This is a genomic window from Tabrizicola sp. YIM 78059, assembly GCF_004959785.1.
Taxonomy (GTDB): Bacteria; Pseudomonadota; Alphaproteobacteria; order Rhodobacterales; family Rhodobacteraceae; genus Tabrizicola; species Tabrizicola caldifontis.
On the sequence record NZ_SJZH01000010.1, the window covers coordinates 56603 to 112948 of the forward strand.

Annotated in this window: 52 protein-coding genes and 1 tRNA gene (1 of these 53 running past the window's edge); 25 read left to right on the plus strand and 28 right to left on the minus strand. The window is 65.5% G+C overall.

All coding sequences use genetic code 11. From position 1 onward, the window contains the following. Positions 1–63: 63 nt before the first annotated feature. A complete protein-coding gene (gene secA / locus EZM81_RS13240) occupies positions 64–2787 on the minus strand; it encodes a preprotein translocase subunit SecA (RefSeq protein WP_136646043.1) in 2724 nt (907 codons plus the stop codon). 178 nt (positions 2788–2965) lie between these two features. Between secA and EZM81_RS13245 the strand changes: the two genes are divergently transcribed. The 3 genes from EZM81_RS13245 to mutT are packed head-to-tail and all read left to right on the plus strand — an operon-like array spanning position 2966 to position 5633. Continuing rightward, positions 2966–3817 carry a peptidylprolyl isomerase gene (locus tag EZM81_RS13245; protein ID WP_371685756.1) on the plus strand — a complete coding sequence of 284 codons (852 nt, stop codon included), beginning with the start codon at positions 2966–2968 and terminating at the stop codon, positions 3815–3817. A gap of 35 nt (positions 3818–3852) precedes the next feature. Further along, entirely contained in the window at positions 3853–5232 is a 1380-nt protein-coding gene (gene argJ, locus EZM81_RS13250) for a bifunctional glutamate N-acetyltransferase/amino-acid acetyltransferase ArgJ (RefSeq protein ID WP_136646045.1), read from the plus strand. Next, positions 5229–5633, plus strand: coding sequence for an 8-oxo-dGTP diphosphatase MutT (gene mutT / locus EZM81_RS13255; RefSeq protein WP_135450547.1), 405 nt, complete (start codon positions 5229–5231; stop codon positions 5631–5633). Before argJ ends, mutT begins: the two co-directional genes overlap by 4 nt. A 78-nt stretch (positions 5634–5711) precedes the next feature. Here the strand turns inward: mutT and infB are convergent, their stop codons facing one another. Genes infB through rimP form a run of 4 tightly spaced genes read right to left on the minus strand, consistent with a single transcriptional unit; the run spans position 5712 to position 11188 of the window. After that, on the minus strand, positions 5712–8297 hold the full coding sequence (gene infB, locus EZM81_RS13260) for a translation initiation factor IF-2 (RefSeq protein WP_136646046.1): 2586 nt from the start codon (positions 8295–8297) through the stop codon (positions 5712–5714). Then, the gene (locus EZM81_RS13265; RefSeq protein ID WP_169052375.1) at positions 8294–8938 is read right to left on the minus strand and encodes an RNA-binding protein; all 645 of its coding nucleotides are present in this window, start codon (positions 8936–8938) and stop codon (positions 8294–8296) included. Before EZM81_RS13265 ends, infB begins: the two co-directional genes overlap by 4 nt. 22 nt (positions 8939–8960) lie before the next feature. Further along, a complete protein-coding gene (gene nusA / locus EZM81_RS13270; protein ID WP_135450550.1) occupies positions 8961–10571 on the minus strand; it encodes a transcription termination factor NusA in 1611 nt (536 codons plus the stop codon). Between the two features lie 11 nt (positions 10572–10582). After that, entirely contained in the window at positions 10583–11188 is a 606-nt protein-coding gene (gene rimP, locus EZM81_RS13275; protein ID WP_136646048.1) for a ribosome maturation factor RimP, read from the minus strand. A gap of 176 nt (positions 11189–11364) precedes the next feature. Here rimP and EZM81_RS13280 point away from each other — a divergent pair, with 176 nt between their 5' ends. Both EZM81_RS13280 and EZM81_RS13285 read left to right on the plus strand, forming a co-directional pair. After that, positions 11365–11619, plus strand: coding sequence for a hypothetical protein (locus tag EZM81_RS13280; protein ID WP_169052376.1), 255 nt, complete (start codon positions 11365–11367; stop codon positions 11617–11619). A gap of 83 nt (positions 11620–11702) precedes the next feature. Next, positions 11703–11900, plus strand: coding sequence for a hypothetical protein (locus EZM81_RS13285; RefSeq protein WP_136646050.1), 198 nt, complete (start codon positions 11703–11705; stop codon positions 11898–11900). 48 nt (positions 11901–11948) lie between these two features. On the opposite strand, the gene EZM81_RS13290 is transcribed toward EZM81_RS13285, so the two are convergent. From EZM81_RS13290 to EZM81_RS13300, 3 genes are all read right to left on the minus strand, one after another. Further along, the gene (locus EZM81_RS13290; RefSeq protein ID WP_136646051.1) at positions 11949–12446 is read right to left on the minus strand and encodes a hypothetical protein; all 498 of its coding nucleotides are present in this window, start codon (positions 12444–12446) and stop codon (positions 11949–11951) included. Between the two features lie 103 nt (positions 12447–12549). Further along, positions 12550–12762, minus strand: a complete 213-nt coding sequence (locus EZM81_RS13295) for a hypothetical protein (protein ID WP_136646052.1) — start codon at positions 12760–12762, stop codon at positions 12550–12552. Between the two features lie 137 nt (positions 12763–12899). Continuing rightward, on the minus strand, positions 12900–13526 hold the full coding sequence (locus tag EZM81_RS13300; protein ID WP_136646053.1) for a class I SAM-dependent methyltransferase: 627 nt from the start codon (positions 13524–13526) through the stop codon (positions 12900–12902). A 153-nt stretch (positions 13527–13679) separates the two neighbouring features. Here EZM81_RS13300 and EZM81_RS13305 point away from each other — a divergent pair, with 153 nt between their 5' ends. Beyond that, entirely contained in the window at positions 13680–15497 is a 1818-nt protein-coding gene (locus EZM81_RS13305) for an autotransporter assembly complex family protein (protein ID WP_136646054.1), read from the plus strand. Beyond that, positions 15497–19018: a translocation/assembly module TamB domain-containing protein gene (locus tag EZM81_RS13310; protein WP_136646055.1), complete on the plus strand. Its 3522-nt coding sequence runs from the start codon at positions 15497–15499 to the stop codon at positions 19016–19018. Before EZM81_RS13305 ends, EZM81_RS13310 begins: the two co-directional genes overlap by 1 nt. Positions 19019–19048: 30 nt before the next feature. On the opposite strand, the gene EZM81_RS13315 is transcribed toward EZM81_RS13310, so the two are convergent. The 6 genes from EZM81_RS13315 to EZM81_RS13340 form a co-directional block, all read right to left on the minus strand. Beyond that, on the minus strand, positions 19049–19750 hold the full coding sequence (locus EZM81_RS13315) for a YjbF family lipoprotein (RefSeq protein ID WP_135450559.1): 702 nt from the start codon (positions 19748–19750) through the stop codon (positions 19049–19051). Further along, the gene (locus EZM81_RS13320; RefSeq protein ID WP_136646056.1) at positions 19729–21840 is read right to left on the minus strand and encodes a YjbH domain-containing protein; all 2112 of its coding nucleotides are present in this window, start codon (positions 21838–21840) and stop codon (positions 19729–19731) included. Before EZM81_RS13320 ends, EZM81_RS13315 begins: the two co-directional genes overlap by 22 nt. Positions 21841–21977: 137 nt before the next feature. Beyond that, positions 21978–22424, minus strand: coding sequence for a MarR family winged helix-turn-helix transcriptional regulator (locus EZM81_RS13325; protein WP_135450561.1), 447 nt, complete (start codon positions 22422–22424; stop codon positions 21978–21980). Then, positions 22421–23251 carry a carbon-nitrogen hydrolase family protein gene (locus tag EZM81_RS13330; RefSeq protein WP_136646100.1) on the minus strand — a complete coding sequence of 277 codons (831 nt, stop codon included), beginning with the start codon at positions 23249–23251 and terminating at the stop codon, positions 22421–22423. Before EZM81_RS13330 ends, EZM81_RS13325 begins: the two co-directional genes overlap by 4 nt. Continuing rightward, positions 23251–23508, minus strand: a complete 258-nt coding sequence (gene grxC, locus EZM81_RS13335; protein ID WP_135450562.1) for a glutaredoxin 3 — start codon at positions 23506–23508, stop codon at positions 23251–23253. Before grxC ends, EZM81_RS13330 begins: the two co-directional genes overlap by 1 nt. Before the next feature lie 33 nt (positions 23509–23541). Further along, the gene (locus EZM81_RS13340) at positions 23542–24264 is read right to left on the minus strand and encodes a ComF family protein (protein ID WP_136646057.1); all 723 of its coding nucleotides are present in this window, start codon (positions 24262–24264) and stop codon (positions 23542–23544) included. A 24-nt stretch (positions 24265–24288) separates the two neighbouring features. Between EZM81_RS13340 and EZM81_RS13345 the strand changes: the two genes are divergently transcribed. After that, positions 24289–25128 (plus strand): methyltransferase domain-containing protein, encoded by an 840-nt coding sequence (locus EZM81_RS13345; protein WP_136646058.1) that lies wholly within the window; start codon positions 24289–24291, stop codon positions 25126–25128. Positions 25129–25224: 96 nt separating this feature from the next. Further along, on the plus strand, positions 25225–26283 hold the full coding sequence (gene hemH, locus EZM81_RS13350; protein WP_167851022.1) for a ferrochelatase: 1059 nt from the start codon (positions 25225–25227) through the stop codon (positions 26281–26283). Positions 26284–26302: 19 nt separating this feature from the next. Here hemH and EZM81_RS13355 read toward each other — a convergent pair whose 3' ends face one another. Continuing rightward, a complete protein-coding gene (locus EZM81_RS13355) occupies positions 26303–27226 on the minus strand; it encodes a LysR family transcriptional regulator (protein WP_135450566.1) in 924 nt (307 codons plus the stop codon). Between the two features lie 105 nt (positions 27227–27331). Here EZM81_RS13355 and EZM81_RS13360 point away from each other — a divergent pair, with 105 nt between their 5' ends. Continuing rightward, positions 27332–27778, plus strand: coding sequence for a cupin domain-containing protein (locus EZM81_RS13360; protein WP_135450567.1), 447 nt, complete (start codon positions 27332–27334; stop codon positions 27776–27778). 93 nt (positions 27779–27871) lie between these two features. On the opposite strand, the gene EZM81_RS13365 is transcribed toward EZM81_RS13360, so the two are convergent. Continuing rightward, positions 27872–28465 (minus strand): L,D-transpeptidase, encoded by a 594-nt coding sequence (locus tag EZM81_RS13365; protein WP_135450568.1) that lies wholly within the window; start codon positions 28463–28465, stop codon positions 27872–27874. Between the two features lie 183 nt (positions 28466–28648). On the opposite strand from EZM81_RS13365, the gene EZM81_RS13370 reads away from it, so the two are divergent. After that, positions 28649–29161, plus strand: a complete 513-nt coding sequence (locus EZM81_RS13370) for a CAP domain-containing protein (protein WP_135450569.1) — start codon at positions 28649–28651, stop codon at positions 29159–29161. 38 nt (positions 29162–29199) lie between these two features. Here the strand turns inward: EZM81_RS13370 and EZM81_RS13375 are convergent, their stop codons facing one another. The 7 genes from EZM81_RS13375 to EZM81_RS13405 form a co-directional block, all read right to left on the minus strand. Continuing rightward, complete coding sequence (locus EZM81_RS13375; protein ID WP_135450570.1) at positions 29200–29697, minus strand: murein L,D-transpeptidase family protein; 498 nt, start codon at positions 29695–29697, stop codon at positions 29200–29202. Positions 29698–29786: 89 nt separating this feature from the next. Beyond that, positions 29787–31004, minus strand: a complete 1218-nt coding sequence (locus tag EZM81_RS13380) for a class I SAM-dependent RNA methyltransferase (protein WP_136646060.1) — start codon at positions 31002–31004, stop codon at positions 29787–29789. Beyond that, positions 31001–32854: an ABC transporter ATP-binding protein gene (locus EZM81_RS13385; RefSeq protein WP_136646061.1), complete on the minus strand. Its 1854-nt coding sequence runs from the start codon at positions 32852–32854 to the stop codon at positions 31001–31003. The genes EZM81_RS13380 and EZM81_RS13385 overlap by 4 nt, the downstream gene beginning before the upstream one ends. 113 nt (positions 32855–32967) lie before the next feature. After that, a complete protein-coding gene (locus EZM81_RS13390) occupies positions 32968–34815 on the minus strand; it encodes an ABC transporter ATP-binding protein (RefSeq protein ID WP_136646062.1) in 1848 nt (615 codons plus the stop codon). A 162-nt stretch (positions 34816–34977) separates the two neighbouring features. Then, the gene (locus EZM81_RS13395; RefSeq protein WP_136646063.1) at positions 34978–36126 is read right to left on the minus strand and encodes a CCA tRNA nucleotidyltransferase; all 1149 of its coding nucleotides are present in this window, start codon (positions 36124–36126) and stop codon (positions 34978–34980) included. After that, the gene (locus EZM81_RS13400; RefSeq protein ID WP_136646064.1) at positions 36123–36722 is read right to left on the minus strand and encodes a CoA pyrophosphatase; all 600 of its coding nucleotides are present in this window, start codon (positions 36720–36722) and stop codon (positions 36123–36125) included. Before EZM81_RS13400 ends, EZM81_RS13395 begins: the two co-directional genes overlap by 4 nt. Beyond that, entirely contained in the window at positions 36719–37705 is a 987-nt protein-coding gene (locus EZM81_RS13405; RefSeq protein WP_135450576.1) for an Hsp33 family molecular chaperone HslO, read from the minus strand. The genes EZM81_RS13400 and EZM81_RS13405 overlap by 4 nt, the downstream gene beginning before the upstream one ends. A 79-nt stretch (positions 37706–37784) precedes the next feature. On the opposite strand from EZM81_RS13405, the gene EZM81_RS13410 reads away from it, so the two are divergent. Beyond that, positions 37785–38222: an NUDIX hydrolase gene (locus EZM81_RS13410; RefSeq protein ID WP_136646065.1), complete on the plus strand. Its 438-nt coding sequence runs from the start codon at positions 37785–37787 to the stop codon at positions 38220–38222. Here the strand turns inward: EZM81_RS13410 and EZM81_RS13415 are convergent. After that, entirely contained in the window at positions 38214–39443 is a 1230-nt protein-coding gene (locus EZM81_RS13415) for a PP2C family protein-serine/threonine phosphatase (RefSeq protein ID WP_136646066.1), read from the minus strand. The genes EZM81_RS13410 and EZM81_RS13415 overlap by 9 nt on opposite strands. Before the next feature lie 194 nt (positions 39444–39637). Here EZM81_RS13415 and EZM81_RS13420 point away from each other — a divergent pair, with 194 nt between their 5' ends. Continuing rightward, positions 39638–39985 (plus strand): Hpt domain-containing protein, encoded by a 348-nt coding sequence (locus EZM81_RS13420; protein ID WP_136646067.1) that lies wholly within the window; start codon positions 39638–39640, stop codon positions 39983–39985. Between the two features lie 3 nt (positions 39986–39988). Here EZM81_RS13420 and ilvA read toward each other — a convergent pair whose 3' ends face one another. After that, positions 39989–41236 (minus strand): threonine ammonia-lyase IlvA, encoded by a 1248-nt coding sequence (gene ilvA, locus EZM81_RS13425; RefSeq protein WP_136646068.1) that lies wholly within the window; start codon positions 41234–41236, stop codon positions 39989–39991. Between the two features lie 116 nt (positions 41237–41352). Between ilvA and EZM81_RS13430 the strand changes: the two genes are divergently transcribed. Then, on the plus strand, positions 41353–42258 hold the full coding sequence (locus tag EZM81_RS13430) for a hypothetical protein (protein WP_136646069.1): 906 nt from the start codon (positions 41353–41355) through the stop codon (positions 42256–42258). Between the two features lie 155 nt (positions 42259–42413). After that, on the plus strand, positions 42414–43643 hold the full coding sequence (locus tag EZM81_RS13435; RefSeq protein WP_136646070.1) for an argininosuccinate synthase: 1230 nt from the start codon (positions 42414–42416) through the stop codon (positions 43641–43643). A 201-nt stretch (positions 43644–43844) separates the two neighbouring features. On the opposite strand, the gene EZM81_RS13440 is transcribed toward EZM81_RS13435, so the two are convergent. Beyond that, a tRNA-Lys gene (locus EZM81_RS13440) sits at positions 43845–43920 on the minus strand. Between the two features lie 96 nt (positions 43921–44016). Here EZM81_RS13440 and dapF point away from each other — a divergent pair. From dapF to EZM81_RS13460, 4 genes are all read left to right on the plus strand, one after another. Continuing rightward, on the plus strand, positions 44017–44856 hold the full coding sequence (dapF, locus tag EZM81_RS13445) for a diaminopimelate epimerase (RefSeq protein WP_136646071.1): 840 nt from the start codon (positions 44017–44019) through the stop codon (positions 44854–44856). Positions 44857–44873: 17 nt separating this feature from the next. Further along, positions 44874–46124: a tRNA (N(6)-L-threonylcarbamoyladenosine(37)-C(2))-methylthiotransferase MtaB gene (gene mtaB / locus EZM81_RS13450; protein WP_136646101.1), complete on the plus strand. Its 1251-nt coding sequence runs from the start codon at positions 44874–44876 to the stop codon at positions 46122–46124. Positions 46125–46233: 109 nt separating this feature from the next. Further along, complete coding sequence (locus EZM81_RS13455) at positions 46234–47493, plus strand: glycerate kinase (RefSeq protein ID WP_136646072.1); 1260 nt, start codon at positions 46234–46236, stop codon at positions 47491–47493. 131 nt (positions 47494–47624) lie between these two features. Next, a complete protein-coding gene (locus EZM81_RS13460) occupies positions 47625–48839 on the plus strand; it encodes a M24 family metallopeptidase (RefSeq protein ID WP_136646073.1) in 1215 nt (404 codons plus the stop codon). Between the two features lie 121 nt (positions 48840–48960). On the opposite strand, the gene EZM81_RS13465 is transcribed toward EZM81_RS13460, so the two are convergent. Beyond that, on the minus strand, positions 48961–49737 hold the full coding sequence (locus EZM81_RS13465; protein ID WP_136646074.1) for a creatininase: 777 nt from the start codon (positions 49735–49737) through the stop codon (positions 48961–48963). 99 nt (positions 49738–49836) lie between these two features. On the opposite strand from EZM81_RS13465, the gene EZM81_RS13470 reads away from it, so the two are divergent. The 6 genes from EZM81_RS13470 (at position 49837) to EZM81_RS13495 (ending at position 56077) form a co-directional block, all read left to right on the plus strand. After that, positions 49837–50730, plus strand: coding sequence for a LysR substrate-binding domain-containing protein (locus EZM81_RS13470; protein ID WP_136646075.1), 894 nt, complete (start codon positions 49837–49839; stop codon positions 50728–50730). Between the two features lie 126 nt (positions 50731–50856). Next, positions 50857–51981, plus strand: coding sequence for a spermidine/putrescine ABC transporter substrate-binding protein (locus EZM81_RS13475; RefSeq protein ID WP_135450587.1), 1125 nt, complete (start codon positions 50857–50859; stop codon positions 51979–51981). Between the two features lie 89 nt (positions 51982–52070). Then, positions 52071–52916 carry an ABC transporter permease gene (locus tag EZM81_RS13480; RefSeq protein WP_136646076.1) on the plus strand — a complete coding sequence of 282 codons (846 nt, stop codon included), beginning with the start codon at positions 52071–52073 and terminating at the stop codon, positions 52914–52916. After that, complete coding sequence (locus EZM81_RS13485) at positions 52913–53734, plus strand: ABC transporter permease (protein ID WP_136646077.1); 822 nt, start codon at positions 52913–52915, stop codon at positions 53732–53734. The genes EZM81_RS13480 and EZM81_RS13485 overlap by 4 nt, the downstream gene beginning before the upstream one ends. A gap of 4 nt (positions 53735–53738) precedes the next feature. After that, a complete protein-coding gene (locus EZM81_RS13490) occupies positions 53739–54818 on the plus strand; it encodes an ABC transporter ATP-binding protein (protein WP_135450590.1) in 1080 nt (359 codons plus the stop codon). 239 nt (positions 54819–55057) lie between these two features. Continuing rightward, positions 55058–56077 carry a GlxA family transcriptional regulator gene (locus EZM81_RS13495; protein ID WP_135450591.1) on the plus strand — a complete coding sequence of 340 codons (1020 nt, stop codon included), beginning with the start codon at positions 55058–55060 and terminating at the stop codon, positions 56075–56077. On the opposite strand, the gene EZM81_RS13500 is transcribed toward EZM81_RS13495, so the two are convergent. Next, a protein-coding gene (locus tag EZM81_RS13500; protein ID WP_135450592.1) for a sterol desaturase family protein crosses the window boundary here: on the minus strand, positions 56074–56346 show its end. Its footprint extends 570 nt past the window's final position; only the last 273 of its 843 coding nucleotides appear in the window; the start codon falls outside the window, past its right edge; its stop codon occupies positions 56074–56076. The genes EZM81_RS13495 and EZM81_RS13500 overlap by 4 nt on opposite strands.

Below are 56346 nucleotides of genomic sequence, written 5' to 3' on the forward strand. Positions count from 1 at the left end.
CCTGGGAACGGCTCAGGTTTCGGACACGAAATTGCCACGGTTTTGCTGCGCCGACCGACAGGCTCAGACCAGCTTTCCGTGGCAGTGCTTGAACTTTTCGCCCGATCCGCAGGGGCAGGGCTCATTGCGCCCCGGATTTCCCCAGGTCGAGGGATCGGCCGCGTCGAACCCGGCAAGGGCTGGGGCTGCGGTTGCTGCCGGTGCGGCGGCGGCCGCGCCGGCCCCCTGGTCGGCAGCAATCCGCGCTGCCGGTGGCTGCTGGGCGGCGAGCATCTGGCGCATCATTGCTTCCTGCTCTTCCTTCGTGACCGGGCGGATGCGGGAAAGCTGCTGCGTCACCGTCTCGCGCAGCGAGTTCAGCAGCCCTTCGAACAGCTGGAAGGCCTCGGTCTTGTATTCGTTCAGCGGGTCGCGCTGGGCATAGCCGCGGAAGCTGACGACAGAGCGCAGATGTTCCAGCCGCAGCAGGTGTTCGCGCCATTTGCTGTCGATGGCTTGCAGAAGAACCTGCTTCTCGATCGTTGCCATGGTCTCGGCGCCGAAGGCCTCGGTCTTTTCGGCCATCATCCTGTCCGAAGCCTCGGTGATCCGCTCGAGAATGCCGTGCTGGTCTACGCCTTCTTCCGATGCCCAGTCGGCGATGGGCAGATCCAGGTTCAGCATTTCGCGGCAGGCCTCGGTCAGCCCCTCGACGTCCCACTGGTCGGGGTAGCTTTTCGGCGGCATGTTCAGATCGACCAGATCAGAGATCAGCTGGTGACGCATGTCGGTCGCGACATCGCCGACGTGATCGGCCTGCATGATCTCCATCCGCTGGCTGAAGATCGCGCGGCGCTGGTCGTTCATCACGTCGTCGAACTTCAACAGCTGCTTCCGAATGTCGAAATTTCGGCCCTCGACCTTGGCCTGCGCCTTTTCCAGGCTCTTGTTCACCCATGGGTGGACGATGGCCTCGCCTTCGGCCATGCCCAACGTGGACAGGACCTTGTCCAGCCGTTCCGACCCGAAGATGCGCATCAGATCGTCCTCGAGGCTGAGGAAGAAGGCCGAACGGCCCGGGTCGCCCTGACGGCCCGACCGACCGCGCAGCTGGTTGTCGATCCGGCGGCTTTCGTGGCGTTCGGTGCCCAGGACGAACAGGCCGCCGGCAGCCTTCACCGCCTCTTCCTCGGCCTTGTGCTCCTCTTCGATCCGGGCACGGATGGCGACGTGATCGCCGTGCGGATCGGCGGCGATGGCTTCCATCACCTTGAATTCGACATTGCCGCCCAGCTTGATGTCGGTGCCGCGGCCGGCCATGTTGGTGGCGATCGTCACCGCGCCAAGCTTGCCGGCATCGGCGACGATCTTGGCTTCCATCTCGTGCTGGCGGGCGTTCAGCACGTTGTGCGGAATGCCGGCCTCTTTCAGCATGGCAGAAAGCTTTTCGGATTTCTCGATCGAGGTAGTGCCGACGAGGATCGGCTGGCCCTTGGCATGAGCGTCCTTGATCGCAGCGAGGATACCTTCGTATTTCTCGCGCGCCGTGCGATAGACCTTGTCATGTTCGTCGATCCGCGCCACGGGGCGGTTCGTCGGCACCTCGACCACGCCCAGCCCATAGATTTCGCGGAATTCCTCGGCTTCGGTTGCAGCCGTCCCGGTCATGCCGCCAAGCTTTTCGTAAAGCCGGAAATAGTTCTGGAACGTCACGCTGGCGTAGGTGACGTTCTCGGGCTGTATCTTCACGCCTTCCTTGGCCTCGATCGCCTGATGCAGGCCGTCGGAAAGCCGCCGCCCCTTCATCATGCGTCCGGTGAATTCGTCGATCAGCATCACCTCGCCGTCGCGGACGATATATTGCTGGTCCTTGTGGAACAGCTTGTGCGCCCGCAGGGCCTGGTTGACGTGGTGGACGATCGTGGTGCTTTCGGCCGCATAGAGGCTTTGCCCTTCGGGCAGTATGCCGGCCTTGTGCAGAAGATCCTCGATCGCTTCGTTGCCTTCTTCGGTGAAGGTGACGTTGCGCAGTTTTTCGTCGATGACATAGTGTTCGGGCTTAAGCTGCGGAATGATCTTGTCCACAGCCTGGTACAACGTCCCGCGGTCCTGGCTGGGGCCAGAGATGATCAGAGGTGTGCGTGCCTCGTCGATCAGGATCGAGTCCACCTCGTCCACGATGGCATAGTAGTGCCCGCGCTGCGCCATGTCCTCCAGCGAGGACTTCATGTTGTCGCGCAGATAGTCGAAGCCCAGTTCGTTGTTCGTCGCATAGGTGATGTCGGCGCGATAGGCGGCCTTCTTCTCGTCATCCGGCTGGTGCGAATAGACGACGCCCGTGGTCATCCCCAGCTGGGAATAGACCTTGCCCATCCATTCCGCGTCGCGCTTGGCCAGATAGTCGTTCACGGTGACGACATGCACGCCCCGCCCTGTCAGGGCGTTCAGATAGGCTGCGAAGGTGGCGACAAGGGTCTTGCCCTCGCCGGTCTTCATTTCGCTGATGTTGCCCTGATGCAGGAAGATCGCCCCCATCAGCTGCACGTCGAAGGCGCGCAGGCCCAGTGCCCGGCGCGCCGCCTCGCGGCAGTTGGCGAAGGCCTCGGGCAGTACGTCGTCAAGGCTTTCGCCGGCTTCCTGCACCCGCTTCTGCAGATCGCGCGTACGCTCGATGATGCCGTCGTCGGTCAGCGCCTGGAACTCGGGTTCAAGCGCGTTGATCTTGTCCACCAGCGGCCGGACAGATTTCACCTTGCGGTCGTTCGGCGTGCCGAACACCTTCCGCGCAAGTCCACCCAATCCCAGCATGTTCACTCCGTGAGCCACTTCCTGACAGCATCGTGTGGGTCTCGGACTTGTCCGCCCTCAACGCCTTCCATAGAAGAGCCAAGTAGAAGGCCGGACGGCCCCGTCTCACGCGACTGTCGCGATGTAAGGGGTGGGCACAGGATAGTCAACGTGGCAGGCTGAGGCCGCCCGATCAGGAGTGGGTGAAATGATGAAACAGATGCGGCTTGCGACGGCCTTCGCGCTGGCCACGGCCCTTGCGGCGCCGGCTCTGGCCGAGGGCGAAACCGCCGACACGGTGGTGGCCACGGTCAACGGCACGCAGATCACGCTTGGCCAGATGATCGCGCTGCGCGAAAGCCTGCCGCCGCAGTACCAGTCGCTGCCCGACGATGTGCTGTTCAAGGGGATCATGGACCAGCTGGTGCAGCAGGAGGTTCTGCGCCAGTCGGTGACCGAGCTTTCGACGCGCGACAGGGCGATGCTGGAAAACGACACCCGGGGCTATATCTCGGGCGTCGCCATTCAGGCCATCGTGGAAAAGGCCGTGACGGACGAGGCGCTGCAGGCCGCCTATGACGCCCGGTTCAAGGACCAGCCGAAGGCGACCGAATACAATGCCGCGCATATCCTGGTCGAGACCGAGGAAGAGGCGAACAAGCTGAAGGAGGAACTGGCCGGCGGGGCCGACTTCGCCACCCTTGCGCGCGAGCACTCGATCGACGCAGGGTCTGGTGCGAATGGCGGCGACCTGGGCTGGTTCGGTCTGGGCATGATGGTCAAGCCGTTCGAGGATGCCGTGGTCAACGCCAAGGTGGGCGAAGTGGCCGGGCCGGTGCAGACCGATTTCGGCTGGCATCTCGTCCTGGTAAAGGAAACCCGTCTGATGGATCATCCCACGCTTGACGACATCCGCGATGACCTGGCGACCGAGATCGAGAACGCCGCGATCGAGGCGAAGATTGCCGAACTTCAGTCTGTCGCGACGATCACCCGCGAAGGCGAGGGGATTGATCCTGCGATTCTGAAGAACTCGGCACTGATCGACTGACCGCCGGCAATTGGCAGCGCACAGGGGGGGCGACGATGGGCAAGACCGACTGGAAGGCCGAAGCAAAGGCGCTGAAGAAGAAGGTTCGCAAGCTGAAGGACAGTCTTGCCGCCGTCGCCGGCCCGGTGGCAGAGGCGGTCGGCGACGCCGTGGAAGACGTGGTGGCCGCCGCCAAGAAGGCGATGAAGCCGGTCTCGCCGCTGGCCCCGGCCAGCTTTCCGGCCCTGCCTGCGATCCGCGGCGCCGAATTTGCCGCGGTCGAGGCCGGGGTGCGCTACAAGGATCGCAAGGACGTGATGCTTGTCCGCCTCGGCCCCGGCACCAGCATGGCCGGGGTCTTTACCAGGTCTTCCACGCGGTCGGGTTGCGTCCGTGACTGCCAGGCTAAGCTGGCGATGAAGGTGCCGCCAGGTGCGGGGGCGGCGATCATCGTGAACTCGGGCAATTCCAACGCCTTCACCGGCAAGCTTGGCGACGAGGCCGTGGCAGCCGTGACTGGCGCCGTGGCCGAGGCGCTGGGCATCCCCGCCAGCCGTGTCTTTTCGTCCTCTACCGGAGTGATCGGCGAGCCCCTGCCTTACGAAATGATTACCGCCAAGGTGCCCGAGCTTGTCGCAGGACTGCGGGAAGATGCGATGGAAATGGCCGCCCAGGCGATCATGACCACCGACACCTTCCCGAAAGGCGCCGCCGCCACCGTTCAGGGCGATGGCGGCACGATCCACATCGCCGGCATCGCCAAGGGTTCGGGCATGATCGCGCCCGACATGGCCACCATGCTGGTCTATATCTTCACCGACGCGAAGATTGCGCCCGCCGCGCTGCAGCGGATGGTCTCGCGCAATGTGGGCGACACCTTCAACTCGATCACCGTGGACAGCGACACCTCGACATCGGACACGCTGCTTGTGGCCGCAACCGGTCAGTCCGACGCTGCCGAGGTGAAGGGACCGGTTGCCAAGGCCTTCGAGACGGCTCTGCACGGCGTGATGCGTGACCTGGCGTTGCAGGTGGTGCGCGACGGCGAAGGGGCGACAAAGCTGGTCGAGGTCCGCGTCACCGGCGCGGCCTCGGACGACGATGCCGCGAAGGTTGCCTTCGCGGTTGCCAATTCGCCTCTGGTCAAGACGGCCGTGGCGGGACAGGATCCGAACTGGGGCCGGATCGTTGCCGCCGTGGGCAAGTCCGGGGCCGAGGCCGACCGGGACCGCCTGTCGATCCGGTTCGGCGACATCCTCGTCGCCGAAAAGGGGTGGCGCAACCCGGACTACCGGGAAGAGGATGGTGCGGCCTACATGCGGCAGGACGAACTGCTGTTCCACATCGACCTTGGACTTGGGAAGGGCAGGCGCACGGTCTGGACCTGCGATCTGACCGCTCGCTACATCGAGATCAACGCCGATTACCGATCGTGACTGGTCGCATCATCCTTGTCTCTGCGGTCGCACTGATCGACCCTGATGGCCGCGTGCTTCTGGCGCAGCGGCCCGAGGGCAAGTCGATGGCAGGCCTGTGGGAGTTTCCCGGTGGCAAGGTGGAACCCGGCGAGACGCCCGAGCAAGCGCTGATCCGCGAGCTGAAAGAAGAACTTGACATCGACACGTGGGCCTCGTGTCTGGCGCCGCTGACATTTGCCAGCCACAGCTACCCGGACTTTCACCTGCTGATGCCGCTGTTCGCCTGCCGCCGCTGGCAAGGCACGGTGCGCGCGACCGAAGGGCAGAACCTTGCCTGGGTCAAGCCCAATGCCCTGCGCGACTATCCCATGCCGCCGGCGGATCTGCCGCTGATTCCGATTCTGCGCGACTGGCTGTGACCTGCCGCCCGTGGCGCCGGGTCATCGGTCCTCCCATTAAAAAGGGCGCCAGGCCAGATGGCCGGGCACCCTATCGGTTCAGGCCAGCGTGCGCTGCACTTCCTCGCGTTCGAAGATCTCGATCACGTCACCCGGACGGATGTCCTCGTAGCGTTCGAAGGCCATGCCGCATTCCTGGCCGGAGACGACTTCCTTAACCTCGTCCTTGAAGCGCTTGAGCGTCTTCAGCGTGCCTTCGTGAATCACCACGTTGTCGCGCAGCAGACGAACGCCCGCCGACCGACGAGCCACCCCCTCGGTGACCAGGCAGCCCGCCACGTTGCCGACGCCGGTGATGCGGAAGACCTCCTTGATCGTCGCGTAACCGATGAAGTTTTCGCGCACTTCGGCCTTCAGCAGGCCCGAGGCCGCCTTCTTGATGTCGTCCACCAGGTCGTAGATGACCGAGTAATAGCGGATCTCGACCCCTTTCTGGTGCGCCGACTGGCGGGCGCTGGCATTGGCGCGCACGTTGAAGCCGATGATCGGGGCCTTGGACGCCTCGGCCAGGCCCACATCGGTGTCGGTGATCGCACCAACGCCCGAATGCAGCACCCGCACGCGCACTTCCTCGTTGCCGATCTTTTCCAGTGCCTGGACGATCGCTTCGGCGCTACCCTGGACGTCGGCCTTCACCACCACCGGCAGTTCGGCGACCGAAGCATCTGCCTTCGCCTTGGCCATCAGCTGTTCCAGCGTGGTCGCAGCACCTGCCGCAGCGCGTTTGTCCTTGGCCGCCTTGATCCGGTAGTCGGCGATCTCGCGCGCCTGGGCTTCGGTTTCGACCACGTTCAGCGTGTCGCCGGCCGACGGTGTGCCGGAAAGCCCCAGCACCTCGACCGGAACAGAGGGCCCGGCTTCGGACACGGTCTCGCCCTTGTCGTTGATGAGCGCGCGAACCTTGCCCCACTGTTCGCCGACGACGAAGATGTCGCCCTTGCGCAGCGTGCCGTTCTGCACCAGCACCGTTGCGACCGGGCCCCGGCCCACATCGAGCTTGGCCTCGATCACCGCGCCCGCGGCCGCCCGGTTCGGGTTGGCCTTCAGTTCCAGCAGCTCGGCCTGCAGCGCGATCGCTTCCAGCAGGTCGTCAAGCCCCTGGCCGGTCTTGGCCGAGACTTCCACGTCCTGCACGTCGCCTGACATGGCCTCGACCACCACTTCGTGCTGCAACAGGTCGGTGCGCACTTTTTGCGGGTTGGCGTCGGGCTTGTCGATCTTGTTGATCGCCACGATCATCGGCACCTTCGCCGCCTTGGCGTGGTTGATCGCCTCGACTGTCTGCGGCATCACCGCGTCATCGGCCGCCACCACCAGCACCACGATGTCCGTAACCTGCGCCCCGCGCGAGCGCATCGAGGTGAAGGCCGCGTGGCCCGGCGTGTCGAGGAAGGTGATGACCTGACCATTCGCTGTCTTCACCTGGTAAGCGCCGATATGCTGGGTGATCCCGCCGGCCTCGCCCGACGCGACATTGGTTTTGCGCAGGGCGTCCAGAAGGCTGGTCTTGCCGTGGTCCACATGGCCCATGATCGTCACGATCGGCGGGCGCGGACGCAGGTCTTCCGGTCTGTCCTTGACCGTGTCGATCACCTGCTCCACGTCGGCGTCCGACACGCGGACGGCCTTGTGGCCGAATTCCTCGATCACCAGTTCGGCAGTGTCGGCGTCGATGGTCTGGTTCATGGTGACCATCATGCCCATCTTCATCAGCGCCTTGACCACGTCGGCGGCACGTTCGGCCATACGGTTGGCCAGTTCGCTGACCACGATGGTTTCCGGCAGCTGCACTTCGCGGCTCTGCTTCTCGGCCTTGTGGCCCAGACCCATCGCCTTCTGGCGGGCCTTTTCCTGCTTGCGCTTGATCGCGGCCAGACTGCGCTGGCGGCCGCCCTCGTCCGAGATGGCGTCCGACAGGGTCAGCTTGCCCGACCGGCGGCCTTCGTCGCCGCGCTTGGCGCTGCGGTCGCGCTCGCCTGCGCGTTCGTCCTTTTCGCGGTCGGTCTTGCGCGGGCTAACGCCCGGCTTGCCGGCGGCAGGGCCGCGGGCTTCCTCGGTCGCGGCCGGGGACGGGGGCGGGGACGCACGGTCTGCGGGCTTTGCCGCAGGCTGGGGCGTGGCCGACCGGGCACGCGTGCCCAGAACCTCTGCCCGGCGTGCTTCGGCTGCAGCGGCCTTCGCGGCAGCTTCTGCCTTCGCAGCGCGTTCCTCTTCCTCGGCCTTCAGGCGCAGGGCTTCCGCGCGCTCGCGCTCTTCACGCTCTTTGGCCTCGATCTCTTCGCGGCGGCGGGCGCGGTCTTCCTCGCGTGCGCGTTCCTCTTCGGCGCGGCGCGCGGCCTCTTCGGCCTCGCGCGCCTTGGCGGCGCGAAGGGCGGCGAGGCGCCGTTCCATCTCGGCATCGGAGATCCCCGCAGGACGCTTCGACGGGTCTCCCCCGCCAGCCGCGGACACAGGCGTACCAGCCCCGGGCGCGCCAGGCTTGGTTGCCGTCGGCACCACCACGCGCTTGCGCTTGGTTTCGACCACGACGCTCTTGGTCCGGCCGTGACTGAAGCTTTGCTTCACCTGTCCGGAACGGGGGGCGCCCCCAAGGCCAAGAGGTTTCTTGCCGTCTGTATCGCTCATGCGTTCTTCGTATCCTTCATGGCGGTCCCGCCGCCCAATTGCCCACCCGCCTGCACCCGCAGGCCGGTCAGCCTTGCCGCTTCCTCTACAACACGGGTCCTGAGTCCACCAGCCGCAAGCGCCGCGTGTATCGCACGTTCGCGCCCGAATGCCAAACCGATTTCCCCAGCCGTCAGACAGCCGATGAAGCCGCCTGCGCCATCAGGCGCGTGAAGCTTCGTCTTGCCGCGTTCCGACCCGTCGCTGGCCTGGATCAGCGTCGCCGCCTGCCCCTTTACCAGCCAGTCCTTGACCTTCTCATAACCAGTCACCGCCGCACCTGCCTTGCGGGCCATCGACAGCAGTTCCACCACCCGCTGCGCCACAAGCCGTTCGACAAGATCGGCGAGCCCGTCGGGCACCTTCACCGGTTGCCGGGCCGCGCGGGCAAAAAGACCCTTGCCCGCAGCCTTCTCGATAAGCGCGCGATCGGCCGAGACATAAAGCCCGCGGCCCGGCAACCGGCCAAGCACATCCGGCACGAGCACCCCGTCGGGTCCGACACAAAAGCGGATCAGCCCCGCCTTCTGCTGGCTTTCCCCGGACGCGATGCACCTGCGTTCCGGTTCGTCCCTGTCCTTTTCCCGGCCGCCGCGCGTCAACGCGTGTCCCCGAGGCCTGAAATCAGGCCTCGGCCTCCTCGTCGGCATCGGCCTCGTCGGCGGGCTCTTCCAGCTCTGCCGGATCAACCCAGCCCAGCATGACCCGTGCGGTCATGATCAGGTTCTGCGCCTCTTCCAGCGACACGTCGAACTTTTCCAGGATGCCTTCGTCCTTCTTGCGGACGCCATTCTCGGTCGTCCAGCCGCCGGCCAGTTCCCAGTCGGCACAGGTGGCGAAATCTTCCAGCGTCCTGATTCCATCCTGGGCCAAAGCTTCCAGCATCTGCGGGGTCAGCCCTTCGAAGTTGGCAAGGCTGTCCTCCAGCCCCAGCTTGCGGGCGTTTTCCATCGCCTTGGCATTGGCCGCTTCCAGGTAGTCGCGGGCGCGGGCCTGAAGCTCGGCTGCCGTCTCCTCGTCGAAGCCGTCGATCGACAGCAGTTCGTCGATATCGACATAGGCGACTTCCTCGAGGTTGGTGAAGCCCTCGGCCACCAGCAGCTGCGCCATCATCTCGTCTACGTCCAGCGTGTCCATGAACAGCTTGGTGCGCTCGGCGAATTCGGCCTGACGGCGCTGCGATTCCTCGGCCTCGGTCAGGATGTCGATGTCAAGGCCGGTAAGCTGGCTGGCCAGACGGACGTTCTGACCGCGACGGCCGATGGCCAGCGAAAGCTGTTCGTCCGGCACCACGACCTCGATCTTGCCGGCCTCTTCGTCGATCACGACCTTCGACACCTCGGCCGGTTGCAGCGCGTTTACAAGGAACGTGGCCGGATCCTGGTTCCACGGGATGATGTCGATCTTTTCGCCCTGAAGCTCGTTCACCACGGCCTGCACGCGACTGCCGCGCATGCCGACGCAGGCGCCGACCGGGTCGATCGAGTTGTCATAGCTGATGACGGCGATCTTGGCGCGGCTGCCCGGATCGCGGGCCACGGCCTTGATCTCGATGATGCCGTCGTAGATTTCCGGCACCTCCATCTTGAAAAGCTCGGCCATGAACTGCGGGTCGGTGCGCGAAAGGAAGACCTGCGGCCCCCGTGGTTCGCGGCGCACGTCCTTGATATAGCAGCGGATGCGGTCGCCGATGCGGTAGGATTCGCGGCCGATCTTCTCGTTCCGGCGCAGGATGCCTTCGCCGCGGCCGATATCGACGATGATGTTGCCGTATTCCTCGCGCTTGACGGCGCCGTTGATGATGGTGCCCTTGCGGTCCTTGAATTCCTCGTACTGGCGGTCGCGTTCGGCCTCGCGCACCTTCTGCAGGATGACCTGCTTGGCCGACTGCGCGGCGATACGGCCCAGATCGACGGGCGGAACCTCGTCCACGATCTCGTCGCCGACCTTGGGGTCAGCCAGGTAGGACTTCGCCTGCTTCACCGTCAGCTGGGCATGGTGGTTTTCCACCGCATCATCCTCGACCACGGTGCGGACGCGGGTAAAGGTCGCGCGGCCGGTCTTGCGGTCGATCTTGACGCGGATGTCCATTTCCGCGCCGTAGCGCGACTTGGCGGCCCGGGCGAGGCTGTCCTCCATCGCCTGGATCACCAGATCCGGGTCGATCATCTTCTCGCGCGCCACGGCTTCGGCAGTCTGCAGAAGCTCCAGCTGGTTGGCAGAGGTGATTGCCATGGGGTCTCTCCCTAGTGTTTCGTCTCGGGGGCGGACCCGTCGTCCTCGTCCCCGTCAATTTCCTCGATCATGTCGAACTGGCCCTCGGTAGGTTCGGCCACCTTCTTCTGGCGCAGCATCTCGGCGATCAGTTCGTCGGTCAGGATCAGCTTGGCATCCGAAAGCCAGTCGAACTTCAGCCCGATGGTGACCTCCTTGCCGCCGTCCTCGATGGTGATCAGCACCTCGTCGCCTTCCACCCCTGCCAGATGGCCCTTGAAGCGGCGGCGGCCGTCGATCAGTTCGGTCGTCTCGACCCGGGCTTCCCAACCCTTCCAGATCTCGAAATCCTTCAGCCGGGTCAGCGGTCGGTCGATGCCGGGGGAGGAGACCTCGAGGATATAGGTATCCTCAAGCGGGTCTTCCACATCCAGCACGGCGGAAACGGCGGTGGAAATCTCGCCGCATTCGTCAACGCCGATCCCGCCCTCGGGCCGGTCGGCCATGATCTGCAACACGCGCGTCTTGCCGCCCATCAGCCGCAGGCGGACAAGCTCGTAGCCCATGCCTTCGATCACCGGCTGGACGATGTCGGCCAGACGGCGGTCGATGGAGGTTTTCGCGACAAGATCGGACATAAGGGTTCCAAAACGAAAAAGCGGACCAGGCGGCCCGCTCACATCTTCCGGTAGCTTCGGGTTTGGACCCCGAAACCGCTGTTGAAGCTCATATACGCCCTTGACCTTGGGGATGCAAGGCCGCTCTCCCCTATCGCGGAACCTTTTCGCCTGATCGAGCCGTATTATCTTTTGTCATGCCGATCACGAAGAGGCTGCCCATGGTGCCCGTCAACAGGGTTTGCGAGCCGTCCTATGCACTCAACATCCCCCAGTTCGAGGCGGCGGAACGACCGATCGGCTTCGCCGTGGTCAACGCCATCATTGCCATCCAGCTGGATCTTCAGAGAAAGGTAAAGCTCAGGCCCGAGGAATGCATGGTGTTCCTGGTCATCGTCGCCGCCACGGTCCAGCGATTCATGCGCGCCCCCCCGCAAGCGAGGCGCTGCTGACCCGCCAGCAGCTTCCGCCCGAGTATCGCGGCCACATCTCGCGCCGCCGGATTGCCGAAGCCCTTGATCTGCCGGTCGAAACGGTGCGCCGCCACGTTGACCGACTGTTGCAGCGGCAACTGGTGGTCGAAAGGGGGCGCGGGCAGATCTCGACCCCTGGCGGAACCCTCGCCAGGTTCAGCGAGCACGGCACGACCCTGTCGGTCGCGCGCCAGTTCCTCGGGGTGGTCAGGATGATGGACCGCCTCGGAGCGCTGTCGAGGCCGCGGACTACGCCCTGATCCGGCCGACGCCCCGCTGCGGCGGGGCGCCTTTGCGGTCCAGCCGGATTACTGGGCGGGCATCAGAACCGAAATGCGCCCTTCGGTATCCTCGGCCAGTTCGTCCCGGATCTCGGCGCCGCGGGAACAGAAGCGTGCAGTGTCATAGGCGGCGACTGCTGTAAGCCCCCCGAGGCTCATCGCATAGGCCCCCATCACCATGTCCACCGCCAGATTGTTCTGGCCTTCCTCGGTCATCCCCTGAAGGCCGGACAGGATATCGCACATCACCGCCGCGAATTTCGTTTCATCGACGGCATAGCCTTCGCAGTTCTCGGCAAGGGCCCGCTGCTGCGCGACGATCAGAAGACGCAGGCCGTCGCCGGGCGACAACAGGCCCGATTCGTCGGTCATGATGCGTTCGAGCGCCTTGGTGTTCACCGCCTTCTCCATCCGGGCGACCGGATCGATGGTTGCGGGATCGACCGGGGTCTGGGCCTCTTCCGCCGACAGGGGCAGCGCGGCCAGCAGGCTTGCCGCCAGAACAAGGATATGACGAGACTTCATGGTTTTCCTTTCCGTGCAGAGGGTCAGATACCGAAGATCCGCCGGGTCCAGCGGTAGGAGAAATGCCCGTCCTTGAAGCACTGTTTCGGCTTCGGCAGGCAGATCACGCCTTGGGCCGGGCTGAACGGATCGCCATACGGTCCTCGTCCCAGCCGTCCGGGTCGTTCCTGGCCTTGGCGACCGCAACGCCCAGGATCGCCAAGGCCGCAAGCGCGCGGGCAATGTCTTCCTTGTCGGCCTTGGCCGCAACGGGAACCGGCATCGCCACCAGCGCCGCAACGGCCAGCGCGGCGACACCACCTTTCAGAACCCTCATTCCTGATCCTCCTCCAGCTTCCACTCCGCAGTCCGCACTCCATGGCCCGACCCGGGCCTGGCGAAGCCGAAGGTAGCCAAGGGAATCATGTCATTCCTCAAGACATGACCCGGATCGGGTCATGTCCTGCCCCGGCCTCAGAGCCGGCGGAACACCATCACGAGGCCCCGATCGTCCTTGTGCGGATGCTCGGCGCCCTCGTAGATCGGGATGTCGCGCCAGGCGACCGGGGTGATCCGGCCATGCGCCACCATGCGGGCAAGTTCCGAGCCGAAGCCGGCCCCGTCCAGCACCGGGCCGATGGTGCCGCAGGCAAAGACCGCGCCGGGGCGGGTGATGCGCAAGAGTTCCGCAAAACATTCCGGGCCGACATGGCCGTGGGTGAAGGTGCCGCAACTGACCACCGCGTCGTAGCTCGCGTCGGGGATGTCCAGGGCCTTGGTCAGGTCGCCCAGCATCAGCTTCCGGTAAAGGCCCTTCGGTCGTGCGACCTCCAGCATCTCGGGCGTGATGTCCAGCGCGTCCACCGTCAGTCCGCGCAGGTGCTCTGCCACCAGGCCGGTGCCCGCGCCGATGTCCAGGATCTCGGCCCCTTGCGCGATCTCGTCCTTCAGGATCGCCGCGATCTCGCGCGGGGCGATGTAGCCCCAGGCCGCGCCGAAGCTTTCGTCATAGGTGGCCGCCCAGTCGCCATACATGCGCCGGGCGTCCTCGGGGCCGTCGATCCGGTAGGCGGTGTCAAGATCGTAGCTGCCGTCGTCCATCGTGGGTCTCCCTTTCGGTTGCCCCTTGATGGCGTGGCCGCATGACACCCCGGTGACAGGCGCAGGAAGCCACCACCCGGCCCAGCCGGCGGATTGCCCCCTGCGGCGCAAGCTGCAATAGTTGTTGCGATCAGGAATGGAGGCCCGACGGAAATGTCTGCCCGTCCCGGACAGCGTGTTCGCCGGTTTTTCCTTGCCCTTGCGGCAGCCTGGCTGTCCTGTGGCGCCGTGCAGGCGCTGGATCGGGTCGATGTTCAGATTCGTGGCGGCGACGAGGAGATCGCGGCTGCGGTGAATGCCGCGTCGCAGGTTCGTGCCCTGCAAGCGCAGGGCCAGACCGACCCGCAGGATCTGCTGGCAGCCGCAAGGTCCGACTACGGGCGCATTCTTGCCTCGCTTTATGCGCGGGGGCACTATTCCGCAGTCATCCGCATTTCCGTGGACGGGCGCGAAGCGGCAGAGATTCGTCCGCTGGAAGGGCCGCGCAGCGTTTCCAACATCACCATCCTGGTTGATCCCGGCCCTACCTTCCTGTTCGGTGCGACACGGATTGTGCCGCGCATTGCAGGGGGCGAGCTTCCCGCCGGGTTCGGCACCGGCCGGCCAGCCGAAAGCGGCGTGGTGGCGGATGCGGTCGATCTTTCCCTTCGCGCCTGGCGCGAGGCGGGCCATGCAAAGGCCGCAGTCGCAGACCAGCGTGTGGTCGCCGACCACGCGAGGGCGGTTCTTGATGTCGATGTCAGGCTCGACCCCGGCCCGCGGTTGCGCTTCGGGCCTCTGGCGATCACGGGTGAACAGCGGATGCGCGAGGCCCGAATCCGCAAGATCGCCGGCCTGCCCGAGGGCGAAACCTTCAGCGAAAGCGAACTGCGCCGGGCCGAGACGCGCCTTCGCCGGACCGGCATCTTCAGTTCGGTCGCCCTGGTCGAGGACGATGTCATCACCGCCCCCGATCTTCTTGGAATCACGGCACAGCTTGTCGAACAGAAACCGCGCCGCTACTCGCTGGGGGCCGAGATTGCCAGTCTGGACGGTCTGTCCCTGACCGGCATGTGGCTGCACCGAAACCTGCTTGGCGGCGGCGAGAGGTTGCGGCTTGACGGGTCGATCACGAACGTCGGTTCTGGCGCAAGCGGGATCGACTATGCGATCGGCGTGACCATCGACCGCCCCGCAACGCTGACACCCGACACAACGGCCGGGCTGCTGCTGCGTTACGAGCATCTGGACGAGATCGACTATTCCGCCGACACGGTCAATTTCGGCCTGGTCTTCTCGCATGTCTTTTCGGAACAGCTGACCGCGCGCGCCGGGCTGACCTATTCCTACCAGAACGGACAGGATCCCGCTGGCAGCTTCAACTTCCGCAACCTTTCACTGCCCCTGGGCGTGACATGGGACCGGCGGGATGTTGCCACCGACGCAACAAGCGGCACCTATCTTGATGCCACCCTGCAGCCCTTTCTGGGCTTTGCGACCACCGGCTCGGGCGTCCGCGTCACGGCGGATGGGCGCATCTATCGCCTGCTGGGCCAGACCGGCCGCCTTGTCGTTGCAGCCCGGCTGCAAGGCGGAGCGATCTATGGGCCGACACTTCTGGACACGCCGCGCGACCTGCTGTTCTTTTCCGGCGGCGGTGGAACGGTTCGGGGGCAGCCCTATCGTTCGCTGGGCATTCCCGTGACCCGTGGCGTGTTCGATTTTCAGATCGGCGGCAAGTTCTTCGCGGCCGGGTCACTGGAACTGCGCGGCAAGGTGACCGAACGGATCGGACTGGTGGGCTTCATCGACGCGGGGACTGTCGGGCTGGATGGCATTCTGGATGGCCAGGCCGCAAGCCATGCCGGGGCCGGCCTGGGTTTGCGTTACGATACGCCCATCGGCCCTATCCGGCTGGATGTCGCTGCCCCGATCAGCGGCACGACGGGCGACGGGGTGCAGTTCTACATCGGTCTGGGGCAGGCTTTCTGATGCGCGCCGCCGTGATCCTGTCGCTGGCCCTGCTTGCCCCGCCCGCCCTGGCGCAGGAGGACGACCGCGGCTTTCTGACCGCGTTTCTGGAAGACAACCTGTCCGACGCGGGACGCGAAGTCACCATCACCGGTTTCGAGGGGGCCTTGTCCGCCCAGGCGACGATCGAGCAACTGACCATCGCCGACGATACCGGAATCTGGCTGACCATTCGGGGCGTGACCCTGGACTGGAGCCGCTCGGCCCTTCTGTCGGGACAGGTCAATGTCAGCGAACTGTCGGCAAGAGAAATCATCCTCGACCGCCTGCCGGACACACCCGAAAGCACCATCTCGCCCGAGGCAACCGCGTTCAGCCTGCCCGAACTTCCGGTGTCGATCCGCATCGACCGTCTTGCCGCCGATCGCATCGAGATCGCGCCCTCGGTCCTTGGCCAGCCGGTCGAGGGCAGCCTTGATGCGGCGCTGACCCTGGCAGGCGGCGAAGGGACCGCAAGGCTGAACCTGATCCGCACCGGCGATGGACCTTCGGGCGAGATCATCCTGGACGCCGGCTATTCCAATGCCACAGGAACATTGCAGATCGACCTGAGCGCGGCCGAGGGACCCGGCGGCATGGTCGTCAGCCTGCTGGACATTCCGGGCGCCCCGGCGGCCGAGTTCCGCATGCAAGGAACAGGCCCGCTGGAGGATTTCAGCGCAGATATCCGCCTTGCCACCGACGGGCAGGACCGGCTGGCGGGCGCCGTGACCCTGAAGGGCGGGGACAGCGGCTATCGTCTTCTGGCCGATGTCGCGGGAAACCTCGTGCCGCTGCTGGCCCCTGATTACGTGGACTTCTTCGGCAACGAGGTTGCGCTTGCCCTTGATGCCCTGCGCAGGCCCTCGGGCCGTCTGGAAGTGGATGCCTTTGCGCTGACCACGCGGTCCTTGCGGCTGACCGGAAGCGGAACGCTGGCAGCGGATGGTCTGCCCGAGACGCTGGATCTGCAGGGTACGCTTGCCGCGCCTGACGGAACCCCGGTTCTGGTGCCCTTCGGCCAGACGCCGACGCGCGTTGCCGGCGCCGACCTGACCCTGGTTGCGCGGCTTGGCAATGATGCGGGCTGGCGGGCATCCGTCGCGCTGCGCGGGCTGGACCGGGATGATCTTTCGGCGGAACGGATCTCGCTGGAAGGCTCTGGCCGGATCGGCCGAACGCCAGCGGGCAATACCTTCGGCGGCACGCTGCGGCTGGCGGCGTCGGGCCTGGCCCCCGCCGATCGGGCGGTTGCCGATGCACTGGGGCCGGCATTGGACGGCAGTTTGCGCTTCCATGCCCTGCAGGGCAGCGGGGCGCTGACCCTTTCCGACATCTCGCTTGGCGGGGCGGGTTTTGCGGTCACGGGCAATCTTCGGCTGGAAGGGCTTCAGTCCGCGCTGCGTACCTCGGGCCGGGTTATCCTGACTGCCGATGATCTGGGCCGCTTTTCCGGCCTGGCTGGGCGCCCCCTGGCGGGCAGCGGGACGATCAGGCTGGAAGGTTCGGCCAGCCCGCTTTCAGGGGCCTTCGATGTGCAGGCCGAGGTCGAGGCCACCGACCTTCGCCTTGACATCGCAGCCATCGACCGGCTGCTTGCCGGACCGTCGAGGCTTGGCCTTTCGGCCCTGCGCGACACCAGTGGCACCACGCTGCGTGCGCTGGACATGACTGCCGGGCCCCTTCGCGCCACGGCCAGCGGCAGGATCACCACCGGAAGGTCCAGCTTGACCGGCGAGATCCTGTTGTCCGACCTTGCGCCTCTTGGCCCCGGTCTGGGCGGCAGCGCCAGCCTTGGTGCCCGGTTCGACGGCACGCCGGAACGCGGCGCGATCGCGCTGTCAGGCCTGGGACGGTCCTTGCGCACGGGCACACCCGAGGCCGACCGGATCCTCGCCGGGGAAAGCCGCCTTGCGGCCGAGCTGACGCTGCAGGACGGGCTGATCCAGATCGACCGTGCCAGCCTTGCAAATCCGCAGATCGACGCCTTGATATCCGGACGGCTCGAGGATGCGGTCCGGCGGCTGACGATCACCGCGCGGCTGGCGAATCTTGGCCTGCTGATCCCCGACCTTGCCGGACCGCTCGCCGTTTCAGGCGAGGCAACACAGGATGCGACCGGCTATTCGCTGAACCTGGGGGCGCGTGGTCCCGGCGGGGTCGATGCCCGGGTCAGCGGGCGGTTGGCGCAAAGCCTTGTCTCCGGCGATCTTGCGATCACTGGGACCAGTCAGGCGGGGCTGGCGAACCTTTTCATTTCGCCCAGGGCGCTGGAAGGCGCGACCCGTTTCGACCTGCGCATGAACGGCCCATTCCGGCTGGCGTCGCTGTCGGGCCGGGTCACCCTGGCGAACGGGCGCCTGTCGGATCCAGACCTCGGCGTGGCGCTGGAACGGCTGGAGGCCATGGCCCAGTTGCAGGGCGGTGAGGCGCAGGTTTCGGCCACGTCTCGGCTATCGACGGGCGGAACCCTTCGGCTGGATGGTCCCGTCGGCCTGTCGGCCCCGTTTCCTGCGCGCTTCCAGATCGGACTTGAGAACATCCGCCTGATAGACCCCAACCTCTACGAGGCCTTCCTGCGCGGGTCGCTGTCCGTAAGCGGGCCTCTGACCGGCGGCGCGCTCATTACAGGTGCCCTGGCCGTTAGCGAGGCAGAGCTGCGCGTGCCGTCCACCGGTTATGCCAGCACAGCCGCGCTGCTGGATGTTCGCCATGTCAACGAACCCGCCGAAGTGCTGGCTACCCGATTGCGGGCCGGGCTGCTGGGTGACGGCAAGGGCGGTGCCGGCCGGGATGGTGGTGCCCGCCCCTTCGGGCTGGATGTCATGCTGTCGGCCCCGGCGCGGGTGTTCGTGCGCGGGCGCGGAATCGACGCCGAGCTTGGCGGGCAGATCCGCCTGATGGGAAGCTCGGCGCAGATCCTGCCGTCGGGGGCATTCAATCTGATCCGAGGCCGGCTGGACATTCTGGGCAAGCGCCTCGTCCTGTCCCAGGCGGATCTGCAACTGTCAGGCAGTTTCGTTCCGACCCTGCTGGTGTCCGCCCAGGCCGAGACCGACGGGGTCGTCAGCACCGTCACCATCGAAGGCCAGGCAGACGATCCTTCGGTCCGCTTCACCTCGGTCCCCGAACTGCCGCAGGAAGAGGCACTCGCGCGACTTCTGTTCGGACGTGCGCTTGACAACCTGTCGGTGCTGCAGGCCGCGCAGCTGGCCAATGCGATCGCGGTTCTCGCCGGACGCGGGGGCGAGGGCCTGGTCAACCGGCTGCGACAGGGTTTCGGCCTTGACGATCTGGACGTGGCCACGTCGGAAGAGGGCCAGACCGCCCTGACTGCCGGAAAGTACATCAGCAAGAATGCCTACAGCGAGATCGAGATCGAACAGGCAGGCAAGAGCACGATCAGCCTTAACCTGGACCTCCGGCCCGGTGTGACGGTAAAGGGCAGGGTCAGCGACACTGGCGAAACCGGGATCGGCATCTTCGTCGAGCGCGACTACTGATCTGCTGGGGCGGCACCGGGAAGGCGGCCGTCAGTCGATCACCAGCTCGAATTCTCCGAACCCGGCGGCACCGCTGATCAGTTGGCGCGACTTGCGGATCGTCTGGCCTTCGAACCAGAAGTCATTGGTGATCTTGCCCTGCGCACGGGCGCATTCCTCGCGGACCTTCGTCACCCTGTGCGATCGCCCGAGAATTTCGATCACTTCCTGCCCGGCAATCGTCACCGTGCAGTCATAGGCGCGCCGGGTGGTCCGGTCGTCCGTCCCGAGGAAGAAATACTGCCGAGGGTGGGTTCCGCCAGGGGTCAGGAGCTGCGAAACCGTCGGGGCCTGCGACGACATCAGGTCGGGCCCAAGCCCACGGGTCTGGATCAGCACTCCGTCGCGCAGCGTGAAGGTGGTGCCGTCGGTGGTTGACCAGGTGACCACATCGCCCTTGGTGTCGATCGGGGTGACAAGGGCATCTGTCGAACGCACCGGGATCACCACGCGCAGGATCGGCACGCCGTATTTCTCAAGATCGGCCCGGGTCACCTTGGCAGTGGCCTTGGCCGGTGCCGCGGCAGCCCGGCGGCCGGGCAGTTGCGAAAGCGTTGCCTTGGCCACCGTGCCAAGGGTCGCCGTCATCGGCGACGGCTCTGACCGTTCCTTGCCGCAACCGGCCAGCAGTGCCAGCAGCAGAAGCCCCGCCGACAGCCGTTTGCAAAGCGTCAACGCCACACCCTTCCCCATTCCGTATCCAGCGCGGTGCCGTGGTATTCGCGTATCGTGTTGTAGATGCGCCCGTCCACATCGACCCGTGCGCCGCCATCGCCAAGTGCCGGACGCAGCGTTGCGCCAAGGCTGGTGCCGCCCTCGCTCCCCAGCGCCCAGTTCAGCGGAATCGAGAACCGGATCCCCTTGTCGAACCCTCCCTCGCCGAACTCCTCGGGGCTGACGTCGGTGACGGTGGCGAAGGCCCCGACCCGCCAGCCATTCGCGAACACCCGGTCGACCGACACGGTGGCGCCATAGTCGCCGGCAAGATACCTGCCGACATCCAGCTGGCCGATGAAGCCGTTGCCGAACTCGTAGTAGGCCGAGACATGGCCGGTCACCACGTCATAGTCATATTCGTCGAAGCCCAGGCCGCCATCCGTGTCCCGTTGCCGCGTGTAGTTCAGTTCGACCCCAAGCGCGAGGCGGCTGTCCACGGGCTTCCACAGCAGTTCGCCCGAAATGCCGGCGTGCATCCGTTCCAGGTAGCCCAGCGTGACACGGGAATAGAGGTTCTCCGCCGGCCGTGCATACCAGGCAAGGGTCAGCTTCTCGATCCCGGGATCGGCGAATTTCGTGTAGCGAGAGCTGTCGGACCTGACATGCGGCAGATCCGAATCCGAATACTCGCCGGAACGGTCCACGTTGCCGAACAGGCGCTTGTAGACCGATCCCGAAAGCACCAGCCCGGGGCGAATGTCGTACGAGGCCCCAAGCCGAACCCCGACATCCCCCTTCAGCGGTTCGGACAGGCGGAACGCCGGGCGCAGGCCCCAGCGGAATTTCGGATAAAGCCCGTCGTCGCCCACGGCATTTGCCGCCAGCGGGCCGGCGTCCGACAGGATCACCTTCTGGCGCAGAAGCGTGGCGTTGTCGGCGGCGAATTCCAGCTGTTCCAGGTCGCTGCGGCGGATGGTGACCTTGGATGCCCCGATGCCATTCACGATCGGCACGATCTCGAACACCTCGACCGAGGCAGGCATCACATGGCTCAATGCGCGGGCGGTGCGGCCGATCGCCTGCGGTCCTGCGTCGATCCGACCGTTGCGGATGCGGATCTGCACGGTCTGGGCCGTGTAGGACAGGTTCTCGATGATGATGCCGTCCTTGGCCAGCCGCTTCGCCAGGTTCTGGCGCAGTACCGGTCCGGCATCGGGCTGGGTCACCCACCCGCCGTCATATGCACCGGGGTCCGCCGTCCGCGACGGCCTTGCCTTTACCGGCGTGGGTGCCGCGCCCATCACCCCACCCGTTGCCCGGGTTTTCGGGTCAAGCGTCAGATGGAAGGCAAAGCCGATCTCTGATCCGTGCAGCGAATAGATGCCGTAGCGCGCCATCGGGCCGCGCTGATATTCGAAGCCGAAGTTGAACGGGCTGTCGCGTTCGATCAGACCCCGGTCTTCCTCCATCACATAGGCATCCGAGGAATATTCGCCCTTGAAGGTCCAGTTGTCGTTGATCCGGTATTCGATGCCGGCGAAGGGTGCCGCATCGCCCCTGAACCACTGTTCTGTGTTGGGCGTGCCGTAGTCGGACGGATCCAGCGGCGGACGGTCGCCGAAAGGCGCCCCGATCCCGCCGTAGGATCCCAGCCGGCCCCAGCCGAGACCCGCCGTCACCTTGAGCCGGTCGCCGAAGCTCTTGGTCGCCGCCACATATTCCGACGAATACAGGCCACGGCCGGTGAAATCGTTCATCCCGATGGTCAGCGCAGGAAGGTAACGGCTTTCCTTCAGCAGCAGGTAGCGGATGTCGAAACTCTTGTCGGTAAGTTTCTCGGGAGCGATCGGGTCAAGTTCGTTCCAGTTGCGCCATGTCTGGAACCTGAAAGAGCCCGAGAGCCGTTCGGTGAACTGGAAGCTGATGGTCGCGCGGGTGATCGGCCCGGCCACAGCCAGGGAATAGCTGAAGCGCGCATCCTCCTGCGCCTCGCCCGAGGGCATGTCGATCAGCCCGGTCGTGCCGTTCAGGTTCAGGGAATTGGGTATCTCGGCAAGGGCAGGAACGGTGAAAAGTGCCGTGCTGACGGCAAGCGAGGCGAGGATGCGGCTTGGCAAAGGCAACATGTGTCCGGAACCCTGGATACCCCATCCATCTATGCGAAGATAACCGGGGCAGGGCAAGGCCTAACGACCGACAGCAGGCTTATCCACAGTGAACGTGGCGAAAAGCCCCGGCCCATGTGCTGCCGGTGCCACGCCGTTCAGGGCGCATCTTCAAGTCGCTGGCGCAGTTCGCGCAGCACCGGCAGAAGCGCGCGCACCCGGTCGGGGCCCAACGCCTGCACCACCTCGGCGATCAGGGGCACGACGGCTGCCACGGCGGAATCGCGCGCCGCCCGGCCCGAGGGGCTGATCGCGACGAACTTCTGCCGCGCGTCGTCCCAATCCGGGCGGATGTGGATGTGACCCGCCCATTCCAGCCGGGACAGCGTGTTGGTCATCGCTCCGCGCGTGACGTGGAACGCCTTGGCCAGCTGCGCCGGCGTGCGTTCGTCGTTGATCCGGGCCAGATGGTTCAGGACCGAGAAATGCGACAGCTCCATCCCCTTGGGCAGCACCTTCGAGATCCGGTTCCGCGCCAGCTGGTCGGCCATGAACAGCTCGCCGAACAGCGCCACTGCGATGTCGTCGGTCTTGTCCGCGCTCATGGTCCTGCAAAGTCCCGGTCATGGGTCAGCGAGGGGACGCGGTGGCGCGCTTCGGCCACCCGGGAAAGGTCGAGATCGACCAGAGTCACGCCGGGTTCCGTACCCCCATCAGCCAGCACCTCGCCCCAGGGGGCGACGGCCAGGGAATGGCCATGGGTGCGCCGGCCCTTGCCAGCCGTTTCGGGGTGAAAACCGGTCTGCGCCGGGGCGAGGACGAAGCAGCCCGTCTCGATCGCCCTTGCGCGCAGCAGCGTTTCCCAGTGCGCCGCGCCGGTGATGTGGTTGAAGGCCGCCGGAACCGTCAGGATCTGCGCACCCGCCTTCGCCAGGCGGCGATAAAGCGCCGGGAAGCGGACATCATAGCAGACCGTCATCCCGATGCTGGCAAAGGGAGTCTCGGCCAGCACCGCACGGTTTCCCGGCCGGTAGCCGTCGCTTTCGCGATACACCTCGGTTTCCGAGACATTCACATCGAACATGTGGATCTTGTCATAGCGTGCCCGTACCTGGCCATCCGGCCCGACCAGCAGGCTGCGGTTCGCAAAGCGGCCGTCCGCATCATGGGTCAGAAGGCCCAGCGAGCCGATCAGCAGCCAGATGCCCGCCGCCTGAGCCTCGGCCCGAAGGGTGGCAAGCGTCTCGTCCGCTTCCTCATGCCGGAAGACGCTGCGTTGGTGGGCGCGGCTGGAGGACAGGCCATTGGTCAGCTCCGGGGTCAGGACGAACCCGGCCCCGGCTGCCGCCGCCTGCCGGACAAGCGCCACCGTGGCCGGCAGGTTGGCTGACGGATCGTCGGAGACGTTCAGCTGGACCAGCGCAGCCCGGATCATGCGGCAAGAAGCGGGTCAAGCTTGCCCGCCGCCTCCAGCGCGTGCAGGTCGTCCGACCCGCCGACATGCGTATCGCCGATGAAGATCTGCGGCACGGTGTGCCGTCCGTGCGCGCGCTGGATCATCGCCTGCCGCAGACCGGGGTCGCGGCTGACGTCGATTTCACGGTAGGCCACACCCTTGCGGTCCAGAAGCCGTTTGGCTGCATGACAATAGGGACAGAACGGGGTGGTGTAGATTTCGACCGGGCGCATGGGAACCTCGCTGTGCGCCGCGACTATAGGGATTCAGCCGTCTTTCGCAACGCGCGCAAGGGCCACAACACAGACAGACCGCGCATTTGCCGCATGCAGCGCCTCGGTCGCGGCGGCGAAGGTCGCCCCCGAGGTCATCACGTCATCGACCACAAGGATGTCGCGGTCCTCGACCAGCCGGCGACGGCGAGGCGGTACCTGGAAGGCCCCGGCCAGGTTGGCGAGGCGGCCGTCGCGGGTCCGGCCGTCCTGCGTGCCCGTGTTGCGGCTGCGAACGAGCGCGTCCGGGCAGTGGTCCAGCCCCGCAAGCCCTGCTACCGCCTTCGACAGAAGTGCCGCCTGATTGTAGCGGCGGCGGAACAGGCGGCTCCAGTGCAGGGGCACGGGAACGACCAGCATGCCCGGACGCAGGATCGGTGCCGCCGCGCGGTGCAGCCAGGCCCCGGCAGGGCGCGCCAGGTCCAACCGGTCGCCATGCTTCAGCGCCAGGATCAGCCGGCGCGCGTTGTCCTGATACAGCAGCGCCGCGCGGCCCTGACCCCAAGGCCGCGCGATGGTCATGCAGTCGTCGCAAAGGGCGGTCTCTCCCGGCTCGCCCCCCGGCAGGGGCAGGCCGCAGCGGTCGCAGACCAGCCCAACGATGAAGGGCGTCTCGCGCCAGCAGGCGCCGCAGAGGCCGAAGTCGGTCGTCACCGCCGCGTCGCAGCTGATGCATTGGGGCGGATACAGCAGATGCAGCGCAGCTTGCATTCCCATACCGTCCCCCTATGGTCCGGCGCGATGACCACGCCGCCGCCCCTGACCGACCGCAACGCCCTTGCCCGCCACCGTGCCCGCGCCCAGGCCCTGCCGGGCCATGGCGAGGCCCTGTTCCTGCACCGCATCGCCCGCGCCGACATCGAGGAAAGACTGGACGAGGTTAACAGAACCTTTACGGCCCCCGCTATCGTGACGCCTTTTCCTCATGTCTGGGCCGATTTTCCGGGCAACCCCCGGATCGTGCCGGATCAAGAGGTGCTGGCCCTTGAACCGGGGGCGCACGATCTTGTGATCCACGCAATGGCCCTGCACTGGGCGAACGATCCGGTGGGTCAACTGGTGCAATGCCGTCGCGCCCTGCGCCCAGACGGGTTGTGCATCGCGGTGCTGCCGGGGGGCGAGACGTTGCACGAGCTGCGCGCGAGCTTGGCCGAGGCGGAAAGCCTGGTGACGGGGGGCCTGTCGCCCCGGGTGCTGCCGATGGGGGAAATCCGCGATCTGGGCGCGCTGATGCAACGCGCCGGACTGGCCCTGCCGGTGGCCGACAGCGTGACCCAGACGGTACACTACCGCGCGCTGGCTACGCTTTACGCCGACATGCGCAGCATGGGAGAGACGAATGCCCTGACAGGTCGCCTGCGCCGGTTCACGGATCGTCGGGTGTTTGCCGCGGCCGAGGCGGTCTATCGCCGCGCGTTTTCCACCCCCCAAGGCCAGTTGCGCGCGACTTTCGAACTGGTGTTCCTGACCGGCTGGGCCCCGCACGAAAGCCAGCAGCAGCCGCTGCGGCCCGGTTCGGCCAGGGCAAGACTGGCCGAGGCGCTGCGTGTGCCGGAACACCGGTTGCCCAAGGACGGTTGACCCTGCCCGCCAAGCCTATATGTCCCGCAGGGAACATTCGGGATCATTCAGATGCTTGACGCCAAATCCGCGCAGGACACCGACACCGCCCTGGTCATGCCGGGGCAGGGACGCCTTGCCCACGCCCCCGCCGACCATCCTCCGGTCCGCAGGGCGAGGATCGGGGTGCTGGTCGCCAATCTGGGCACGCCGGACAATTACGATTACTGGTCGATGCGCCGCTATCTGAACGAGTTCCTGTCGGACAAGAGGGTGATCGACTACGCCAGCTGGAAGTGGCAGCCGCTGCTGCAGCTGATCATCCTGACCAAGCGGCCGTTTTCGTCGGGGGCGAACTACAGGCAGATCTGGAACCACGAGCTGAACGAAAGCCCGCTGATGACGATCACCAAGGCGCAGACGGCGGCGATCGCGGCGAAGCTGACCGAACGCCACGGGCCCGAGGTGATGGTTGATTTCTGCATGCGCTACGGCAACCCTTCCACCGAAAGCCGGGTGCGCGCGATGGTCGAGGCCGGGTGCGAGAAGATCCTGTTCTTCCCGCTTTATCCCCATTACGCCGGCGCCACTTCGGCCACGGCGAACGACCAGTTCTTCCGTGCCCTGATGAAGGAGAAGCGCCAGCCCGCGGTGCGGACGGTGCCGGAATACTTCGAGCATCCGCTGTATGTCGAGGCGCTGGCCCGGTCGGTCGAGACGGCCTATGCGAAACTGGACCACAAGCCCGACGTTCTGGTGGCCAGCTATCACGGCATGCCGAAGCGTTACCTCATGGAAGGCGACCCCTACCACTGCCAGTGCGCCAAGACCTCGCGCCTGTTGCGGGAACGGCTGGGGTGGGAAAAGGGGTCGATCGACACCACCTTCCAGTCCGTCTTCGGCCCCGAGGAATGGCTGCGCCCCTACACGGTCGAACATGTGGCCGAACTGGCCAAGGCGGGCAAGAAGCGGATCGCCGTCATCGCCCCGGCCTTTTCGGCCGACTGCATCGAGACGCTCGAGGAAATCAACGGCGAGATCCGCGAGGCGTTCGAACATGCAGGCGGCGAGGAATTCACCTACATTCCCTGCCTGAATGACGACCCGGCACATATCGAGGCGCTGGTTGCGGTGATCGAAGAAAATCTGACGGGCTGGCTGCCGCGCGGGCGCTAGCCCGCGCCCCACGTTTCCGTCAGATCCGGCTAAGAAGGTCGAACACCAGATTCCGCATCCAGGCTGCAAAGGGCGACCTGTCGGTTCGCCTGTGCCAGACGCCGATCATCTGCGCGGGTGCGATCTCTACCGGGGGCAGCCGGATCTCAAGTCTGTGGCTGGCGCGGACCCGCTCTGCCAGCTGGCGGGGCACCAGAGCGACAAGGTCGCTTTCGCTTACCACGCGGCACACGGCCGAAAACAGCGGCACCGTTATGGCGATCCTGCGGCTGCGGCCCACCCGGGCAAGTGCCGCGTCCCCCATGCCGGAAAGCCTGCCCTCGGGCGAGAAGAGGACATGCGAAAGGGCACAGAAGCGGTCGATCGGAATGGTGGCGCCTTCGGCAAGATCGGCAAGCGCGGGGTTGCCTGAGCGGCTGATGACCACGAAGGATGAGGTGAAGGCAGGGGCGGAAACCATCCAGTCCGGCACGGGTCTCTCGGGCAGAAGGGCCAGATCCGCGCCGCGCTGGTCGATGCTGGCCAGATAATCGGAAGGCACCAGATCGACCAGTTGCACCGTTACCCCGGGCGCCTCGCGCCCAAGCCGCGCCCCCAGTTCCGGCATCAGCATTTCGGCGAAGAAATCACTGCCCGCGATCTTGAACGCTCCGGTCGCCGTGTCGGGACGGAACGGTGCCTCGGGCGACAGCAGGGCCTGAAGGCGCTCAAGCTCGGCCTGCAGCGGTTCGGCCATCCGGGCGGCCCGTTCGGTCGCGACCAGCCGGTTCCCCTGCCGCACGAACAGGGGATCGTCCAGCGCCTGCCTGAGGCGCCCAAGCGCCCCCGAGACGGCAGATTGCGAAAGGCCCAGCTTCTGCCCGGCGCGGATCGTCGATCCTTCGCGGAGCAGGCAGTCGAGCACACGCAGGAGGTTCAGGTCGAAGGTAGCGAAATTGACCATGCCGATAGCACCTATTCAAAGGATCGGTTGGACGGATAGCCTGCGCCTCGTTTAGCCTGTCGTCAACGAAGGCGCCTTCGTTTCGAACCATGACGGAGCGAAACGATGAAAGATATCTCCACGGATCCAGGCTGCGTCGAATGGCGCGGTGTGCAGTACAGGACCATTCTTTCGCCGGGCGAAAGCGGTGGCGCAATGTCGATCGTTGACAGCCATTCGCCGCAGGGCAGTGGCCCGCCCCGCCATGTGCATGAGGCCGAGGACGAGACTTTCGTGGTCCTCGCCGGATCCTGCCGCGTCTGGACAGCCGCGCGCCAGGCCGGCCTGCAGCCAGGTGAGGCCTTCTTCATCCCGCGCGGCACCGAGCATACCTTCCAGGTCGACGACCCGGCGGGCTGCAGGCATCTGGTCATTCTGACGCCGGGCGGGTTCGAGGGCTTCTTCACCGAGGCGGCCGCTGCCGGTCTGCGCATTCCCGAGGACATGGCCGCCCTGCAGGGCCTGGCGGCAAGGTTCCATCTGCGGTTCACCGGCCCGCCGCTGGATCTGTGAAACCGGCGCCGGCACGTATTGCGGCGCAGAAAGAAAATCGGGCCGCAGCATGTCTGCGCTGCGGCCCGATGCTTTCGTATGGGGAAAACCCGGTCAGATCAGCAGAACCTGCGTGCCGACCCGGGCATATTCGAACAGCTCTTCCACATGTTCGTTGTAAAGCCCGATGCAGCCGTTCGATGACTTTCGACCGATCTTGCGCGTGTCGTGCGTGCCGTGGATGCGATAGTAGGTCCACGACAGATACAGGGCGCGGGTTCCAAGGGGATTGTCCTTGGCGCCACCCGGCACCATGTCCGGCCAATCCGGGTTGCGCTGCTTCATCGCGGGGGTCGGGCGCCATGGCGGGTTCACCACCTTCTGCACCACCTCGGTCCGGCCCCGGCGCGTCAGATCCTCGGACAGTGGCACAGAGGTCGGATAGAGCCGGTAGATCGACTGGTCCTCTGACCAGAAATGCAGGGCACGCGAGGTGATGTCGACAAGGATCGCCCCGTTGCGGGTGTTGTCGAAGTAGTCCTGCCATTGCAACATGCGGAAACTGGAAATGTTGTTGCGCACGCTGCTGGATGCCGGAGGGGTGAATTCGGTGGTCCCGTCCTGTGCCAGCGCCGGAAGCGCGGCAAGACCGGCCATTCCGGCAGCCCCCCCCAACAGGGCACGGCGGCTGATGGACCCATTGGCCATGGCGGATACTCCTGCTCTGTCTCTGTTCAACTTTTCGCGGGATATAGTCAGATGGGTCCCGTTCCGCAATTCAAACCGCCGTCATCCCTTGCCGATCGGCACGAGTCCCGTTTGAACCCCGATCCGGCTTCCGATATGACGGCGCGGACCGCCGCGAACTGCGGCAGAACAACGGTGGACGGAATGGATCGACGTTTCCTGCTTCTGCAAGGTGCCGCGCTGGCTCTGGCGGCCTGTGCCCCGACAACCGCCCCGACCCTGGGGCCGGACGGCCGGCCGCTGCCGAAGGTTTACTGGATAAGGCCAGGCGACGAGGAAGAGGTTTCGTTCCGCCTGCTTGATTCCGTGAACACCCTGCGCGCGGCGCGCTCGCTGCCGCCGGTGACCTTCGATGCAAGGCTGAACGCCGCCGCTGCGACCCATTCGCGCGACATGGCGGTGCAGAACCGTCCCTGGCACTTCGGATCCGACGGATCATCGCCGCTGACCCGCGTGCAGCGCGTCGGCTTCACCGGCCGTCTGGTGGGCGAGCTGATCTCGGAAACCTACGAGACCGAGCTGGAAACGCTGGCGACCTGGATGAACAATCCTGACACCCGAAACGTCATCATGGACCCATCGGCGCGGCTGATCGGCTTCGCATGGTTCCAGGAGCCCAGCGGCAAGATCTGGTGGACACTGGTCACCGGCGCCTAGCATCCGGGCGCCGCTGGCGCCCATTCCCGTGCAGCCATTCAGGGCAGGATGTGGATGGGGGTGCCCGGCTTGACCATCGAATAGATCACTTCCATCTCTTTGTCGCTGACCGCAATGCAGCCCTCGGTCCAGTCGCGGGCCGTGGTCGGACGCCGCGGTCCGCCGTGAATGAAGATGTCGCCGCCGGGGCTTTTGCCCTGAGCCTCGGCGAAGGCGCGGTCCGCCTCGTTGGGGTAGGAGATGCCAAGCGACAGATGGAAGCGCGAGTTCGGGTTCTTGTGGGTGATGAAGTAGCTGCCTTCCGGCGTCTTCCCGTCGCCTTCGAACTGCTTGTGCCCCTCGGGTGCAAATCCAAGTCCGACATCATATGACTTCAGCACCCGGTCCTTGTGAATGAGGTACATCTTGCGGTCGGTCTTGTGGACCTGGACCTGCGTGACCTCTGGCCCGCGATACTTCAGGAATTTCGTCTTGGGCGCGCACCCCGCAAGCCCCAGCGTAACCACCAGAAGGAGGAGAAGTCCTATCCCGCGCATGTCCCTGCCCGCTGCTCTTTTTTCCAAGTCCTACAGGAATCGGGCTTATCTGACCAGCCGGTCAGGCTGTCGCAGGGATCACGGGTTTGTCAGCCCGGCAGGCTGAGGCGGGCCACAAGCTCTACGTGCGTGGACCAGCGGAACTGGTCGATGATCTGCACCCAGTCCAGCCGGTAGCCGGCGGTGACCAGGGTCTTTGCATCGCGTGCGAATGTGACCGGGTTGCAGGACACGAAGGCGATCACCGGAACGCCGGATCGCGCGAGACGGTCGGTCTGCGCTTCGGCCCCGGCGCGGGGCGGGTCGATCAGGGCTGCGGTGAAGCCCCTCAGTTCGTCTGGCTCCAGCGGGCGGCGGAACAGGTCGCGGGTTTCCGTGCTGATGCGATGCAGATCGGGTGTGTTGCGTGCGGCAAGGTCAAGTGCGGCAATCATTGCCGCGTCACCTTCGACGGCGTGGACCTCCATCACCTGTGCCAGCGGCAGGGTGAAGGTGCCGACGCCCGAAAACAGATCGACGACGCGCTTCTGCGGACCCAGTGCCTGACGCACGGCCGCCAGGAGCGTGGCCTCGCCTTCGGCCGTGGCCTGCAGGAAGGCGCCGGCAGGGGGCACGACGGTGGCGGCTCCCATGGTCAGCGCGGGCCGATCGCGCAGCGCAACGGTTTCGCTGTCCCAGGTCAGACGCGACAGGCCGTGGGTTTCGACTATGCGAGCCAGGTCCATCCGCAGTTCGGCGTCCAGGGGCTTGCCGCCGGTGACCACAACATCCGGGCCACCGCGCGTCAGGGTCACCTGCAACGACAGCTCTGCCGAACGCGAGCCCCCCGCGCGGACCAGGGCCTCGAGCCCCGGAAAGGCGGCAAGGATGCCGGGGTGAAGCAGCTGGCAGTCCGCGATGTCCACGATCGTTTCCGAGGCGCGGGCGTGAAAGCCGATCAGCACCCCGCCTCTGGTCCGCCGGGCAGACAGCGTCGCGCGCCGCCGGGATTTCGCGGGCGAGGTCGCCAGTGGCAGAAAGTCCGCGCGAAGCCCCTGGCCGGCAAGCGCGGTTTCGACGACCTGACATTTCCAGGCCGCGACAAAGGCATCCGAGGCATGCTGCAACTGGCAGCCACCGCAGGTCCGGGCATGGCGGCATGGCGGTTTCACGCGGTCGGGCGAAGGGGTGATGATCTTCGGCTCCAACAGCCGGTCACCATCAGGCGTGCCCTCGACCACTTCGCCCGGCAGGGTGCCGGGGACATAGATCGGGCCTGATGCAATTCCGTGGCCGAGGTGCCCGAGCCTTTCGATGGTGACGATCACTCTGCCGCTTCCGCCTGATCTTCCGTACCGATGAACCCGCCCGACTGGCGTTTCCAGTAGCGGGCGTAGAGGCCGTTCTTCGCCAGAAGCGCCTCGTGGCTGCCTTCCTCGACAATGCGGCCACGGTCAAGCACGATGATGCGATCCATTGCCGCGATGGTGGACAGCCGGTGCGCGATGGCAAGCACCGTTTTGCCCTGCATCACCCGGCCAAGCGCCTCCTGGATCGAGGCCTCGACTTCCGAGTCCAGCGCCGAGGTTGCCTCGTCCAGCACCAGGATCGGCGCGTCCTTCAGGAAGGCGCGGGCCAGCGCGATGCGCTGGCGCTGCCCGCCGGACAGTTTGACCCCGCGTTCGCCAAGGAAGGCGTCATAGCCCTTGCGGCCCTGGTGATCGACCATCCCGGCGATGAATTCGTGCGCCTCGGCTGCTTTTGCGGCGGCGATGATCTCGGCTTCGGTCGCTTCGGGTCGGCCATAGGCGATGTTGTCGCGGGCGGATCGGTTGAACATCGCGGTTTCCTGCGTGACCATGCCGATCTGGCGGCGCAGGCTTTCCTGAGTGACGGACCGCAGGTCGTGGCCATCGATGGTGATGCGGCCCTGTTCGGGGTCGTAAAGCCGCAGAAGCAGAGAAACAAGCGAGGATTTTCCCGCACCCGAGGCGCCCACGATGGCCAGCTTCTCGCCCGCGCGGATGGTCAGGTCGATGTCCCGCACCCCGCCGCGTTCGCGGCCGTAGGCGAAGGTCACGCCCTCGAACCGGATGTCTCCCCTGACGCGGGGCAGAGGCCGGGCATCCGGAGGATCGGTCAGTGTGTGCGGCGCGGAAAGGGTGCGCATCCCGTCCTCGACCTCGCCGACCGAGGTGTAGATCGACATCAGCGTGAAGCTGACCCAGCCCGACATCTGTGCAATGCGCAACGCAATGGCCCCAGCGGCGGCGATGTCGCCGGCCGTGGCCTGCCCCTGCTGCCACAGCATGACGGTGCCCCCGATCAGCAGCACCGGCAACACCCCGGCCAGCAGCATGAGGCTGAACCGGAACCAGGTCGAGATGACGCCGAATTCCAGGCTGCGTTCGCGGAAGACCTCCATCGCGTCCAGCGCCACGCGGTCCTCGAAGGCGGCATGCGCGAACAGCTTCACAGTCTTGATGTTGGTGATCGTGTCCACGACCTGACCCGAAACCATGGCACGGGACGAAGCGCGGGCGGCCGAGTTCTTCCTGACCATGGGCAGGAAGAAGCGGATCAGCAGGATATAGGCAACCAGCCAGACCATCAGCGCGATGGCGGCCTTGTAATCGACGGCGACCAGGAAGGCGACCGAACCGATGACCGAGGCCAGCGCGAAGCAGACGGTGTTGATGACTTCGGTCGCGACATCTGTGACGGCACGGGCGGCCTGCATCTGCTTTTGCGCGATGCGGCCGGCAAAGTCGTTGTCGAAGAAGGTGACGGACTGGCCCAGCGTCCAGCGATGCAGGCGGGACAGTACCAACGGCATCACGTTCGGCCCGATGACGATCGAGTTCGAGGCCGAGGAGACGGCGAAGGCCAATGGTCTGAGGACCAGGTAGAAGGCGAGGAACCACAGCACCAGGTGCCAGTGTGCGGCAAAGAAATCGGCAGGGCCGGAGTTCACCGCGGCATCGATCACCCAGCCGAGGATCAGCGCGCTGACCACCTCGGTCACTCCGGCCAGAGAGGACAGCAGGCCCGCCAGCACCAGCATTGGCCAGGATCCCGCCAGCGACCAGCGCATGAAAGCGCCAAGGCGCTGCGGCGGGGGGCCGTCGGCGGGGCGGAAGGCGTCGATCAGGGAGCCGAGGCTTCGAAGCGCGCTCATGGGCGAGACGTAGGCCCGTCAGCCACAAAGGGCAAGGGTCGCCTGGTCGTGCGACTTCGTCTCCTCATCGGGACGGCGCGCAAGGAGTGACGAAGCCATCGACGAGCAGAATCCTATCCCGCCGCGTTTTCCTCCAGCCCGATGAAGCCGCCGGACTGCCGCGCCCAGAAGCGGGCATAGAGACCGCCCTTGCGCAGAAGGTCTGAATGGTGGCCGTCCTCGACCACCCGGCCGTCCTCCAGCACCACGATCCGGTCCATCGCGGCGATGGTGGACAGGCGGTGCGCGATTGCGATGACCGTCTTGCCCTGCATCACCCCGTAAAGCGCGCCCTGGATTGCGGCCTCGGCCTCGCTGTCCAGGGCCGAGGTCGCCTCGTCCAGGATCAGGATCGGCGCGTCCTTCAGGATCACCCGCGCGATGGCGATGCGCTGGCGCTGCCCGCCGGAGAGCTTGACCCCCCGTTCGCCAACATGGGCGTCATAGCCGCGGCGGCCCTGCGGATCCTCAAGCGTCAGGATGAAGTCATGCGCCTCGGCCTGTTTCGCGGCGGCGATCATCATCTCTTCGGTCGCGTCGGGGCGGCCGTAGAGGATGTTGTCGCGCACCGACCGGTGCAGAAGCGAGGAATCCTGCTGAACCATGCCGATCTGGCGGCGCAGGCTCTCCTGTGTGACATCGGCGATGTTTTGCCCGTCGATCAGGATCGCGCCCGATTCGGTATCGTAGAAGCGCAGCATCAGCTTGACCAGCGTCGATTTCCCAGCGCCCGAGCGGCCGACGACGCCGATCTTCTCTCCCGGCCGGATGGTCAGCGTGACATCGCGCAGCCCCCCGAAGCCGCGGCCGTAGTGGTGGCTGACGCCCTTGATCTCGATGAGACCCTTCTCGAAACGCAGTGCGGGGGCGCCGGGCCGGTCCACCAGGGCGATCGGCTGGGCGATGGTCTGCATGCCCTCGGCCAGGGTGCCGAGGTTCTGCGCCAGGTTGGTCGAGGCCCACATGATCCAGTAGGTCATCGAGTTGATGCGCAGCACCAGCGCCAGCGCCGCCGCGACCACGCCGACCGTTGCCGTGCCCTGCACCCAGAACCAGACCGCCAGCCCACCGACCCCCAGAATCAGAAGCCCGTTCAGGAAGGTCAGCGCCATGTCCATCCGGGTGACGATGCGCATTTCCGTCTGGAAGGTCTTGCGCGCGCGCTCGATGGCCTCCTTCGCGTAGTCCAGTTCCTGATCCTGATTGGCGAAAAGCTTCACCGAATGGATGTTGGTATAGCTGTCCACCACCCGCCCCGTGACCGCGCTGCGCGCCTCGGACGAGGCGGTGGCGGCGGGCCCGGCGCGGCGGATCGTCCAGCGCATCAGAAGCACATAGCCGGCGAACCACAGAAGCAGCGGAACCATCAGCCGGGGATCGGCCTCGGCCAGCATCAGTAGCGCGCCGACAAAGGTGGCAGCGGCAAAGGCGGCCATGTCGAAGACCTGGAACACCGCTTCTCCTGCGGCCGGGGGGGCCTGCATGATGCGGTTGGCGATGCGGCCGGCGAAATCGCTTTCGAACCAGCCGACCGGTTGGCGCAGCACATGCCGGTGCGCCCGCCAGCGCATCATGGTGCCGAAGTTGGTCAGGATCGTGTTGTGCAAGAGGCTGACCGAGCCCCCGGCGACCAGCGGTCGCAGGATCAGCACCACCAGCGCGACCAGCAGCAGTTCGGACCAGTGCGCGGCCAGAAAATCGGCCGGGGACTGGCCGGCCATCTGGTCCACCAGGCGGCCCAGATACCAGATCATCCCCACTTCCAGCACGGCATTGCCGACCGAGAACAGCCCGGCAAAGGCGAATACACTGCGGAAGGCGCGGACATAATCCTTCAGGAAGGGCCAGAGCCGCCGGGGCGGATTGTCGGTCTCCGCATAGTGTTGATACGGATCGACGAGGTTTTCGAAGAAGTGGAACATTGTGGGGGAACCCGGCAGAAAGTGCAGCGATGGAATGAGGCGGGGCGGGAACGCGACCACTGCGACGGGATCGGTCGACTCAGCCGAGGCGAGGCGTAATCCCGTGTTCCATGCCGGTCTCCTTCTCGGGCTGCGATCTGGTAGCCCAAGCGGATCGCATTGTCACGCCCCTTTCAGCAGCTCCTCGCGGCTGGCGGTCAGGCCGGATGCCAGCCAGCGCGCCTCCAGTTCCTTCAGCCGGGCGCCCAGTGCCGCGCCTTGCAGGGCGGGAATCAGGTCGGCGGCGGTGACCGGAAAGGTCGCTGCCGCCCCCCGGGCGACCTCTGCCTGCCAGCCGGGGGGGAGAGGGGTGCCAAGGCAGGCGGCGCGGGCAAGTACCGCGTCGGCCGCCAGGTCCGCCCCGAGCTTCCAGCCCAGAACGGCGGGATCGGCTGCCGCGCCGATGGCGTTTCGCAGCGCGTCCAGATTGCGGGCCTCTGCCCGCGACAGACGCAGTGCCGCTTCGGGGTTCTCGCCGCCCAGAACAGCCAGCCGCCGCAACCAGCGCGGAGCGACGGCGGCATCAAGGTGGACCAGCGGTGCCAGCGCGCGCGGGTCAGCCCCGGGCAGGACGACCCGCAATACACCTGCCTGCGCCATGGCTGCCACGGCGGGCGCGGGATCACGCGCGGCAAGCAGCTTGCGCAGCTCGGCCGTGATGCGTTCGCGTGAAATCGCCCCCAATCCTGCGGACAGGGCCGCGCAGGCGGCCAGACCCTCTGGATCCAGGCCCTGATCGGGATCACCGTAGCAGGCATGAAAACGGAAGAAGCGCAAGATGCGCAGGTAGTCCTCGCGGATGCGGGTTGCCGCATCGCCGACGAACCGCACACGGCGCGCCAAAAGGTCGGGCAGGCCGCCCAGCGGGTCGATCACCCGGCCCAGCCGGTCGGCATAAAGCGCGTTCATCGTGAAATCGCGTCGCGCCGCGTCTTCCTCGATTCGCGTCGAAAAGGCCACTACGGCGCGGCGACCATCGGTTTCGATGTCGCGGCGAAAGGTCGTCACCTCGTACGGCCGGCCCTCGGCCACGACCGTCACGGTGCCGTGGTCAACACCGGTGGGCACGACCTTGAAGCCGGCAGCTTCGGCGATTTCCGAGACGGTTGGGGGCGTCGCATCGGTGGCGATGTCCACGTCTGCAACCGGCACCTGCAGCAGGGCGTTTCGCACGCAGCCCCCGACCAGAAACGCCTGGTGGCCTGCGCCTTCCAGCGCGGCACACAGGGCCTGCGTTCCGGGATGTTCCAGCCAGTCGCCCGCGACCTTCATGCCCGTGCCCGTTCTGCCAACCCTCGCAGGATACGCGCGGTGGCACCCCAGATGTAATAGGGGCCGTAGGGCACGGCGTAATAGCGGCGCCAGACCCCCATCCAGCGGCGACGCTCGATGGCATATCGGGCTGGCGTCAGGACATGGTCGAGAGGAACCGTGAAGATTTCATCCACCTCGCCGTCCTCGGGCACGGGGTCGAAGGTGCCATGGATCAGGCCGACGAAGGGGGTGACGGCAAAGCCGGTGACTGTTTCGTGGACCGGCAGGGAGCCAAGGATCTCGACACGGGTCGGGTCGAGGCCGATCTCCTCGTGCGTCTCTCGCAGGGCTGCGGCCTGTGGGCCGTCGTCCGAGGCATCCACCTTGCCGCCGGGAAACGCGATCTGGCCGGGGTGATGCTTCAGCCGCGATGACCGCTTTGTCAGGATGACCCCGGCACCTTCGGGTTTCAGCCAGATCGGCACCAGAACCGCAGCCGGGCGCAGAGGTCGGTCCGGCGACGGACGGAGTCCGGGATTCAGATCGAAATCCGAGGACGGCCCAGCCTGGCGCGACAGGGCATCGCGCAGCCGGGCCTCGACCTGATCGGTCATTCCGGCTTGACCGCTTCGAACCCGAGGGTCTTGGGGTCCAGCTCGTAATGCGCACCGCAGAACTGGCAGTCGGCGGTCACGACGCCCGCCTCGGTCGTCATCTTCGCGATGTCCTTCTGGCTGTAGATCGACATAGTGTTGCGGACCTTTTCCTCGCTGCAAGAGCAGCCGAAGCGCACCGGCTGGGCGTCGAACACCCGCGGGCCTTCCTGGTGAAACAGCCGCACCAGCAAGTCGGTAGGCGTGACCGAGGGACCGATCATTTCCAGTTCCTCGACGGTGTCGAGCAGCATGTTCGCGCGGTTCCAGTCGTCGGATGCCTCTCCGCCCAGGATGTCGGCATGGGTCAGAAGCCCGCCCTCGCCGCTGCCCTGCTCGGCGGCGACACCGCCCGTCGCGGGCATGTGCTGCAGCATCACGCCGCCCGCCCGCCAGCGCAGGGGACGCCCGGGTTCGGCGCTTTCGCCGAAGGCCAGCGCAAAGCGGGTCGGGATCTGTTCGGACTGGGCGAAATAGGTTTCCGCGCAGGCCGAAAGGCTGCCGCCGGCAATGGGCGTGAAGCCCTGATAGGGCAGCATGCCTTCGCCCTGATCAAGCATCACGGCAAAGTAGCCTTCGCCAATCTGGCTGAACGGGTCGGCATGGGGATCAAGCCGGTCGGCATCATAACTGGCATAGGCGCGGATGCGGGCAGGCTGGCCGTCCTCGGTCGGGCCGTAATAGTCGGTCGCGATCAGCCGGGCCGGGCCATTGCCGCGGACCTGAAGGGAAAGTTTCCAGCGCAGCTTGATGGTCTGGCCGATCAGCGCCGTCAGAAGCGCGGTCTCGGCCACCAGTGCCTCGATGACGGAAGGATAGGCGTGCTGTTTCAGCACCTGGTCCAGCACCCCGTCCAGCCGCGCGACGCGACCGCGGATGCCCGAGGCGTCCAGTTGGAATGGCAGGACGGTATCGTCCCAGGCGATCTGTGAACCGGTAGACATGGGGGGTTTCCTGAAACTGCCAGTGTTGGCATATCGCGCCTATATAGGCTGCACAACCGACGGTCCAAGGGGGATTCGCATGATCAGACGCCATGGCGAGCCGGTGAAACCGGGGCAGGGCTACATCCGCAGGCCTGGCGTCTATGCGATCCTTCTTCGGGGCGACCATATCCTGACCACCCACCAGGCCGAGCCGGTGCCAGAATTCCAGCTGCCCGGCGGCGGTATCGACCCCGGCGAACAGCCGATCCCGGCCCTGCACCGCGAAGTGCTCGAAGAAACCGGATGGCGGATCGCCGTCTTCCGGCGGCTGGGGGCATTCCGCCGGTTCACCTACATGCCGGAATACGACCTTTGGGCGGAAAAGGTCTGCACCGTCTATCTGGCGCGTCCGGTCCGCCCCCTTGGTCCGCCGTCCGAGCCGGGCCATGCCGCGATCTGGCTGCCGGTGGAAGAGGCGTTGGTGCGGCTCGGCAATGCAGGCGACCGGGCAATTCTGGCCGATGCGCTAGCCTAGGTCCAGCACGACGCCGGACACGTCGTCGGCAAAACTTTCGCTGCCCGATTGCCGCGCCAGATCCCGAATCAGCGCTTCCAGAAGCTCGGCCCCGCCTAGTCCGGCCGAGGTCTTCAGGCTGGTCGTCAGGCCGTCTTCCCCGAAGTCGCGCCCAGAAGGCAGAGGACATTCGGTGATGCCATCCGACACCAGGATGAGCCGGTCACCGGGGGTGAACGGGATGTCTTCCCATTCGTATGTCGCGCCGGGAACCAGGCCGATGGGAAGCCCGCCCCGCCCCAGCCGCTGCACCGCGCCGGATTTGCGCAAAAGCATGGGGTGCGGATGGCCGGCCTGCACAAGGCTGATCTGCTGCGCCACGCGGTCGGCGACGGCAAAGACCATCGTGAAGTACTGTTCGACCTGAATCTCCTCCAGCATCAGGCGGTTGAACCGTTCGGCCACCGCTTCCGGCGGCAATAGGACATGGGCACCCCGCGGCCCTTTCTGGAATGCCAGGTTCTGTTCGGGGGAAGATCCGGTCAGGAATCCGGCAAGGCGGGCCGTCATCATCGCCGAGGCAACACCGTGGCCGGAGACGTCGATCGAATAGACCGCCACGCGGTCGTCATCGACCCGGAAGCTGCCGACCAGATCGCCCCCCACCCGCCCCGAATTCCGCAAGAGCAGCGACGCCCTTGCCCAGCCATAATCCCGCACCCGGTCGCGAACCAGCGTCTGCTGCAACTTCCGCGCTTCGATCAGGTCGCGGTCGAGCGAATCGTAAAGCTCCTGCAATTCGACAAGGGTTTTCGCGATGACCCGGTTCTTTGCCAGCAGCTCTGCCTGCATGGACAACATCCGCTCTCCCGCGCGAAGTCGGGCGCGAAGTTCGCTGCTGGCGACGGGCTTGGTCAGGAAGTCGTCGGCCCCGGCCTCCAGGCCATCGGCGATCTCGGCCTTTTCCGACTTGGAGGTCAGAAGCACGAAATACCCGTAGTTCTCGCGCCCCAGATCCCGGAACCGGCGGCAGAATTCCAGGCCGGACATGCCCGGCATCATCCAGTCGCTGATGACGATATCCACGCCTTCCGTGGCGCAGAAATCCAGCGCGGCAAGCGCAGATTCGCGTTCCGTCACCCTGTAGCCCCAGCGTCGCAGCTGCATCGACAGGATGTGCCGCTGCGCCCGGCTGTCATCGACAATCAGCACATGACGCACCCCGCCCGCGACTGGCGTCATCCGATCGTCTGGCAGCGTGATGGACAGCACCGGCAACCCCTTCCTGACCGAAGGCCCAGTCTGGCCTTGCCTGTTTAACACTGGGTGAACGGTAAAATTGCCGGCGATTGCCACAGCCCTGTCGACTTCGGGCCCATCAAATGCTGGGTTCGCCACTTCACGCTGCTTGCGTGGACATCAGGGGGACTGCCGACATGATCGACTGGAAGCGGATAGAGGAACTGCGCTGCGAAATCGGCGTTGGCGGTCTTGCCGAGGTGGCCGACATGTTCCTGGAAGAGGCCGAGCAGGCCGTCCGCGCCCTGTCTGCCGGCCCCGCACCAGGCGAGTTGGAAGCGCATCTGCATTTCCTGAAAGGCAGCGCACTGAACCTCGGGCTCAGCGATCTTGCCGCGATCTGCCAGGACGGCGAACGCAAGGCCGCCGCGGGATACGGGGCGCTGGTCGATCTGGCGCAGGTGCTGAAGGTCTATCGCGCCTCGCGCGCGCAGCTGGTTGCAGGCTTGCAGGGTGGGGCGGTGTCTGAAGGCACGGCGGCCTGAAGGTCAGATCAGGAATTCTGCCAGCGCCTCGTCGGCGGTGATGTCGCGGAAGGCAAGTCCCGCCGCATCCATCCGGTCGGTGAAATGGCGGAAATTGTTGGCATCCTTGGTTTCGATCCCGATCAGCACCGACCCGAAGTTGCGTGCCGATTTCTTCAGGTATTCGAACCGGGTGATGTCGTCGTCGGGGCCCAGGAGGTTCAGGAACTCGCGCAGCGCGCCGGGGCGTTGGGGCATGCGCAGGATGAAGTATTTCTTCAGCCCGGAATAGCGCTGGGCGCGTTCCTTGACTTCGGGCAGGCGCTCGAAGTCGAAATTTCCGCCCGACGTCACGCAGACCACGGTCTTGCCCCGGATCTCCTCGGCCAGTTCCGGCAGGACGTCGACAGACAGGGCACCGGCAGGTTCCAGCACGATGCCCTCGACGTTCAGCATTTCCAGCATCGTGACGCAGATGCGGTCTTCGGGGGCCAGATGCACCGCCTCGCGGGGGATCCAGGCAAGATGAGCGTAGTTGCTGTCGCCGATGCGCGCCACTGCCGCACCGTCAACGAAGCTGTTCACCCGGGGCAACCTGGTCGGGCCGCCCTCCCGCAGGGCGGCGGTCAGGCTGGCCCCGCCAAGCGGCTCGACGAACCGGAACCGGACCGAAGGCGCCACCTCGCGCATGTAGCGCGTGACACCCGAGGCCAGGCCGCCGCCGCCCACAGGCAGTATCACGAAATCCGGGGCGCGGCCCAGCTGGTCCAGGATTTCCACTGCCACGGAGGCCTGCCCCTCGATCACGTCGGGGTCATCGAAGGGCGACAGGAAATGCGCGCCCTGTTCCGCGCAGAAGGCCTGGGCCGCGGCAAGGGTCTGATCGAAGTAGTCACCGGTCAACTCGATGCGCACGTGGCCGCCGCCGAACATGCGGGTCTTTTCGATTTTCTGCTGCGGTGTGGTGACCGGCATGAAGATGACGCCTTCCACCCCGAAATGCCGGCAAGTATAGGCAACGCCCTGCGCATGGTTTCCAGCACTGGCGCAGACGAACTGGCGCTGCTCGAGCTGGCGGTCGTGCACCTTTCGCATGGCGTTGAAGGCACCGCGGATCTTGTAGCTGCGGACCGGCGAAAGATCTTCACGCTTCAGCCAGATGTCGGCGGCGAATCGCTGCGACAGATGGTCATTCCGCTGCAGGGGCGTTTCGGGAAACAGTCCGCGCAGGGCCTTGGTCGTGCTTCGTGCGGCTTCCGGAAACGCTGACATTGCGCTGCTATACCTTTGGTTTATACAGGTTGCCATATTCTTGCCACGATCGGCGCGTCGGATCGAAGGCCAATCCCATCATGCCATCCAGACAGGGAGTTCCGGCAATGCGCAAGATGCAACTGACCACGGTGCTTGCGGCATCGCTTCTGATGTTTTCGCCGGCGGTTCCGGTTTTCGACCTGGATGCCGCGGGCGCTGCCCATGCCAAGGGCAATGGCAACGGCAACGGCAACGGCGGCGGGAACGGCAAGTCGGAGTCCAAGAAATCCGAGTCGAAGTCGGCCGAGAAGTCGAAGGGCAACTCTGACAAGTCGGCCAAATCCGCGGCGACGAAGAAGCCCAAGCCCGCCGCGGCAGAGGGGGCCAAGGCCGCCAAGGGCAAGCCGGCGAAGAACGGCGAACTTGCCCCGAACGAACTGGGCAAGATGAACGGCGCGATGAATGCCAACATCAACGCGGTCCTTGCTCATATCCGCAACGGCCAGACGACGAAGGGCCCGGTGGGGCTGCTGGCCGGTCTGGCGGTGGCGGACACTTCAGCTGCCGCGGCGGCAGACAGGGCAGCCGAACTGGAGGCCCGTGCAGACAGCTTCGACGCCCTTCAGACAAAGGTCGAGGAAGCCGGGTTCGCATCCGTCGATGAATACCTGCAGGCCAAGGCTGACAGCACGCTGACCGAAGAACAGCTGGCGCTGTCGGGGGACATCGACTCGCTGATCGGCGATGTTGGCGGCACCGACGAAACCGGGCTGCAGCTCGCCGAGAGCCGCCCCTCGGACGATGACATCCAGGCTGCCCGTGACGCCGCTGCGGCTGCGGCCGAGACGGTGATCGCGGCAGAACAGGCAATACTCGATGCCTGGAACAAGGACGGCGATGCCGTTGCCCTGCTGACAGCACTGCGCAACAAGCTGGCGCCGCACCAGGCCGCGATCGATGCCGCCGTTGCGCAGACTTCAGCGCCCGATGAAACGGCGGCCGTGGAGCCGGAAGAGGAATCGGTCATCATCGTGAAGTGACCCGCCAGATTCAGTTTCTTTCCGGGAAGCGCGTGCCGCGGCATCGGGGCACGCGCCCTGCTTTTCGCGGCATTGCCCGGCATGCCGACCTGGCCATTCTTGCCCTTGCCCCGGTTTCGCTTTAAGCGCCAGCGAAACCGGGACGGAGTGCATCCATGCAGAAGCCGAAGAAAGTTGTCCTCGCCTATTCGGGCGGGCTTGATACCTCGATCATCCTGAAATGGCTTCAGACGGAATACGGCTGCGAGGTCGTGACCTTCACGGCCGATCTGGGCCAGGGCGAGGAACTGGAACCGGCGCGGCAGAAGGCGCTGCTGCTGGGGATCAAGCCCGAGAACATCCACATCGTCGATGTGCGCGAGGAATTCGTGCGTGACTTCGTGTTCCCGATGTTCCGGGCCAACGCGCTGTATGAAGGGCTGTATCTTCTGGGCACCTCGATCGCCCGGCCACTGATCAGCCAGCATCTGGTGCGCATCGCCCATGAAACCGGGGCCGATGCGATTGCGCATGGCGCAACGGGCAAGGGCAACGATCAGGTGCGGTTCGAACTGTCGGCCGCGGCACTGGACCCGGCGATCAAGGTGATCGCGCCCTGGCGGCTGTGGGATCTGACCAGCCGGACGAAACTTCTTGAATTCGCCGAGGCGAACCAGATCCCGATTGCCAAGGACAAACGGGGCGAGGCACCGTTCAGCGTCGATGCGAACCTGCTGCACACCTCTTCGGAGGGCCGGGTGCTGGAGAACCCGGCCGAGGAATTCCCCAACTACGTGCTTCAGCGGGTCGTGCCCGTGGAAGAGGCCCCCGATGCGCCCGAAATGGTGGAGATCACATTCGAGAAGGGCGATGCCGTTGCGATAAACGGCGAGGCGATGAGTCCGGCCACCATCCTTGCCCGGCTGAACGAACTGGGCGGCAAGCATGGCGTGGGCGTTCTGGATCTGGTGGAGAACCGGTTCGTCGGCATGAAGAGCCGCGGGGTCTATGAAACCCCCGGCGGCACGATCCTGCTGGAGGCGCACCGGGGAATCGAGCAGATCACCCTGGATTCGGGCGCCGGCCACCTGAAGGATTCGATCATGCCGCGCTATGCAGAGCTGATCTACAACGGCTTCTGGTTCAGCCCCGAACGCGAGGCACTGCAAGCCCTGATCGACAAGACCCAGGAACATGTTACCGGGACGGTGCGCGTCAAGCTTTACAAGGGGTCTGCCCGGACGGTGGCGCGCTGGTCGGATCATTCGCTTTACAGTGAAAAGCACGTCACCTTCGAGGAAGATGCCGGCGCCTACGACCAGAAGGATGCCGAAGGTTTCATTCGGCTGAACGCACTGCGGTTGAAACTGATTGCAACCCGCAACGCGCGCGTGGCGAAGAAGTAGGCATAACCATCGGTCCGGGCCCCTTTTCTGGCGGGCCCGGCCGTCCCGCGGCGGCAATCCCTGTGTCCAGTGTCCGGGGCACGGGCATGTCGCAATGCGGCAGTCTTCAGGAAAGCAAGGCATCCCGTGACCGGCAAGCCCTGGGCACAGACATGTCATGCCCGTGATGGCCAATGCCTTTTCACCGTCGATGTCTGGAAGTGGTGAGCCGGACAGGATTCGAACCTGTGACCCGCTGATTAAAAGTCAGCTGCTCTACCAACTGAGCTACCGGCCCCACGAAGCGGCTGATTAGTCAGGCCCGCTCACAGGGTCAAGGGCAAAAACGTGCTGTGTCTTTCAAAAGGTTCTCTGCGGGCGTATATGCCGGGGCATGAAGGATACAAACAGCCAGACCGGCCTGCCGTTCATGAAGATGCACGGCGCAGGCAACGACTTCGTGGTGATCGACTCGCGCGGGCGCGCGTCGGTCATGACGGCTGGCCTGGCAATAGCCGTGGGTGACCGGAACCGTGGCGTGGGGTTCGATCAGCTGGTCGAGATCACCGATGCACCGGGCGCCGATTTCGGGTTGGTGTTCTGGAACAGTGACGGCAGTCAGGCGGGGGCCTGCGGCAATGCCACGCGCTGCGTGTCGGACCATGTGATGCGGGGGCGGGGGGTAGATCGGGTGACCCTGACCACCGCGCGCGGCACGCTGCGGGCCGAACGGGCGGCGGATGGGCGCGTCTGGGTGAACATGGGGCAGCCGCAGCTGGACTGGCAGGCGATTCCCCTGGCGCAGAAGGTTGACCACCTGCATCTGCCATTGGCCGGCGATCCTGTGGCCGTGGGAATGGGCAACCCTCACTGCGTGCATTTCGTTCCGGATGCTGAAGCGGTGGACCTTGCCGCGCTCGGCCCGAAGATCGAGCATGATCCGCTTTTCCCGCAGCGAACCAATGTGGAATTCGCCACTCTGCTTTCGCCATGCCGCATGCGCATGCGCGTTTGGGAACGGGGGACTGGCATTACCCTTGCGTGCGGATCGGGTGCCTGTGCCACGGCGGTCGCGGCACATCTGCGCGGCATCAGCGGGCCACGTCTGGTGCTGGAGGTCGATGGCGGCACGCTCGAGGTTGACTGGCGCGATGATGGCGTCTGGCTGACCGGGCCGGTGGCGCGGGTTTTCGACGGGGTGCTTCTGCCCGAATTCCTGGCAGCCGTCGCATGAACGCGCCCGCTCATCCCGTGCAAGCGCCGGTCTTTGCCACGCTTGGTTGCCGGCTGAACGCCTACGAGACCGAGGCGATGAAGGAACTGGCCGCAGCGGCGGGCCTGTCGGATGCGGTGATCGTGAACACCTGCGCCGTCACCGCCGAGGCGGTGCGCAAGGCCCGGCAGGAGATCCGGCGCCTGGCGCGGGAAAACCCAGGCGCGCCAATCATCGTGACGGGCTGCGCCGCGCAGACCGAGCCCGAGACCTTCGCCGCCATGCCCGAGGTGGCCCGCGTCGTCGGCAACCACGAGAAGATGCAGGCCGCGACCTGGAAGGCCATCGCTGCGCCGGATCTGATCGGCACGACCGAGAAGGTACAGGTCGATGATATCATGTCGGTGCGCGAGACGGCCGGGCATCTGATCGACGGCTTTGGCCGGCACCGGGCCTATGTGCAGGTGCAGAACGGCTGCGACCACCGCTGCACCTTCTGCATCATTCCCTATGGCCGGGGCAATTCGCGCTCGGTCCCGGCGGGGGCGGTGGTCGAGCAGATCAGCCGGCTGGTGGACCGCGGTTTCAACGAGGTGGTGCTGAGCGGGGTGGACCTGACCTCCTGGGGCGCCGACCTGCCCGGCCAGCCGCGGCTGGGCGATCTGGTGCGGCGGATCCTGAAGCTGACCCCGATCCCGCGCTTGCGGATCAGCTCGATCGATTCCATCGAGGCCGACCCTGCGCTGATGGAAGCGATCGCGACCGAGCCTCGGCTGATGCCGCACCTGCACCTTTCATTGCAGGCCGGCGACGACCTGATCCTGAAGCGGATGAAGCGGAGGCACCTGCGCGACGACGCCATCCGCTTCTGCGAGGAGGCGCGACGGCTGCGGCCCGATATCGTCTTCGGGGCTGATATCATCGCAGGTTTCCCGACCGAGACCGAGGCGATGTTCCAGCGCAGTCTGGATCTGGTGATCGACTGCGGCCTGACCTTCCTGCATGTCTTTCCCTTCTCGCCTCGCAAGGGCACCCCTGCCGCGCGGATGCCACAGGTGAAGGGGCCCGAGATCAGGGACCGTGCGGCACGGCTGCGGGCGCTGGGCGACCGGGTTCTGATGCAGCACCTTCAGGCGCAGGTCGGCCGGACGCACCGGGTGCTGACCGAAGGTCAGCGCATCGGCCGGACGGAACAGTTCGCCGAAGTCGTTTTTTCCGCCGATCAGCCCGAGGGCGCGATTCTTGACCTTTCCATCCGGGGCCAGGACGGCGCCCGGCTGCTGGCCTGATCGGGCTGCCCTGTCGCAAACGCCCGGCGATGGCGGGAAACCGAGATCGACAGGGCCGGCCGAATCGTCATGATCGGGCGGGGCAGATGCCTTGTGAGGACCGGCAGCCGTGACCGATGAGGACCGCGCTTTCCTGACCGCCTTGTTCCACGCTGCGGTGGCGGCGGCCGACCCGGAACGGGCACTGGCCGCACATCTGCCCGCCCGGCCTCGGGGCCGCACGGTCGTCGTCGGCGCGGGCAAGGGGGCGGCGCAGCTGGCGGCGGCCTTCGAGCGGCTCTGGGACGGGCCGCTGGGGGGCGTGGTTGTCACCCGATACGGCTACGGCTGCCCGACGCGCAGCATTCGCGTGATGGAGGCAGCGCATCCCGTGCCCGATCCGGCGGGACTTGCGGCCTCGGCGGCGCTGTTCGACGCAGTTCGGGGCCTTGGCCCCGATGATCTGGTAGTGGCGCTGGTCTGCGGCGGCGGTTCGGCCCTGCTGCCGTGTCCGCCGGGAAACCTGACGCTGGAGGACGAGGTGGCGCTGAACCGGGCGTTGCTGGCCTCGGGGGCGCCGATCTCGGCGATGAATGCGATCCGCAAGCAGGTGTCGGGCATCAAGGGCGGGCGGCTGGCGGCGGCCTGCCATCCGGCGCGGGTGGTCACTTTGGTGGTTTCGGACGTGCCGGGTGATGATCCGGCCCAGGTTGCCAGCGGACCGACCGTGCCCGATGCGACGACACGGGAGCAGGCCCGGGCGCTGGTTGCCAGCTGGCGGATCGACCTGCCGCCGCGGGTGGCTGGCTGGCTGGCCGGAGACGCAGAGCCCGCGCCCCTGCCGGATGATCCGGTCTTTGCCCGCAATGAGGTGCATGTCATCGCCTCGGCCCGGCTGTCGCTTGAGGCCGCCGCGCAACGGGCCCTGGCGATGGGTGTTCCGGCCGTGATCCTGTCGGACGCCATCGAGGGCGAGGCGCGTGATGTGGGCCGGGTTCATGGCGCGATCGCCCGCGAGGTGGCGGCCCGCAACCGCCCCTTTCCGCGCCCCGTGGCGATCCTGTCGGGAGGAGAGACGACGGTAACCTTGCGCGGCAGTGGAAAAGGCGGGCGGAACAGCGAATTCCTGCTGGCCCTGGCGCTGGCGGCGGAAGGGGTGCCCCTTGCGGCACTGGCTGCGGATACCGACGGTATCGACGGGTCCGAGGACAACGCAGGCGCCTTTGCCACCGGCGCCAGCGCAGCGCGGCTGCGGGCTCTGGGGCATGACCCTGCTGCGCTTCTGGCTGCCAATGACGCCTACACTGCGTTTGCGGTCCTGGGCGACCTGTTCGTTCCCGGCCCCACCGGCACGAACGTCAACGATTTCCGCGCGATCCTTTTGCGCTAATGGCGCGGCCATCTGCTGTCGGCTGACGGCTGGACCGGCGCAAATAGCAGGATTTCCATAACAAATTTCTGGCTGCTTCCCTGGGGCGGTAATGTCCGGCCAGCGCCTTCGAACAGGGAAAGGATCACGCGATGACCGACGACATGCTGCATGTCATGGAATGGCACAACGGGGACAAGGACTATTCGCCCTTCTCCGACGCCGAAATGAAGCGCCGTCAGGATGACGTGCGCGGCTGGATGGCCGCGAACAACGTCGATGCGGCGCTGTTCACCAGCTATCACTGCATCAACTACTATTCCGGCTGGCTTTACTGCTACTTCGGCCGGAAATACGGCATGGTGATCACGCAGGACGCGGCCACCACCATCTCGGCCGGGATCGACGGCGGCCAGCCCTGGCGCCGGACCTTCGGCAACAACATCACCTACACCGACTGGCGGCGCGACAACTACTACCGGGCAGTCCGGCAGCTGACGCCGGGCGTCAAGCGGCTGGGGATCGAGTTCGACCATGTCAGCCTTGATTTCCGCAATGCGCTGGAGGCGGCGCTGCCGGGGGTGGAGTTCGTCGATGTGTCCCAGCCCTCGATGTGGATGCGCACCATCAAGTCGGCCGAGGAGCAGAAGCTGATCCGGACTGGCGCACGGATCGCCGACGTGGGCGGCTGGGCCGTGGCCAAGGCCGTCAAGGCGGGCGTGCCGGAACATGAGGTCGCCATCGCCGGGACCAATGCGATGATCCGCGAGATCGCAAGTTCCTTCCCCTTCGTGGAACTGATGGACACCTGGACCTGGTTCCAGTCGGGCATCAACACCGATGGTGCGCACAACCCGGTGACGAACAAGAAGGTCAAGTCGGGCGAGATCCTGTCGCTCAACACCTTCCCGATGATCTTCGGCTATTACACTGCGCTGGAACGCACGCTCTTCTGCGACCACGTCGATGACGCAAGCCTCGACATCTGGGAAAAGAACGTCGCCGTCCACCGCCGGGGCCTGGAGCTCATCAAGCCCGGCGCCAAGTGCAACGAGATCGCGCTGGAACTGAACGACATGTACCGCCAGTGGGATCTCCTGAAATACCGCAGCTTCGGCTACGGCCATTCCTTCGGCGTCCTTTCGCACTACTACGGCCGCGAGGCCGGGGTGGAACTGCGCGAGGACATCGAGACGGAACTGAAGCCCGGCATGGTGGTGTCGATGGAGCCGATGGTCATGCTGCCGGAAGGCACGCCAGGGGCAGGCGGCTACCGCGAACACGACATCCTGATCGTGACGGAGACGGGCGCCGAGAACATCACCGGCTTCCCCTTCGGGCCGGAACACAACATCATCAAGAACTGATCCCCCATTGGGACAGCGCGACAGGGGCCGGATCATCCGGCCCCTTTTCATTTTCAGCCCCGTGACAGGCCAAAAGAAAAGGGGGGCCGAAGCCCCCAAGTCGCACCAGGAAGAAGCGGGTTCAGCCGAATTCGGCCCGCAGGGCACCGACGATACCTGCCGTGCAGACCTCGAGCAGGATATGCCCCTTCTCGACCGACGCCTCCTTCGGCGATGACAGCGTGCCCGAGGGCGGCGTCCATTCCGGCTTGACCGGGTAGACGTCATAGGGCGGGAAGGTCGCGGGCGCATGATCCACCGCGCGGTCGAGATGGACGTGTTCGGGGTGGAGCGCCAGCATCAGCGATGTCTCCAGCACGCCGCCGTGTTCCACGTCCCAGCCGGGGAAGCCGCCAGGATACAGTCTGGCGATGGCCTCCTTGTGGACGAAATCCCAGTAGGACAGCACCACGATTTTCATGTCGGTGATCCCGTCCCAGCGCAGTTCGCGCAGGGCAAGGTCGATGCCTTCGACGATGAACCAGGAATTCTCGAAATGGCCGTTCACAAGGCAGATCCTGCGCACGCCGTGGCGGGCGAATTCCTTGATCACGTCCTTCAGTGCCGCGACCAGCGTGGCACCGTCCAGGCTGGTCGTGCCCGGCAGGTGGTTCCCGCCACCCGATTTCTGGTGCGACTTGTAGCCATAGGTGAAGGGCGGCGCGACGAGGGCTCCGATTTCAAGCGCAACACGGCGGGCGAATTCGGTGGGCAGAAGCACGTCCACATGCAAGGGCATGTGGTGGCCGTGCTGTTCCATCGACCCGATCGGAATCAGGATCGGTGTCTGCCCGCTCTTCACGGCGGCGGCGTAGTCGGGCCAGGTCAGCTCCGAGGCGAAGGCGGTCGTGTGTTTCATGGTGGCCAAAATCTGCAAGGGTGATGGCGAAAATCTACGTTGCCGGAGGTGCATAAGGAAAATAGATTGCCCCAATGCTTCCATTGGCGGGGCAAATCCATGGCACTGATCACCAATCTGCCCACCGACCTGTTGCGCACCTTCATCGCGGTAGTGGAACTGGGGGGGCATTCCAAGGCCGGGGCAGTGCTGGGCCGCAGCCAGCCGGCGATTTCCCTGCAGATCCGGCGGCTGGAGGAACTGGTGCGCGCGCCCCTGCTGACGCAGGAGGGCCGCGCCATCCACCCCACCCCGGCGGGCGAGGCGCTTCTGTCCTATGCCCGCGAAATGGTGCGCATCAACGACGAGGCGGTGCGCTATTTCCACCGTTCGGACATGACGGGTGTGCTGCGCATCGGCCTGCCCACTGATTACGCGGTGGCCTTCCTGCAGAACACCCTCACCACCTTCCTGCGCCACCATCCGGACGTGGACCTGGAGATTCACTGTGACCTGAGCCGCGAGCTGCATCAGCTGCTGCGTTCGGACGACCTGGACATCATCGTTGCCACCATGCCCACGGCGCGGATGCCCTATCTGTCCCGCGCCTGGGTGGAACAGCCGATATGGGCCGCGTCGGAAACCATGGCCTTGGACGCATCGCGCCCGGTGCCGCTGGGCGCCCATCTGGAAGGCTGCGACTACCGCGCTCGAATGATCGACGCGCTGGACGGTGCGGGCCGGCGCTGGCGCATCGTCTATACCGGCCCGGGCATCTCAGGCCTTCAGAACGCGGTGCTGAACGGTCTGTGCGTGACGGCGTTGACCCAGGCCACCATGCTGCCTGGGATGCGCGAACTGGGCGAGGACGAGGGATTCCCGAAGCTGGAGCCGCTTCGGGTCGGGCTGTTCTACAAGCATCCACGCCTGTCTGCCGCAGGCCTTCAACTGGTCAGCGACCTTGTGGCCGGCCTGGAAAGCGTGGGCTCGGGCGTCAAGACCTTGCCGGGCTGACGAAATCGCGGGCCATATAACCGGCGCTTATCAATGGATTTCAAGAACCGATTTTGTTCTCGCCTTCCGGTCTCCTAACGTCGCAGCCACGAACACGGCCTTGCGGCTGAAACGGGGAGTATCGGAATGACCAAGACCGAGGTGATTGCAAAGGGCCTGACGCGCCGGGCACTTCTTGCGTCCGGGGCAGCCGCGCTGGCCACGCCCATGCTGTCGCGCCGCGCCTTCGCCGCGCCGACCGAGTTGACGATGCTGGCCTGGTATGGCCACGCCGAGCCCGACATCGTGGCCGAGTTCGAGGCCGAGAACAACGTCAAGTTCGTGCCGAAATACTACACCGGCGGTGACAACATGCTGGGCCTGATCTCGCAATCGCCGCCCGGCACCTTCGACGTGATCCTGTCGGATGCCGAATATGTCCAGGCGCTGAACGCGGCGGGCTATGTCGAGGAGCTGGACCCGGCCGACTATGCGCTGGATGAATACTTCCCCGAATTCCAGCAGTTCCCGGGAAACTGGCAGGACGGCAAGCTGTTCTCGCTGGTCACGCGCTTCGGGTTCCTCGGCGTGGCCTACAACACCGACGCGCTGACCGAGGCCGAAGCTGCGACCTACAATGTTTTCTGGGCCGAAAAGCTTAAGGGCAAGGTCGGCCATTTCGACTGGCACCTGCCCAACCTCGGGCAGATGAGCCTTCTCAACGGCAACCCCGCCCCCTACGACATCGACGAGACCGCCTGGGAGGCGGTCAAGGAAAAGACCATGTCGCTGCGGCCCCAGATCGGCGGGTTCTTCGACTATGGCGGCACCTTCTCGTCCTTGAACGACGGGCAGATGCTGGCCTTCTGCGGTATCGGCGACTGGATCACCGGGGTTCTGGAGAAGAACGGCGCCAAGGTGCGCACCGTGATCCCGGAAGAGGGCGGGCTGCAATGGTCGGAATGCTTCTCGATCGGCAAGGGTTCGCAGAAGGCGGATCTCGCGAAGAAGTGGATCCAGTACATCACCTCGGCCAAGGGTCAGGCAAAATCGGCCCAGATGGCGGCCTATCCGGCGCTGATCCCGAACGCGAAGGGCTGGGAGGTCCTGCAGGCCGAGAACCCGGATGAAGCCAGGCGTCAGGGCATGACCAAGGACGCCGGCAACGTGATGGACATGATCCGGGCTGGCCGGATCAAGTATCGCGAATGGCCCATCCAGCAGGATCTTGAGACCTGGAACGACTTCTGGTCCGAATACAAGGGTGCCTGACCATGGTGCCTGAGCCCCAGGCCCTGACATTGCCGGCTGGCGGGGCTTCCCTGCCGGCCGGCGCCCCATCAGCCGGAGTGCGCCCGACGATGCGACGCAGGATTTCCCTTTACGGCATGACATTCGCACTGCCGCTTCTGATCTGGCAGATCCTGTTCTTCGTCTTTCCGCTGGTCTTCCTGGTCGCCCTGTCGTTCTGGACGGTCAGGAACTTCGCCATGCAGCCCGATTTCGACACGGTGAACTGGGCGACGATGTATGGCCGCATGGTCTTCTGGCAGGCCTACGGCACGACGCTGGCGCTGGCCGCCGCGGCATCCGTTCTGACCAGCTTGCTGGCCTTTCCCGCCGCCTATGCCATCGCCTTCAAGCTTTCTGACAGCGCCCGGCGCTGGGCGATCTTCCTGATGGTGATCCCCTTTTTCACCAGCTACCTGGTGCGCGTCTATTCCTGGCAGATCTTCCTGTCGGACAATGGCATCATCAATGTGATCCTTGGCTGGGTCGGCCTCGGGCCCTTCCCGATGCTGAACACGGTCTTGGCCACGATGATCGGCTACCTCACGCTCAGCTTCCCGCTGGTCGTCCTTCTGCAACTCTTCAGCCTGGCCTTCATCGACCGCACCCTGATCGAGGCCGCGCACAACCTGCGCTGCGGCCGCCTGCGCACCGTGTTCGAGGTGGTCATCCCCTCGGCCCGCACCGGCCTGGTCATTGCAGCGCTCTTTGCCTTCATCCTGTCGTTCGGCGATTTCGTAAGCCCGATCTACCTGGGCGGCGGTGACCCGACGACCCTGTCGATCCTGATCACCGACACCACGAAATCCGGCCAGCAGTGGCCCCGTGCAGCAGTCATTGCGCTGACCATGATCGGCACGCTTCTGGTTGTCGCCTTCGGAGCCGTGAAGTTCGCCTACAAGGGGAAATCGACATGAGCGGAGCCGCCGACCTGAACCGCAACCGCGCGGTGGACTGGGCGCTGATGGTCTACATCCTGCTGGCCTATGCCTTCGTCTTCGCCCCCATCGCGGCAAGCTTCGTCTTCAGTTTCAATTCCGACCGCTTCCCCTCGCTGCCGCTGGGAGAGTTCTCGCTGGAATGGTATCGTGCGGTGGCCAACGACCCGCTGGTCTGGCAGGGCGCGCGCAACACCCTTCTGGTGGGTGTCGCGGTCGGCGTGATCTCGACCGTTCTGGGCTTCGGGGCGGCCTACACCGACTATCGTTACCGGTTCGCGGGCAAGCAGGTCTATCTGGCCCTGGCGCTGCTGCCGCCGACGATTCCCGTGGTCATCCTGGGGCTTGCGATGCTGGCCTATCTGTCCCGCATCAACCTGTCGGGCAATGCGCTGTCGGTCATCATCTCTCATGTCGTCGTCTGCGCCCCCTTCGCCATGGCGATCATCCGCCTGCGCCTTTCCCAGATGGACCCGGCGCTGGAACCTGCCGCCTGGAACCTGGGCGCTTCGGAATGGATGGCGATGCGCCATGTCATCGTGCCCTTCTGCGCCCCCGCGATCCTGGGGGCGCTTTTCATCACCATGGCCGTCTCGTTCGACGAATTCGCCGTGGCCTGGTTCGTCTCGGGTCTGAACGAGACGCTGCCCGTCAAGGTGCTGGGCTTCCTGCAAGGTCAGGTCAGCCCGCGGATCAACGCGATCGGCACCTTCGTCTTCATCCTTTCCATGACGCTTGTGATCCTGGCACAGCTGCTGCTGTCCGGTCGCAGCGCCAGGGTGCCCGAAAAGGAGTGACCCCATGACCCGCGATACCCTGGTTTCCTTTGAAGGTGTGGTGAAAAGATTCGGCGCCTTCGTTGCCGTGCAGAAGCTGGATTTCGAGATCAAGAAGGGCGAGTTCCTGGCGATCATGGGCTCGTCGGGCTGCGGCAAGACCACGACGCTGCGGATGCTCGCGGGGCTCGAGGCGCCGACCGAGGGCGTGATCCGCCTTGCCGGCAAGCCGATCAACGACCTGCCGACCTGGTGCCGGGACACGCCTATGGTCTGGCAGAGCCTTGCGCTGTTTCCCTTCCTGAACGTCCGCGAGAACGTCGAATTCGCGCTGAAGATGCGCGGCGTGGGCAAGGCGGAACGGCGGCGGCGGGCCGAACACTGGCTTGAACGGATGCAGATCGCCGAATTCGCCGAACGCAACATCTCGCAGCTTTCAGGAGGCCAAAGGCAGCGGGTGGCGCTTGCGCGGTCGTTGGTGGTGGAGCCAGAGATCCTGCTTCTTGACGAGCCGCTTTCGGCGCTCGACGCGGCGCTGAAGGTCCGGATGCAGTCGGTGCTGAAGAACCTGCAGCGCGAGACCGGGATCACCTTCGTCTATGTCACGCACAGCCAGTCCGAGGCCTTTTCCATGGCCGACCGCGTGGTGATCATGAGCCGGGGCAAGATCGAACAGATCGGCACACCGCAGGAAATCTACCGCACCCCGCGCACGCGGTTCGTGGCGGATTTCCTGGGATCGTCAAACCTTTTCACGGGTACCGTCCGCAAGGCTGGCGCAGGGCTGGAACTTGACAGCCCGGTCGGTCGTCTGCGGCTTGCCGGCGGGGCTGAGGCCGGAACGTCGGCCACGATCACGGTTCTGGATACCAAGACCCATCTCAGCGTTGCCCCGCCGGCCGGGAATGTGAACGCGGTCCCGGTCAGGGTGATCGGCGAGGAATTCGTCGGCGCGACCGCGACAGTCTATCTGGAGACGGCGCAGGGCCAGGAAATCCGGGTGCAGAAGGGACATGACGAACTGGCCGACCTGCCCCTTGGCATCGGTCAGCCACTGTTTGCCTGGTGGATGCCCGAAGATGCCCATCTTGTCGCGGAAGGCTGAGCCATGATCCCCTTTCACAGCGCACGTCTTGGTCCCGCCATTGTCGATCTGGCGAAGGAAAGGCACGCAACAAGCCTGATGTTTCTGCAGGGTGGCGGTATCAGCCCGGAGCAGCTGCGTCGGATCCCGCTGCCCGGTTTCCCGTTCGCAGCCCTTCTGCGGCGACTTGCTTCTGGACTTGCCGGCAAAAAGCGCTGAAAGGCTGATCCGGGCCCCACCGTTTCAGGGAAGGAATCGTCGTGACACGTCATGCCGATGAACAGAGCTTTCACAGCGCAACGGCCGTGATTCCCCGCGGGGTGGCGCATTTCCGTCTGCCCGGCCCCGCCCCGACACGCGACTTCGCCTTTCTCGCCCTGCCGCGCTTCACGCTGCTGGCCTTTTCCTCGGCTGTCGAGCCGTTGCGTATCGCCAATCAGCTGACCCAGCTGCCGCTGTATCGCTGGCGGCTGGTCAGCATGGACGGAAAACCCGTCGAAAGCTCGGCCGGGGTGCGGATCGAGGTGGATCAGGGTCTGGCCCCCCTGGGACGAGAGGTCACGGTGGTGGTCTGTTCCGGCACCGATGCAAGCCAGGCTGCCGACCGCAAGGTGCTGAACTGGCTGCGCGACCATTCCCGGCGGGGCGGGGGGCTGGGGGCGATCTGCACTGGGGCCTATACGCTGGCCCGTGCCGGACTTCTGGGCGACGACACGCCTGCGGTCCACTGGGAAAACCGTCCGGCGTTCCGCGAGCTTTTTGATGTCGAGCCGCTGGAACAGATCTACGTGATCGGTCGCAAGCACTTTTCCTGCGCCGGCGGCGAGGCCGGGGTTGACATGATGCTGGCCCTGATCGCCCAGGACCATGGGCAGAAGCTGGCCGATGCCGTGGCCGAGATGTGCCTGCACAGCCGCCGGCGCGAAGCGAACGTGACTCAGAAAAAGGTCTATCCCGCCCCGATGACAGCCCGCCACCCGGCCATCGCCCGGGTGATTGCGGCAATGCAGGAAAACATCGCGACCCCGCTGGATCAGGACGAACTGGCTGCGATCTTCGGCCGTTCGCCCCGGCACCTGGAGCGGGTATTCAAGGCGGTGCTGCAGGAAACGCCGAAAAGCTACTATCTTGGCCTGCGTCTGGAAGAGGCGCGCAATCTGCTGGCCGACACCACGATGTCGATCCTGGAGGTCGCCATCGCCACGGGCTTCAATTCCCGCTCAAGTTTTTCAAAGGCCTATCGCAGCCGGTTCGGCATAAGCCCCTCTCGCTATCGCTAGCGTCGGTCGTTCGCGGGATCCAGCGCGTGGCCCGAGGCCGGGCCACGCAAGGGCTGCACCAGCATCCGGTCCAGCCATAGATCGCGCGGGGTGCGGAACTGTTCGATCCCGATCTGCATCCCTTCGTGGCCCTTGGCAGGCTGGGCGATGTAGGTGCCGAAGAGCCGATCCCACCAGGGAAACGAGAAACCATAGTTCGAATTCGTCTCGCGCGGGTCGATGGAATGATGCACGCGGTGCATGTCGGGTGTCACCAGAACCCAGCGCAG

Bases quoted from the DNA above. Each gene is read 5' to 3' on its own strand.
- secA (WP_136646043.1), bottom strand. From the start codon at position 2,787: ATGCTGGGATTGGGTGGACTTGCGCGGAAGGTGTTCGGCACGCCGAAC.
- argJ (WP_136646045.1), top strand. From the start codon at position 3,853: ATGGGCAAGACCGACTGGAAGGCCGAAGCAAAGGCGCTGAAGAAGAAG.
- infB (WP_136646046.1), bottom strand. From the start codon at position 8,297: ATGAGCGATACAGACGGCAAGAAACCTCTTGGCCTTGGGGGCGCCCCC.
- nusA (WP_135450550.1), bottom strand. From the start codon at position 10,571: ATGGCAATCACCTCTGCCAACCAGCTGGAGCTTCTGCAGACTGCCGAA.
- rimP (WP_136646048.1), bottom strand. From the start codon at position 11,188: ATGTCCGATCTTGTCGCGAAAACCTCCATCGACCGCCGTCTGGCCGAC.
- EZM81_RS13280 (WP_169052376.1), top strand. From the start codon at position 11,365: ATGCCGATCACGAAGAGGCTGCCCATGGTGCCCGTCAACAGGGTTTGC.
- EZM81_RS13290 (WP_136646051.1), bottom strand. From the start codon at position 12,446: ATGAAGTCTCGTCATATCCTTGTTCTGGCGGCAAGCCTGCTGGCCGCG.
- EZM81_RS13295 (WP_136646052.1), bottom strand. From the start codon at position 12,762: ATGAGGGTTCTGAAAGGTGGTGTCGCCGCGCTGGCCGTTGCGGCGCTG.
- EZM81_RS13300 (WP_136646053.1), bottom strand. From the start codon at position 13,526: ATGGACGACGGCAGCTACGATCTTGACACCGCCTACCGGATCGACGGC.
- EZM81_RS13305 (WP_136646054.1), top strand. From the start codon at position 13,680: ATGTCTGCCCGTCCCGGACAGCGTGTTCGCCGGTTTTTCCTTGCCCTT.
- EZM81_RS13310 (WP_136646055.1), top strand. From the start codon at position 15,497: ATGCGCGCCGCCGTGATCCTGTCGCTGGCCCTGCTTGCCCCGCCCGCC.
- EZM81_RS13315 (WP_135450559.1), bottom strand. From the start codon at position 19,750: ATGGGGAAGGGTGTGGCGTTGACGCTTTGCAAACGGCTGTCGGCGGGG.
- EZM81_RS13320 (WP_136646056.1), bottom strand. From the start codon at position 21,840: ATGTTGCCTTTGCCAAGCCGCATCCTCGCCTCGCTTGCCGTCAGCACG.
- EZM81_RS13325 (WP_135450561.1), bottom strand. From the start codon at position 22,424: ATGAGCGCGGACAAGACCGACGACATCGCAGTGGCGCTGTTCGGCGAG.
- grxC (WP_135450562.1), bottom strand. From the start codon at position 23,508: ATGCGCCCGGTCGAAATCTACACCACCCCGTTCTGTCCCTATTGTCAT.
- EZM81_RS13340 (WP_136646057.1), bottom strand. From the start codon at position 24,264: ATGGGAATGCAAGCTGCGCTGCATCTGCTGTATCCGCCCCAATGCATC.
- EZM81_RS13345 (WP_136646058.1), top strand. From the start codon at position 24,289: ATGACCACGCCGCCGCCCCTGACCGACCGCAACGCCCTTGCCCGCCAC.
- hemH (WP_167851022.1), top strand. From the start codon at position 25,225: ATGCCGGGGCAGGGACGCCTTGCCCACGCCCCCGCCGACCATCCTCCG.
- EZM81_RS13355 (WP_135450566.1), bottom strand. From the start codon at position 27,226: ATGGTCAATTTCGCTACCTTCGACCTGAACCTCCTGCGTGTGCTCGAC.
- EZM81_RS13360 (WP_135450567.1), top strand. From the start codon at position 27,332: ATGAAAGATATCTCCACGGATCCAGGCTGCGTCGAATGGCGCGGTGTG.
- EZM81_RS13365 (WP_135450568.1), bottom strand. From the start codon at position 28,465: ATGGCCAATGGGTCCATCAGCCGCCGTGCCCTGTTGGGGGGGGCTGCC.
- EZM81_RS13370 (WP_135450569.1), top strand. From the start codon at position 28,649: ATGGATCGACGTTTCCTGCTTCTGCAAGGTGCCGCGCTGGCTCTGGCG.
- EZM81_RS13375 (WP_135450570.1), bottom strand. From the start codon at position 29,697: ATGCGCGGGATAGGACTTCTCCTCCTTCTGGTGGTTACGCTGGGGCTT.
- EZM81_RS13385 (WP_136646061.1), bottom strand. From the start codon at position 32,854: ATGAGCGCGCTTCGAAGCCTCGGCTCCCTGATCGACGCCTTCCGCCCC.
- EZM81_RS13390 (WP_136646062.1), bottom strand. From the start codon at position 34,815: ATGTTCCACTTCTTCGAAAACCTCGTCGATCCGTATCAACACTATGCG.
- EZM81_RS13395 (WP_136646063.1), bottom strand. From the start codon at position 36,126: ATGAAGGTCGCGGGCGACTGGCTGGAACATCCCGGAACGCAGGCCCTG.
- EZM81_RS13400 (WP_136646064.1), bottom strand. From the start codon at position 36,722: ATGACCGATCAGGTCGAGGCCCGGCTGCGCGATGCCCTGTCGCGCCAG.
- EZM81_RS13405 (WP_135450576.1), bottom strand. From the start codon at position 37,705: ATGTCTACCGGTTCACAGATCGCCTGGGACGATACCGTCCTGCCATTC.
- EZM81_RS13410 (WP_136646065.1), top strand. From the start codon at position 37,785: ATGATCAGACGCCATGGCGAGCCGGTGAAACCGGGGCAGGGCTACATC.
- EZM81_RS13415 (WP_136646066.1), bottom strand. From the start codon at position 39,443: ATGACGCCAGTCGCGGGCGGGGTGCGTCATGTGCTGATTGTCGATGAC.
- EZM81_RS13420 (WP_136646067.1), top strand. From the start codon at position 39,638: ATGATCGACTGGAAGCGGATAGAGGAACTGCGCTGCGAAATCGGCGTT.
- ilvA (WP_136646068.1), bottom strand. From the start codon at position 41,236: ATGTCAGCGTTTCCGGAAGCCGCACGAAGCACGACCAAGGCCCTGCGC.
- EZM81_RS13430 (WP_136646069.1), top strand. From the start codon at position 41,353: ATGCAACTGACCACGGTGCTTGCGGCATCGCTTCTGATGTTTTCGCCG.
- EZM81_RS13435 (WP_136646070.1), top strand. From the start codon at position 42,414: ATGCAGAAGCCGAAGAAAGTTGTCCTCGCCTATTCGGGCGGGCTTGAT.
- dapF (WP_136646071.1), top strand. From the start codon at position 44,017: ATGAAGGATACAAACAGCCAGACCGGCCTGCCGTTCATGAAGATGCAC.
- EZM81_RS13460 (WP_136646073.1), top strand. From the start codon at position 47,625: ATGACCGACGACATGCTGCATGTCATGGAATGGCACAACGGGGACAAG.
- EZM81_RS13465 (WP_136646074.1), bottom strand. From the start codon at position 49,737: ATGAAACACACGACCGCCTTCGCCTCGGAGCTGACCTGGCCCGACTAC.
- EZM81_RS13470 (WP_136646075.1), top strand. From the start codon at position 49,837: ATGGCACTGATCACCAATCTGCCCACCGACCTGTTGCGCACCTTCATC.
- EZM81_RS13475 (WP_135450587.1), top strand. From the start codon at position 50,857: ATGACCAAGACCGAGGTGATTGCAAAGGGCCTGACGCGCCGGGCACTT.
- EZM81_RS13480 (WP_136646076.1), top strand. From the start codon at position 52,071: ATGCGACGCAGGATTTCCCTTTACGGCATGACATTCGCACTGCCGCTT.
- EZM81_RS13485 (WP_136646077.1), top strand. From the start codon at position 52,913: ATGAGCGGAGCCGCCGACCTGAACCGCAACCGCGCGGTGGACTGGGCG.
- EZM81_RS13490 (WP_135450590.1), top strand. From the start codon at position 53,739: ATGACCCGCGATACCCTGGTTTCCTTTGAAGGTGTGGTGAAAAGATTC.